Origin of the sequence: Streptomyces sp. NPDC048269, from assembly GCF_040652395.1 — a bacterium.
Lineage (GTDB): Bacteria > Actinomycetota > Actinomycetes > Streptomycetales > Streptomycetaceae > Streptomyces.
This window is the reverse complement of sequence record NZ_JBEZLW010000001.1, coordinates 282,443-338,601: the sequence shown is the minus strand read 5'-3', so window position 1 is coordinate 338,601 and position 56,159 is coordinate 282,443. Positions and strand designations below refer to the sequence as shown.

General features: G+C 71.1%; 51 protein-coding genes, 3 tRNA genes and 4 pseudogenes (2 of these 58 running past the window's edge). 23 read left to right on the top strand and 35 right to left on the bottom strand.

Annotated features, from left to right (window positions below):
- The 8 genes from AB0D48_RS01670 to AB0D48_RS01635 all read right to left on the bottom strand — a co-directional run.
- Nucleotides 1–1,131 carry the 5' portion of a glycosyltransferase family 39 protein gene (locus AB0D48_RS01670; RefSeq protein ID WP_362389630.1) on the bottom strand. The gene continues 1,062 nt to the left of window position 1, outside the view, so only the first 1,131 of its 2,193 coding nucleotides appear in the window; it begins with the start codon at nt 1,129–1,131; its stop codon lies off the left edge, out of view.
- Nucleotides 1,128–2,396 (bottom strand): bifunctional glycosyltransferase family 2/GtrA family protein, encoded by a 1,269-nt coding sequence (locus AB0D48_RS01665; RefSeq protein ID WP_362389628.1) that lies wholly within the window; start codon nt 2,394–2,396, stop codon nt 1,128–1,130. The genes AB0D48_RS01670 and AB0D48_RS01665 overlap by 4 nt, the downstream gene beginning before the upstream one ends.
- A gap of 25 nt (nt 2,397–2,421) precedes the next feature.
- Nucleotides 2,422–3,975 (bottom strand): HAMP domain-containing sensor histidine kinase, encoded by a 1,554-nt coding sequence (locus AB0D48_RS01660; RefSeq protein WP_362389626.1) that lies wholly within the window; start codon nt 3,973–3,975, stop codon nt 2,422–2,424.
- Nucleotides 3,975–4,742 (bottom strand): response regulator transcription factor, encoded by a 768-nt coding sequence (locus AB0D48_RS01655; protein ID WP_362389624.1) that lies wholly within the window; start codon nt 4,740–4,742, stop codon nt 3,975–3,977. The genes AB0D48_RS01660 and AB0D48_RS01655 overlap by 1 nt, the downstream gene beginning before the upstream one ends.
- A gap of 69 nt (nt 4,743–4,811) precedes the next feature.
- Nucleotides 4,812–5,693 (bottom strand): amidohydrolase family protein, encoded by an 882-nt coding sequence (locus tag AB0D48_RS01650; RefSeq protein ID WP_362389622.1) that lies wholly within the window; start codon nt 5,691–5,693, stop codon nt 4,812–4,814.
- Entirely contained in the window at nt 5,677–6,015 is a 339-nt protein-coding gene (locus AB0D48_RS01645) for an antibiotic biosynthesis monooxygenase (protein WP_362389620.1), read from the bottom strand. The genes AB0D48_RS01650 and AB0D48_RS01645 overlap by 17 nt, the downstream gene beginning before the upstream one ends.
- Nucleotides 6,016–6,620: 605 nt before the next feature.
- On the bottom strand, nt 6,621–7,508 hold the full coding sequence (locus tag AB0D48_RS01640; protein WP_362389618.1) for a DUF2797 domain-containing protein: 888 nt from the start codon (nt 7,506–7,508) through the stop codon (nt 6,621–6,623).
- Nucleotides 7,505–7,939: an Lrp/AsnC family transcriptional regulator gene (locus AB0D48_RS01635; RefSeq protein ID WP_362389616.1), complete on the bottom strand. Its 435-nt coding sequence runs from the start codon at nt 7,937–7,939 to the stop codon at nt 7,505–7,507. The genes AB0D48_RS01640 and AB0D48_RS01635 overlap by 4 nt, the downstream gene beginning before the upstream one ends.
- Before the next feature lie 107 nt (nt 7,940–8,046).
- On the opposite strand from AB0D48_RS01635, the pseudogene AB0D48_RS01630 reads away from it, so the two are divergent.
- A pseudogene (locus AB0D48_RS01630) lies at nt 8,047–8,516 on the top strand (SMP-30/gluconolactonase/LRE family protein); the annotation flags it as partial.
- A 62-nt stretch (nt 8,517–8,578) separates the two neighbouring features.
- Here the strand turns inward: AB0D48_RS01630 and AB0D48_RS01625 are convergent.
- The 3 genes from AB0D48_RS01625 to AB0D48_RS01615 form a co-directional block, all read right to left on the bottom strand.
- Nucleotides 8,579–8,944, bottom strand: a complete 366-nt coding sequence (locus tag AB0D48_RS01625) for a PH domain-containing protein (protein ID WP_362389614.1) — start codon at nt 8,942–8,944, stop codon at nt 8,579–8,581.
- Between the two features lie 195 nt (nt 8,945–9,139).
- Nucleotides 9,140–9,212: transfer RNA gene (locus AB0D48_RS01620), tRNA-Arg, on the bottom strand.
- Between the two features lie 218 nt (nt 9,213–9,430).
- Nucleotides 9,431–9,521, bottom strand: a tRNA-Ser gene (locus AB0D48_RS01615).
- A 186-nt stretch (nt 9,522–9,707) separates the two neighbouring features.
- On the opposite strand from AB0D48_RS01615, the gene AB0D48_RS01610 reads away from it, so the two are divergent.
- The 3 genes from AB0D48_RS01610 (at nt 9,708) to AB0D48_RS01600 (ending at nt 14,150) form a co-directional block, all read left to right on the top strand.
- Nucleotides 9,708–10,133 (top strand): SSI family serine proteinase inhibitor, encoded by a 426-nt coding sequence (locus AB0D48_RS01610; protein WP_362389612.1) that lies wholly within the window; start codon nt 9,708–9,710, stop codon nt 10,131–10,133.
- A 119-nt stretch (nt 10,134–10,252) separates the two neighbouring features.
- A complete protein-coding gene (locus AB0D48_RS01605) occupies nt 10,253–13,561 on the top strand; it encodes a PAS domain-containing protein (protein ID WP_362389609.1) in 3,309 nt (1,102 codons plus the stop codon).
- A gap of 13 nt (nt 13,562–13,574) precedes the next feature.
- Nucleotides 13,575–14,150: an antibiotic biosynthesis monooxygenase gene (locus AB0D48_RS01600; protein WP_362389607.1), complete on the top strand. Its 576-nt coding sequence runs from the start codon at nt 13,575–13,577 to the stop codon at nt 14,148–14,150.
- Here the strand turns inward: AB0D48_RS01600 and AB0D48_RS01595 are convergent.
- The 15 genes from AB0D48_RS01595 to AB0D48_RS01525 all read right to left on the bottom strand — a co-directional run bounded on the left by AB0D48_RS01595 (nt 14,147) and on the right by AB0D48_RS01525 (nt 28,484).
- Nucleotides 14,147–15,796 carry a long-chain fatty acid--CoA ligase gene (locus AB0D48_RS01595; protein ID WP_362389605.1) on the bottom strand — a complete coding sequence of 550 codons (1,650 nt, stop codon included), beginning with the start codon at nt 15,794–15,796 and terminating at the stop codon, nt 14,147–14,149. The genes AB0D48_RS01600 and AB0D48_RS01595 overlap by 4 nt on opposite strands.
- 151 nt (nt 15,797–15,947) lie before the next feature.
- Nucleotides 15,948–16,481 (bottom strand): SigE family RNA polymerase sigma factor, encoded by a 534-nt coding sequence (locus AB0D48_RS01590; protein WP_362389603.1) that lies wholly within the window; start codon nt 16,479–16,481, stop codon nt 15,948–15,950.
- A 135-nt stretch (nt 16,482–16,616) separates the two neighbouring features.
- On the bottom strand, nt 16,617–17,783 hold the full coding sequence (locus AB0D48_RS01585; protein WP_362389601.1) for a lipid-transfer protein: 1,167 nt from the start codon (nt 17,781–17,783) through the stop codon (nt 16,617–16,619).
- Nucleotides 17,780–18,175, bottom strand: a complete 396-nt coding sequence (locus AB0D48_RS01580; RefSeq protein WP_362389599.1) for a MaoC family dehydratase — start codon at nt 18,173–18,175, stop codon at nt 17,780–17,782. The genes AB0D48_RS01585 and AB0D48_RS01580 overlap by 4 nt, the downstream gene beginning before the upstream one ends.
- A 3-nt stretch (nt 18,176–18,178) precedes the next feature.
- Nucleotides 18,179–19,216, bottom strand: a complete 1,038-nt coding sequence (locus AB0D48_RS01575; protein ID WP_362389597.1) for an acyl-CoA dehydrogenase family protein — start codon at nt 19,214–19,216, stop codon at nt 18,179–18,181.
- Nucleotides 19,216–20,169 carry an OB-fold domain-containing protein gene (locus AB0D48_RS01570; protein ID WP_362389595.1) on the bottom strand — a complete coding sequence of 318 codons (954 nt, stop codon included), beginning with the start codon at nt 20,167–20,169 and terminating at the stop codon, nt 19,216–19,218. The genes AB0D48_RS01575 and AB0D48_RS01570 overlap by 1 nt, the downstream gene beginning before the upstream one ends.
- Nucleotides 20,166–21,344 carry an acyl-CoA dehydrogenase family protein gene (locus tag AB0D48_RS01565; protein WP_362389593.1) on the bottom strand — a complete coding sequence of 393 codons (1,179 nt, stop codon included), beginning with the start codon at nt 21,342–21,344 and terminating at the stop codon, nt 20,166–20,168. The genes AB0D48_RS01570 and AB0D48_RS01565 overlap by 4 nt, the downstream gene beginning before the upstream one ends.
- Nucleotides 21,345–21,993: 649 nt before the next feature.
- The gene (locus AB0D48_RS01560) at nt 21,994–22,116 is read right to left on the bottom strand and encodes a hypothetical protein (protein WP_362389591.1); all 123 of its coding nucleotides are present in this window, start codon (nt 22,114–22,116) and stop codon (nt 21,994–21,996) included.
- Between the two features lie 40 nt (nt 22,117–22,156).
- Nucleotides 22,157–22,630 carry a DUF6344 domain-containing protein gene (locus AB0D48_RS01555; protein ID WP_362389589.1) on the bottom strand — a complete coding sequence of 158 codons (474 nt, stop codon included), beginning with the start codon at nt 22,628–22,630 and terminating at the stop codon, nt 22,157–22,159.
- A gap of 195 nt (nt 22,631–22,825) precedes the next feature.
- A tRNA-Ser gene (locus AB0D48_RS01550) sits at nt 22,826–22,913 on the bottom strand.
- Nucleotides 22,914–22,963: 50 nt separating this feature from the next.
- Nucleotides 22,964–23,926: a peptidase gene (locus AB0D48_RS01545; RefSeq protein WP_362389587.1), complete on the bottom strand. Its 963-nt coding sequence runs from the start codon at nt 23,924–23,926 to the stop codon at nt 22,964–22,966.
- A 298-nt stretch (nt 23,927–24,224) separates the two neighbouring features.
- On the bottom strand, nt 24,225–25,271 hold the full coding sequence (locus AB0D48_RS01540; protein ID WP_362389585.1) for a putative sulfate exporter family transporter: 1,047 nt from the start codon (nt 25,269–25,271) through the stop codon (nt 24,225–24,227).
- Nucleotides 25,271–25,819, bottom strand: a complete 549-nt coding sequence (locus AB0D48_RS01535) for a cysteine dioxygenase family protein (protein WP_362389583.1) — start codon at nt 25,817–25,819, stop codon at nt 25,271–25,273. Before AB0D48_RS01535 ends, AB0D48_RS01540 begins: the two co-directional genes overlap by 1 nt.
- Nucleotides 25,820–25,898: 79 nt before the next feature.
- On the bottom strand, nt 25,899–26,804 hold the full coding sequence (locus AB0D48_RS01530) for a LysR substrate-binding domain-containing protein (protein WP_362389581.1): 906 nt from the start codon (nt 26,802–26,804) through the stop codon (nt 25,899–25,901).
- 93 nt (nt 26,805–26,897) lie between these two features.
- Complete coding sequence (locus AB0D48_RS01525; RefSeq protein WP_362389579.1) at nt 26,898–28,484, bottom strand: trypsin-like peptidase domain-containing protein; 1,587 nt, start codon at nt 28,482–28,484, stop codon at nt 26,898–26,900.
- Between the two features lie 227 nt (nt 28,485–28,711).
- Between AB0D48_RS01525 and AB0D48_RS01520 the strand changes: the two genes are divergently transcribed.
- The 3 genes and pseudogenes from AB0D48_RS01520 (at nt 28,712) to AB0D48_RS01510 (ending at nt 31,374) form a co-directional block, all read left to right on the top strand.
- The gene (locus AB0D48_RS01520) at nt 28,712–29,512 is read left to right on the top strand and encodes a glycerophosphodiester phosphodiesterase (RefSeq protein ID WP_362389577.1); all 801 of its coding nucleotides are present in this window, start codon (nt 28,712–28,714) and stop codon (nt 29,510–29,512) included.
- An 85-nt stretch (nt 29,513–29,597) separates the two neighbouring features.
- Nucleotides 29,598–30,199: pseudogene (locus AB0D48_RS01515) on the top strand (ATP-binding protein).
- Between the two features lie 200 nt (nt 30,200–30,399).
- Complete coding sequence (locus tag AB0D48_RS01510; protein WP_362389575.1) at nt 30,400–31,374, top strand: DUF5926 family protein; 975 nt, start codon at nt 30,400–30,402, stop codon at nt 31,372–31,374.
- A gap of 181 nt (nt 31,375–31,555) precedes the next feature.
- On the opposite strand, the gene AB0D48_RS01505 is transcribed toward AB0D48_RS01510, so the two are convergent.
- The gene (locus tag AB0D48_RS01505) at nt 31,556–32,149 is read right to left on the bottom strand and encodes a hypothetical protein (protein WP_362389573.1); all 594 of its coding nucleotides are present in this window, start codon (nt 32,147–32,149) and stop codon (nt 31,556–31,558) included.
- Between the two features lie 109 nt (nt 32,150–32,258).
- On the bottom strand, nt 32,259–33,026 hold the full coding sequence (locus AB0D48_RS01500) for a bifunctional DNA primase/polymerase (RefSeq protein ID WP_362389571.1): 768 nt from the start codon (nt 33,024–33,026) through the stop codon (nt 32,259–32,261).
- Between the two features lie 546 nt (nt 33,027–33,572).
- Between AB0D48_RS01500 and AB0D48_RS01495 the strand changes: the two genes are divergently transcribed.
- Both AB0D48_RS01495 and AB0D48_RS01490 read left to right on the top strand, forming a co-directional pair.
- Nucleotides 33,573–35,009 carry a PP2C family protein-serine/threonine phosphatase gene (locus AB0D48_RS01495; protein ID WP_362389569.1) on the top strand — a complete coding sequence of 479 codons (1,437 nt, stop codon included), beginning with the start codon at nt 33,573–33,575 and terminating at the stop codon, nt 35,007–35,009.
- Between the two features lie 131 nt (nt 35,010–35,140).
- Complete coding sequence (locus tag AB0D48_RS01490) at nt 35,141–36,607, top strand: aminopeptidase P family protein (RefSeq protein ID WP_362389567.1); 1,467 nt, start codon at nt 35,141–35,143, stop codon at nt 36,605–36,607.
- A gap of 103 nt (nt 36,608–36,710) precedes the next feature.
- On the opposite strand, the gene AB0D48_RS01485 is transcribed toward AB0D48_RS01490, so the two are convergent.
- Nucleotides 36,711–37,154, bottom strand: coding sequence for an ATP-binding protein (locus tag AB0D48_RS01485; RefSeq protein ID WP_362389565.1), 444 nt, complete (start codon nt 37,152–37,154; stop codon nt 36,711–36,713).
- Nucleotides 37,155–37,365: 211 nt separating this feature from the next.
- On the opposite strand from AB0D48_RS01485, the gene AB0D48_RS01480 reads away from it, so the two are divergent.
- The 10 genes and pseudogenes from AB0D48_RS01480 to AB0D48_RS01435 form a co-directional block, all read left to right on the top strand.
- Entirely contained in the window at nt 37,366–38,208 is an 843-nt protein-coding gene (locus AB0D48_RS01480) for a hypothetical protein (protein WP_362389563.1), read from the top strand.
- Nucleotides 38,209–38,319: 111 nt separating this feature from the next.
- Entirely contained in the window at nt 38,320–39,039 is a 720-nt protein-coding gene (locus tag AB0D48_RS01475) for a YcnI family protein (protein WP_362389561.1), read from the top strand.
- Between the two features lie 69 nt (nt 39,040–39,108).
- Nucleotides 39,109–39,762 (top strand): SCO family protein, encoded by a 654-nt coding sequence (locus AB0D48_RS01470; RefSeq protein WP_362389559.1) that lies wholly within the window; start codon nt 39,109–39,111, stop codon nt 39,760–39,762.
- Nucleotides 39,759–40,235 (top strand): copper chaperone PCu(A)C, encoded by a 477-nt coding sequence (locus AB0D48_RS01465; RefSeq protein WP_362389557.1) that lies wholly within the window; start codon nt 39,759–39,761, stop codon nt 40,233–40,235. Before AB0D48_RS01470 ends, AB0D48_RS01465 begins: the two co-directional genes overlap by 4 nt.
- 22 nt (nt 40,236–40,257) lie before the next feature.
- Complete coding sequence (locus tag AB0D48_RS01460; protein ID WP_362389555.1) at nt 40,258–42,204, top strand: copper resistance protein CopC; 1,947 nt, start codon at nt 40,258–40,260, stop codon at nt 42,202–42,204.
- Between the two features lie 5 nt (nt 42,205–42,209).
- Complete coding sequence (gene efeB, locus AB0D48_RS01455) at nt 42,210–43,487, top strand: iron uptake transporter deferrochelatase/peroxidase subunit (protein WP_362389553.1); 1,278 nt, start codon at nt 42,210–42,212, stop codon at nt 43,485–43,487.
- Between the two features lie 42 nt (nt 43,488–43,529).
- Nucleotides 43,530–44,465, top strand: coding sequence for a prephenate dehydratase (pheA, locus tag AB0D48_RS01450; protein WP_362389551.1), 936 nt, complete (start codon nt 43,530–43,532; stop codon nt 44,463–44,465).
- A gap of 527 nt (nt 44,466–44,992) precedes the next feature.
- The gene (gene serS / locus AB0D48_RS01445; RefSeq protein WP_362389549.1) at nt 44,993–46,270 is read left to right on the top strand and encodes a serine--tRNA ligase; all 1,278 of its coding nucleotides are present in this window, start codon (nt 44,993–44,995) and stop codon (nt 46,268–46,270) included.
- Nucleotides 46,267–47,079, top strand: a complete 813-nt coding sequence (locus tag AB0D48_RS01440; protein WP_362389547.1) for an HAD family hydrolase — start codon at nt 46,267–46,269, stop codon at nt 47,077–47,079. The genes serS and AB0D48_RS01440 overlap by 4 nt, the downstream gene beginning before the upstream one ends.
- 208 nt (nt 47,080–47,287) lie before the next feature.
- Nucleotides 47,288–47,395: pseudogene (locus AB0D48_RS01435) on the top strand (DNA-binding response regulator); the annotation flags it as partial.
- On the opposite strand, the gene AB0D48_RS01430 reads toward AB0D48_RS01435, so the two are convergent.
- From AB0D48_RS01430 to AB0D48_RS01410, 5 genes are all read right to left on the bottom strand, one after another.
- On the bottom strand, nt 47,392–48,054 hold the full coding sequence (locus AB0D48_RS01430; RefSeq protein ID WP_362389545.1) for a rhomboid-like protein: 663 nt from the start codon (nt 48,052–48,054) through the stop codon (nt 47,392–47,394). The pseudogene AB0D48_RS01435 and the gene AB0D48_RS01430 sit on opposite strands and share 4 nt — an antisense overlap.
- Nucleotides 48,055–48,150: 96 nt before the next feature.
- A complete protein-coding gene (locus AB0D48_RS01425; protein ID WP_362389543.1) occupies nt 48,151–48,870 on the bottom strand; it encodes an ABC transporter permease in 720 nt (239 codons plus the stop codon).
- Nucleotides 48,871–48,884: 14 nt separating this feature from the next.
- Nucleotides 48,885–49,796, bottom strand: a complete 912-nt coding sequence (locus AB0D48_RS01420; RefSeq protein WP_362389541.1) for an ABC transporter ATP-binding protein — start codon at nt 49,794–49,796, stop codon at nt 48,885–48,887.
- Nucleotides 49,793–50,680, bottom strand: coding sequence for an ABC transporter permease subunit (locus AB0D48_RS01415; protein WP_362389539.1), 888 nt, complete (start codon nt 50,678–50,680; stop codon nt 49,793–49,795). The genes AB0D48_RS01420 and AB0D48_RS01415 overlap by 4 nt, the downstream gene beginning before the upstream one ends.
- Nucleotides 50,670–51,659, bottom strand: coding sequence for an ABC transporter ATP-binding protein (locus AB0D48_RS01410; RefSeq protein WP_362389537.1), 990 nt, complete (start codon nt 51,657–51,659; stop codon nt 50,670–50,672). Before AB0D48_RS01410 ends, AB0D48_RS01415 begins: the two co-directional genes overlap by 11 nt.
- Before the next feature lie 216 nt (nt 51,660–51,875).
- Between AB0D48_RS01410 and AB0D48_RS01405 the strand changes: the two genes are divergently transcribed.
- From AB0D48_RS01405 to AB0D48_RS01390, 4 genes and pseudogenes are all read left to right on the top strand, one after another.
- Nucleotides 51,876–52,703, top strand: coding sequence for a M24 family metallopeptidase (locus tag AB0D48_RS01405; protein WP_362389535.1), 828 nt, complete (start codon nt 51,876–51,878; stop codon nt 52,701–52,703).
- The gene (locus AB0D48_RS01400) at nt 52,700–54,490 is read left to right on the top strand and encodes an SDR family oxidoreductase (RefSeq protein WP_362389533.1); all 1,791 of its coding nucleotides are present in this window, start codon (nt 52,700–52,702) and stop codon (nt 54,488–54,490) included. Before AB0D48_RS01405 ends, AB0D48_RS01400 begins: the two co-directional genes overlap by 4 nt.
- Nucleotides 54,491–54,522: 32 nt before the next feature.
- Nucleotides 54,523–54,942: pseudogene (locus AB0D48_RS01395) on the top strand (metal-dependent hydrolase); the annotation flags it as partial.
- Nucleotides 54,943–54,952: 10 nt separating this feature from the next.
- Nucleotides 54,953–55,867 carry a MerR family transcriptional regulator gene (locus AB0D48_RS01390; protein ID WP_362389531.1) on the top strand — a complete coding sequence of 305 codons (915 nt, stop codon included), beginning with the start codon at nt 54,953–54,955 and terminating at the stop codon, nt 55,865–55,867.
- A gap of 125 nt (nt 55,868–55,992) precedes the next feature.
- On the opposite strand, the gene AB0D48_RS01385 is transcribed toward AB0D48_RS01390, so the two are convergent.
- On the bottom strand, nt 55,993–56,159 hold the 3' portion of the coding sequence (locus tag AB0D48_RS01385; RefSeq protein WP_362389529.1) for an aquaporin. The gene runs 610 nt beyond the window's last position; only the last 167 of its 777 coding nucleotides appear in the window; its start codon lies off the right edge, out of view; its stop codon occupies nt 55,993–55,995.

Below are 56,159 nucleotides of genomic sequence, written 5' to 3'. Positions count from 1 at the left end.
CTCGTGGAAGATGCCCTGCATGTAGCTGAAGACGACCGCGGTGATCAGCAGCGAACCGCCCCAGGCGAGGAAGGCCGCACGTGCCATGCCCTCCAGCGAGTCGGTGGCCCGGCGCGCCCGCCAGATGACCACCAGTCCGGCCACGAGCAGGACCAGGGCGGCGGGCAGCAGCCAGGAGATCTGACCGCCGATATTGGCGGAGAAGAGCCGGTCGATGCCCGTCTCACCCCAGCCGCCTCCACCGCCGCCGGCGCGTCCGCCACCGCCGACGCTACCCGTCTCGTTGCCGTTGATCCGCCCCAGGCCGTTGTAGCCGAGGGTGAGTTCCAGGAAGGAGTTGTTCTGCGAGCCGCCGATGTAGGGGCGGGAGGAGGCGGGCCACAGTTCGACGACGGCCACCCACCAGCCGCCGCCCACCACCATCGCGAGCCCGGCGAGCAAGAGCTGTCCCAGCCGCCTGCGCAGCCGGGTGGGCGCGCAGACGGCGTACAGCACGGCGAGCGGCGGCAGGATGACGAAGGCCTGGAGGGTCTTCGTGAGGAAGGCGAAGCCGACCGCGACACCGGCCCAGAGCAGCCAGTCGGTGCGTGCCCCGTCGAGGGCGCGCAGGACGCAGTACACGGTGAGCGTGAGCAGCAGGGTCAGCAGCGCATCGGGGTTGTTGAAGCGGAACATCAGCGCGGCGACGGGCGTGAGGGCGAAGACTGCGCCGCTCAGCAGCGCGGCCCCCGGCCCGAACTGGCGCCGCACGGCGGCATACAGCACACCGGTCGTCGCAACGCCCATCAGGGCCTGCGGGACGAGGACCTGCCAGGAGCCGAGCCCGAACAGCCGGACCGACAGCATCATCGGCCACAGGGCGGCCGGGGGCTTGTCGACGGTGATGGAGTTGCCGGCGTCGGAGGAGCCGAAGAAGAAGGCCTTCCAGCTCTCGCTGCCCGCCTGTACGGCGGCGGAGTAGAAGGAGTTGGCGTACCCGGAAGACCCCAGGTCCCAGAGCAGCAGGACGGCCGTGGCGATCAGCAGCCCGGCGAGAGCGGGCCGTTCCCAGAGGGGCCGGTCGGTGGCGTGCCGGCTGGTGCGCGCCCGGGACTCGGGGACCGGGAAGAGCGGAGTCGCTGCGGTGGTCATCGGATGTCGTCCTTCACAGGAGTGTCGCGCCGCTCGGGGAAGACCCAGGCGCGGAAGAGCAGGAACCGCAGCACGGTGGCCGCGAGGTTTGCGGTGATCAGGACGGCCAGTTCGGTGCTGTGCGCGGGTGCGGCCGCGGCCGCATCGAGGGCGGCGAGGGAGCCGCTGGTCAGAGCGAGCCCGATGGCGAACACCACCAGCCCCTGGGCCTGGTGGCGCACCGCCCGGTCCCGGCCGCGCACGCCGAAGGTGAGGCGGCGGTTGGCGGCGGTGTTGGCAACGGCGGAGAGCAGCAGGGCGGCGCCATTGGCGACCTGCGGACCCGCTCCGGTGCGGAAGGCGGAGTACAGCAGCAGGTAGAGCAGGGTCGACAGGGCCCCGACGGCGCAGAAGCCGAGGAGCTGGCGGGCCAGCCCGCCGTCCACGCCGGGCAGCGCCGTGCGGTCCCGCGGGTCGTCGCCGAAGGGGCGGGCGAGCCTGTCGAGCGGGAGCGCGCCGACGGCCAGCGCCCGGCCCACCCGCCAGACGCCCTTGAGGTCCTCGGTGGCGGTCTTCACGATGTGGACGGTGGAGTCGGGGTCGTCGACCCAGTCCACCGGCACCTCGTGGATCCGCAGCCCGGCCCGCTCGGCGAGCACGAGCATTTCGGTGTCGAAGAACCAGCCGGTGTCCTGCACCAGGGGCAGCAGACGCTCGGCGACCTCCCGCCGGATGGCCTTGAACCCGCATTGGGCGTCGCTGAAGCGGGCGGCGAGCGAGGAACGCAGGAGGAGGTTGTAGGCGCGGGAGACGAACTCCCGCTTCGCTCCCCGTACCACCCGGGAGGACCGGGCGAGGCGGGTGCCGATGGCGAGATCGGAGTGGCCGGAGATCAGTGGGGCGACCAGGGGCAGCAGGGCGTTGAGGTCGGTGGAGAGGTCCACGTCCATGTACGCCAGGACCGGTGCGTCGGAGCCGGACCAGACGGTGCGCAGGGCCCTGCCCCGGCCCTTCTCCTCCAGCCGGGTGCTGCGTACGCCGTCCAGGGCTGCGGCGAGCTCGCGTGCGACCTCGGGGGTGCGGTCGGTGCTCGCGTTGTCGGCGACGGTGATCCGGAAGGGATAGGGGAAGGTGCGGGTGAGGTGCTCGTGCAGCCGGCGCACGCACGGTCCGAGGTCTTTCTCCTCGTTGAAGACCGGGATCACCACGTCGAGGACGGGCTCGCCGGGCAGGGGGGCGAGGGGAGCCCGTGCCGGAAGGGCCCCGGGAGAGGCGTCGATTGGCATGTACCGACACTCGCCGGGGGGCCTGTCACCGCTGTGTGATGAGCCTGTGCCCCGTCTGTGAGTCCGTCTGTGGGTCCGTCCGTGAGGACGCCTGCGCGTCGGTCTGCGGCTGGGGCAGCAGGACCTCGAAGCAGGTCCGTCCGGGCTCGCTGCGCACGCTGACCCGTCCGCCGTGCGCGGCGACCACGGCCTGGACGATGGCGAGCCCCAGTCCGGTGGAGCCCGCCGCCCGGGAACGGGAGGCGTCGCCGCGGGCGAAGCGCTCGAAGACGTGGGGGAGCAGGTCGGGCGGGATGCCGGGCCCGTCGTCCTCGATCCGTAGCCGGACGGCGGATGTTTCACGTGAAACATGCGCGGTGACGGTGGTGCCGGGCGGGGTGTGGGTGCGGGCGTTGGCCAGGAGGTTGACCAGGACCTGCTGAATACGGGCCGGGTCGCCGCAAAAGGGCGCGGGTTCGTCGGGCAGGCGCAGCCGCCAGTGGTGCTCGGGGCCGGCGGCCCGGGCGTCGCTGACGGCGTCGACGACGAGCGGGGCCAGGTCGGTGTCGGTGTCGCCGGTGGAAAGGGGGCGGCCCGCGTCGAGCCGGGCCAGCAGCAGCAGATCCTCGACCAGGCCCGTCATACGGGTCGCCTCCGACTCGATCCGGCCCAGGGCGTGCCGGGTGTCGGGACCCGGCTCCTCCCGCCCGCGGCGGGTCAGTTCGGCGTAACCGCGGATGGAGGCCAGCGGGGTGCGCAGTTCGTGGCTGGCGTCGGCGACGAATTGCCGGACCCGCATCTCGCTCTGCTGGCGGGCCGTGAGCGCGGAGGAGACGTGGCCCAGCATCCGGTTGAGGGCCGCGCCGACCTGACCCACCTCGGTGCGGGGGTCGGCCTCGGCATCCCGGACCCGCTCGTGGAGCGCGGGCTCGCCCCTGTGCAGGGGAAGTTCGGAGACCCGGGTGGCGGTGGCGGCCACCCGGCGCAGCGGGCGCAGGGCGACCCCGACCAGTGCCTGCCCGGCGAGGGAGGCCGCGATCAGCCCGGCGAGGGTGACGCAGACCTCCACCGCGATCAGGGTGTTCACGGTGGAGTCGACCTCGTGGAGCGGGAAGCCCAGGACGAGGCTTCCATCGGGCGCGGACTGCACCCTGTACGCCCCGAGTCCCGGCAGGCTCAGGTTCATGGGTGTGCCGCGGCCCTGCCCGGCCGTGCGCGCGGCCTGGGCGAGGACGGCGGTCTGGGCCTCGGTGAGGGCCTGGCCCTTACTGGGCTCGGGGTCTTCGACGCGCACGTTGCGGTCGGCCCCGAACACCTTGCCGTCGGAGTCGGCACGGAATCCGACGGCGCCCAGCGGGGTGCCGGGCCCCAGGACCGACTTCCCCTCCCTGATCGCCTTCTGCATGCCGGGAGGCGAGGCGGCCATGTCGACGGAGATCCGCAGCTGCTCGTCGAGCTTGTCGACAAGGTACGAGCGCAGGGCAAGGGTGGTGACGGCCCCGATGGCCGCGCCCACCACGGCGATCAGTGCCACCGCCGAGACGACGAGCCGGGTCCGCAGGGACCAGGGGCGGCGCGGCCGCTTCAGGCGGAAGGCCACTACTCCGCCGGCTTGATCAGGTAGCCGGCACCTCGCCGGGTGTGGATCATCGGCGCCATCCCCGGGCCGCTCTCCAGCTTCCGCCGCAGGTAGGAGATGTACAGCTCGACCACATTGGCCTGGCCGCCGAAGTCGTAGGACCACACTCGGTCCAGGATCTGCGCCTTGCTCAGTACGCGACGCGGATTGCGCATGAGGTAGCGCAGCAGCTCGAACTCGGTAGCGGTCAGGTGGATCTCCCGGCCGCCGCGCACCACCTCGTGGCTGTCCTCGTCGAGGCGCAGGTCGCCGACTGCGAGCACCGAGCCGCCGCGCGCGGCCTGGGCCGCGCCCGAGCGGCGGACCAGGCCGCGCAGCCGGGCCACGACCTCTTCCAGGCTGAACGGCTTGGTGACGTAGTCGTCGCCGCCCGCCGTCAGGCCCGCGATGCGGTCCTCCACGGAGTCCTTGGCGGTCAGGAAGAGCACGGGGACCTGGGGGATCTCCCGGCGCAGCTGCCCCAGGACGGCGAGCCCGTCCATGTCGGGGAGCATGATGTCGAGGACGACGACGTCCGGCCGGAACTCGCGCGCCGCCCGGACCGCGCCGGCCCCGTCACCGGCGCTGCGGACCTCGCAGCCCTCGTAGCGCAGGGCCATGGACAGCAGCTCGGAGAGTGAGGCCTCGTCGTCGACGACGAGGACCCGGCAGGCTCCGCCGTCGGGCCGCACCAGGGCCATGGGGTTGCTCGTGGACGTGGACGCGTGGGAGGTGGTCGTCGCAGTCATACGACCACGCTGTCCGGCGCCTCTGAGAGCGTTCTTGTCCCTACCTGTGAATTTCCTGAGAAACGCCGGTCAGCCGTCGAGCCGGAACAGTCGCGCTCCGTTGTCGTGGCAGACGGCGCGCAGCCAGTCGTCGCCGAGGCCGAGCCGTTCGAGGGCGACGAGCTGATGCTCGTAGGGGTAGGGGATGTTCGGGAAGTCCGTGCCCAGCAGGATCCGGTCGCTCAGGTCGGCGAGCCGCCCGAGGTCCCCGGGCGGGAAGCCGCTGATCCGCTCGGAGAAGTCGGTGAACGCCATCGTGGTGTCGAGGCGCACCTCCGCGTACCGGCCTGCGAGGTCGAGGAAGTCGGCGTACTCGGGCATGCCCATGTGGGCGACGATCAACGGCAGCCGTGGGTGGCGGGCCAGCAGCCGGGCGATCGGCTCGGGCCCGGTGTGCTTGCCCGGGGCCGGCCCGGACCCGCAGTGGATCACGGTCGGGACACCTGCCTCGGCGAGCAGCCCCCAGACGGGGTCGAGCCGGTCGTCGTTCGGGTCGTAGCCACCGACCTGGAGGTGCGACTTGAAGACGCGGGCCCCGCCTTCGAGGGCCCGGCCGACATACGCGGTCACGCCCTCCTCCGGGAAGAAGGTCGCGGTGTGCAGGCAGTCAGGGGTCCGGGCGGCGAAGTCGGCGGACCAGGCGTTGAGCCAGGCTGCCATCTCCGGCTTGTGCGGGTAGAGCATGGCGGTGAAGGCCCGGACCCCGAACTCCCTCAGGAGCGCGACGCGCTGCTCCTCCTCGTGCCGGTAGGTGATGGGCCACTCGACAGCCGTCAGCGGGCCGATCGCGTCGAAGTAGTCCCAGACCTTGTCCAGGACCCGCGCGGGCATGAAGTGAGTGTGGACGTCCACCAGGCCGGGCAGCCCGAGCCGCTCCCGGAAGGCACGGACCGCCTCAGCCGTTGCGGGCAAAGCCGTGGCTCCGCTCGACGGTCGCGACGTGCAGGGTGTAGCGCTCGTACCAGTCCTCTCGGCCCTGCTTCATGGCCGCCTGGTGCTCCAGGTCCTCCCGCCAAGCGGCGAGGGACTCGTGGTCACGGAAGTAGGCGACGGTGATACCGAGACCTCCCGGGGTGCGGGCGGACTCGTAACCGAGGAAGCCGGGATTCTCCGCGACGATCTCGTTCATCCGGGCGAGGGTCTCCGGGTATCCGCTGTCATCGGAGCAGCGGATATTGCTGAAAACGGCCATGACATAAGGCGGTTCGAAGGCCGGTACCGGCTGGATGCTCATGCCCACCACCCTCGTCGGCGCGCCCCTGGCATGTCCACCGGAATCGGCCCCGGAAGCCCAAAGGGATCCAAGTTTTGACCATGCCCAACCCGCCCGCCCGGCCCTGCTCAGCCCGCCCGCCCCTGCCCTGCTGGGCCTGCCCGCTCAGACTTGCCTTGCCCGGCCCGGTCCTACCGTCCGTCCCCCTGCCCGACCGGCCCGCCCTGCCCGCTGGATGGCCTCGACACAAAGAACGACAGTGCGCGGGTAACCACCGCGAGGCCCTACCCGGCTCGGCCCTGCTCAGCGCTGCCCGGCCCGGTCGCCCTGCCCTGCTGGGCCCTGCCCGCTCAGACTTGCCCGGCCCGGCCCTACCGTCCGTCGCCCTGCCCTGCTGGGCCCTGCCCGCTCAGACTTGCCCGGCCCGGCCCTACCGTCCGTCCCCCTGCCCGGCCCACCTTGCCCTGCTCGGCCCGGCCCGCTCGCCCCTGCCTGCTGGGCCCTGCCCGCTCAGGACTTGCCTTGCCCGGCCCGATCGGTGCTGCCCTGCCCGATCGGCCTTGCCCCCTGCCCTGCCCGGCCGGGCCCCGGACCGAGACCGGCGGTCCTGTCCCAGGTGAGGCTCCTCAGAACAGCCCGACCTGCTCGGCGGGCGGCTGCCCGGCCACGGGTGGGATCACCGCCACCGGCACGGTCGTCACGGCCTCGTCCCCCGGGGCGACGAGTTCCCACCCGGCGAGCAGCCGGGTGTCCACCACCAGCCCGTCCGCGAGGTGTAGATCGGGGCCGGCCGCGCCCGCCAGCCGACCCACGACTGCCCCGCCGGGCACCATCTCGGTGATCACCCGCGCGGGCGCGGGCAGCCCGCTTAGCCCGAACGGTCCTGCGTGGTCGGTTACTTCGCACTCCACGCGCTCCAGCGACTCCGGCCACCCGGGCAGTGTGGCGGCCCGGGCATGCAGCGCGGCGACTTCCCGGGCCCGGTCGGGCGCGGCCGGCAGGTGCGCCCGTACGGCGCGCTTACGCGCGTACGCGATCCGGTCGGGCACCCCGAGGGCCGCCCGCAGCAGCTCCTCGGTGCGCCGCGTGGCCATGAGCGGTCCTCGCCCCAGCCAGGCCCAGGCCACGGCCCCCTGCTCCAGCAGCCTGACCGCGCCGCGCTCCTCGGCGGTGATGCCGACCTTGACCATCCCGGGACCGAACCACGCCAGGTAGACGCGGTAGGTCCGCGGATCGGCGGCATTCGTGTCGGCGGCGACCGAGAACGACCTGTCGAGGCGCGCGCATTCGGGACACTGCGCGGTCCCGGCGCGTCCCGGCACGGGGGCGCCGGTGGGGCAGGGCGTCCGCTTCCCGGCCCGCCGCACGCCGAGGCAACGCCGCTCCGCCCGGGCCACGAAGGCCAGCCGCTGCCCGTACGCGAGCACGCTCGCCCGCTCGCCGCGCCCCTCCCCGTACCAGCCGATGGCGGGGCGGCCGTCGCTCCACCGGATCCCGGTGCACCACCAGCTCACAGCGGGAGCGGCCGCTCGAAGAAGGTCTCCAGGACGACGGTGGCCTGCGTACCGCTGACCCCGTCGATCGCGTAGAGCCGCCGCAGGACGTCCTGCAACTGCTGGGTCGAGGCCGTGCGCACCTTCACCATGACGGACGCGCTGCCCGCGATGATGTGCGCCTCTTGGATCTCGGGAATCGCGGCGAAGGCGGCGGCGGACTCCCCCATCCAGGCGTTGGAGTCAACCATCACGTAAGCGAGCACCCCACTGCCGACAGCAGCCGGGTCGACCTCGACGGTGGTCCGTCGGATCACCCCGCGCTCGCGCAGTTTACGGACGCGTTCGTGCGTGGCCCCGGCCGAGAGCCCCACGGCCGCGCCGAGTGCAGCGTACGACTGGCCGGCGTCTTCCTGCAGGCGCAGAACGAGCGCCCGGTCGATCTCGTCCACTCGATCTTCCTCCCATGGACCCGTCGGATCTTGGGAAGACGGTACCTGATCCTGCAATCTCGCCATCAAGCCGAACAAAATTCGGCGATGCCCTCCCACGGGGAATCATTTCGGACATAGCCGACCTCACCTTGTACAAGATCCGGGACGACCGCTTCACGACCGGCCACTGCGCCAACGGCGACGCGCGCCAGGACCGGCTCTACGACGACTGCCGCTGGGCGGAAGGCCCGCTTTGTCTGCCGGCCTTACGGCAACTGCTGGGGAGCGACATCCCCAGGACCGGATGCTGAGCCGGGACGAGGCGACCGGCGCGGTCTCCGTCTTCCGCCCCCAGGCCGGACACTCCAGCGGCAACACCCTGGACCACGAAGGCCGCCTGATCACCTGTGAGCAGGTCTGCCGACGTCACCCGCACAGAACCCGACGGCAGCATCACCGTCATCGCCGACCTCTTCGACGGAAAGCGGCTCAACAGCCCCGACGGTCCGGTGGTCCGCTAGGACCGCTCGAGCTGGTCTCCCACCCGGACTCCGGCATCACCAACGACTACGCAGGCCACCGCAAGCCCAGTGAGACTCCCTGGTGATGTCCGGGGCCGGCCTCCCCCGGGCCCTCTGAGGACCGTGGCGTGCCCGGCTACCGGGCGACGAACTGCGTCAGGATCGCCTGCACCTCGTAGATGTCGACACCCTTGGTGAAGGTCTTCTCGATCGGCGCCGAGCTCCCGGATATCCATATCTTGAGCTCGGCGTCGAGATCGAAGTGGCCGGCGGTCTCCACGGAGAAGTGCGTGATGCTCCGGTACGGGATGGAGTGGTACTCCACTTTCTTCCCGGTCAGCCCCTGCTTGTCGACGAGCACCAGCCGCCGGTCGGTGAACAGGATCGTGTCCCGAATCAGCAGATACGCGGCGTGCACCTGCTCGCCCTGCCCCAGCAGTCGCCCGTAGTCCCGCTGCGCCGACGCCGGGTCGACGCGGTGCGCGTTTCCGAACAGTCCCATGAGAGCCCCCCGTTTTCCGGTTCGAACGATCTTCAGAAACCGTACCGAGGCCCGGACGTAACCCGCGTCCCCCGCCAGAGCCACCTCACCCCCGACTACTCCCGGGGTATCCCCTCCCCACGAAGGAGGAGACCCGCCCGTCAGGACATACGACAGAGGCCCTCAGGATTTCTCCTGAGGGCCTCTGCCTCGCTGTGCACTCGGCAGGATTCGAACCTGCAACCTTCTGATCCGTAGTCAGATGCTCTATCCGTTAAGCTACGAGTGCTTGGGCTTCCCGGGGTTTTGCGCCCCGTTGGCCTTGCGAGAACAACAATACATGGACCTCGCCGGGACGCGAAATCCATTAGCCAAACCATTGCTGACCTGCGAAAACGAGCCGGATGAAGATCGTCCGGATGGGTTCGCACAGAGGTCGGAGCGGACCGGATTGCCCCGGAACGCATCGAAGCCCCGGTCCGTCAGGACCGGGGCTTCGATGAGGTGCGGAGGCGGAGGGATTTGAACCCTCGATGGACCGTAAAGCCCAAACCGCATTAGCAGTGCGGCGCCATAGACCGGACTAGGCGACGCCTCCAGCACACCCTCGCGTACGAGGGTGCGTGCAGATGATGACACAGGCGCAGGGCCCCTCACCAATCCGCTCCCACGGTACTAGGAGGGACGGGCCGAGGGCAAAGCCTTAAAGCCTCCGCGGCACGCAACATCGGCGGCCCCCCGTCGTTGGGCAGGCGTACGACGTACGGACGACCTGGAGTGCCCCATGCTGCGTCTCGCCGCCCTCGCCGTCACCTCCGCCCTGGCCGCCACGGCTGCGGGGCCGCTGCCCCCGCTGCCGCTGGGCCGGCTGCTGACGGCACCCGACCGCCTCACCATCTCCATGGCCGACACCGGCAGCCGCCGGCTGGACCGCGAGTTCCAGCTCGAATGCGACCCCGTGGGCGGCGACCACCCCTGGAAGGAGCAGTCCTGTGCCCGGCTGGACCAGCTCGCCAAGAAGGGGAAGGACCCCTTCGCGCCCGTCTCCCCGAACGAGGTCTGCTCCGTGCAGTACGGGGGCCCGGCCACCGCCCGGATCACCGGGACGTGGCACGGGCAGCGCGTGGACGCGGCCTTCCGCCGGACGAACGGATGCGAAATCAGCCGCTGGGACGAGTTGGAACCTCTGCTTCCACCTGGGCGTTCCTGACCTGGGAGGATGCGCGGGATGGGCGGTATCCACCACACATCGTCCACCCCGGCGGGGGAGTGTGGCCTTAGACTCCTCCCGTGACATGCCGGTAGTTGTGGTCAGGGAGGAAGCTCGTCGTGAGCAGCAGGCCATCCCGAGGCGCTGCTCGCCTCGCAGCAATACTCGACGCTCTTCCGGACGCGCTGTTGCTCGTCAACGCCAACGGCACTGTGGTCAACGCCAATTCGATCGCTCTCGAGGTCATGGAGAGCCCGGGCACCGGGCTCGTCGGCCGCGGCGTGCTCGATCTCCTGCCCGAGTTCGACTCCAAGCTGATCCCCGGCTCCATGCGCCGGCCCGGTGAGGACGAGGGCGGCCGGACCAAGCCCACGCGGATGATCGCGCGGCGCACCGACGGCAGCGAGTTCCCCGTCGAAGTGACCAGCGCCCATCTCGACGGCCGCGACGCCTACCGCGAGCCGCAGCCCGCATACACCGGCGACGAGCTGCTGATGCTCGTCGTACGGGACCTCTCGCAAACCGTGGACACCGAGGCCGAGCTGGCCCGCTCCCAGCGGCAGACCGAGATGATCCTGCGGGCCGCCGCCGAGGGCGTCGTCGGCACCGACACCGACGGACGAGTGGTGCTGGTCAACCCGGCGGCCGCCCAGATCCTCGGATACCGCGCCACCGACCTCGGCAACCGCGAACTGCACGAGCTGGTCCTGCACTCACGCGCCGACGGCTCCCCGTTCCCCTTCGAGGAGTCTCCGCTCGCCGACACCCTGCGCAGCGGACGCAAGCACCGCGTGCGCGGGCAGGTGCTGTGGAACAAGGCCGGCCAGCCCGTCGCCGTCGACCTGACCACCTCGCCGGTACGGGACGGGGAGCAGCTCGTCGGCGCCGTCATGACCTTCACCGACCGGCGGCCCTACGACGCCCTCGCCGCGCGCCACGCGCAGCTGCTGGCCGTCCTCGGCGACTCGCTGCGCGGCCCGCTGGACGAGCTGCGCGGGGAGCTGGCCACGCTGGCCGCCGACGATGCGGGTCAGTTGTGGCCCGAGGCCAATCAGCTGCTGCACCATCTGGCCGCCGGCTACTCCCGGATGACCACGCTCGTGGACAACGTGCTCGGCTTCCAGCGTCTGGACTCCGGGGTCGAGCGGCTCACGAAGAAGAAGATCCTGATCAACGGCGTGGTCGCGGCCGGTGTCGACGGCGCGGTCGAGCTGATCGGCCCGGGCCGCGCACAGTTCGCCGTCCATGCACCGACGATCGAGGCCGAGGTGGACGCGGGCCGGATCGCGACCGCCCTCGCGCACCTGATCGCGGACGTCGCCGGGGTGGACGCCACCGGCAAGACCCGGCAGGGCAGTGGGTACAGCGACTCGACGATCGTGGTGGCGGCCGCCCAGCGCGGCGATGTCGTACGGATCGAGGTGCGCGGACCGTACGAGGGCGGCGACCCCGTACACGAGCCGATCGTCCGGGGGATCGTGGCCGCGCACGGAGGCGTGCTGCAGACGGTGGAGGTCCCGGGCGCGCCCGGCGGCGCGTTCGTGCTGGAGCTGCCCCTGGGCTCGGGCGCGGGGACGGTCAGCCTGCCCGAGCCGGCGGAGCAGCCCCCGGCCGACACGGGCGCCGCGGGCCGGGTCTCCGGCGGACGGCGGGCCCGGCGCGGGGTGGATGCCTTCCTGGAGGACGAGGACGGTTCCGGCACGGCCGGCGCCGACAGGGCCGCCGAGGGCGGCGCGCTGGCACTGCCGTCCGGGCGGCGGCGGGCGGGCGAGGCCGGTGGCGAAGGCGAGACGGGTCCGGAGCTCGCGCAGTCCCCGGTGAATCCGGCGGGGCTCGGGACCGGGCGGCGTCGTGGCCGCGACGGTGACGGCAGCGGCGGAGGCGGTGCGGACGGCCCGGGGCAGCCCGTGCCCCCGCAGGGCACCGCCATGCCCGCGCTCCCGCCCGTGCCCGCAGTGCCACCGGTTCCGCTGACGGAGCATCCCGCCGGACGCCGGCGGGCGCTGGGTGCGGCCGGGCCCGCGCAGACCGGCGGCCCGGTGCCGGCGACCGGGCTCGGGCCGATGCCCGCTCCCGCCCAGGTTCCCCCACGTCCCATCGCCCCCGAAGGCGGCTTCGCTCTGCCCGCCGGCCCGACCCCGGCGCCCCCGGCCCCGTCCGCTCCGCAGCCCCCCGCGACGGCCGGTTCGGCCGCCGCTCCCGGTGAGGCCGAGGCCGAAGCCCCCGGCGGCCGGCGTGGCCGCCGGACGCTGAGCGCGCCCGCCGCCGAGACCGAAGCCCCCGCCGCGCCGTCGGCTGCGGCCGAAGGGGATCCCGTACATCCCACCGGGCGGCGTCGCGCGCTGCCCGCCACCCCGGCATGGCCGGTTCCGGCGGCCCGGACCGCTCCCGAGGCCGACGAGGCGTCCGGCCAGGTCGCGGTGCCCGGCGCCAGGCAGCCGCAGGAGACCCCGGCGGAGGGCCAGGCCGCGCAGCCGATCAGCGTGCGGGCCCTCGGCACACTCGGACAGGGCATCTCCGTGGACCCCAACGGCTCCGGCTCCGGCCGTCGGCGCCGACTCGCCGAGCCCGCCCCCCAAGGCCGGGCATTTGCCATAGAAGCCCCCGAGGCGGGCTCCGACGAGGGCCCCGAGCCTCTGGACGGCCCCGGCGGCGCCGTCGAGGTCGTCAACCGTCCCGTGCCGCGGCCCGTCGACGACGAGCTCCCGCCGGAACCGCTGGACAATCCGCGGCGGCTCCTGGTGTGGCCCGCACCCGACGTGCAGACCCAGCAGGCGCTCAGCGACCGCGGCTACCGCCCGGTGGTCGTGCACTCCCGCGAGGAGGTGGACGCGCAGATCGCCGCGTTCCCCGCCGCCCTGTTCGTGGACCCGCTGACCGGGCCGATCACCCGTACCGCCCTGCAGTCCCTGCGCCAGGCCGCGGTGGCGGCCGAGGTGCCCGTACTGGTCACGGCCGGTCTCGGGCACGCCACGCGCGAAGCGGCGTACGGCGCCGATCCGGCCGTCCTGCTGAAGGCGCTCGCTCCGCGCGACAGCGAGCAGCACCCCTCGCGGGTGCTGCTGATCGAGGAGCACGACGAGATCGCGACCGCCCTGACCGCCGCACTGGAGCGGCGTGGCCTCCAGGTCGCCCGGGCGGGCGCCGACACCGACGCCGTGGAACTCGCGACGCGGATGCGGCCCAACCTGGTCGTCATGGATCTGATGCAGGTGCGCCGCAGGCGGGCCGGGATCGTGGACTGGCTGCGCGCCAACGGGCAGCTGAATCGCACCCCGCTGGTCGTCTACACGACGGCCGGCATCGACTCGTCCGAACTGCCGCGGCTGGCCTCGGGCGAGAGCGTGCTCTTCCTCGCCGAGCGGGCCACGACGGCGGACGTACAGGGCCGCATCGTGGACCTGCTGGCCAAGATCGGCACCAACTAGCGATCCTGGCCCGATGGCCACCATCAACACCACCGAGCAGACCGTCCCCGCCGACAACGGGGAGGTGAACCTGCTGATCGCACGACAGGTGGAGCCGGGGCACGAGGAGACCTTCGAGGCTTGGGCCCACGGGATCCTGGAGACGGCCGCGAGTTTCCCGGACCACCTCGGATACGGGCTGTTCCGCCCGGCGGTCGAGGGCGGCCCGTGGTTCCTGGTCCACCGTTTCCGCAACCAGGCGGCGTTCCAGCGCTGGCAGGACTCCGCGGAGCGGGCGCAGTGGTTCTCCAACTGCCTCGGCCACCACCACACGGAGATAGCCCGCAGGGAACTGCACGGCATGGAGACGTGGTTCGCCAAACCGGGTACGACCCGGCCCGCGCCGCCGCGGTGGAAGATGGCGATCAGCTCGGGGCTGGCCATCTTCCCGATCTCGCTGATCGGCAACGCGGTGCTCGGGCCGTACCTGGTGGATGTGCACTTCGTGGTGCGGACGGCGGCCTTCGCCGTCGTCTTCAGCACGCTGATGACCTACGTGGCCATGCCCGCAGTCAGCAAGCTGCTGCGGCCATGGCTCACGCGCGGCTAGTCCAGCTTGGTGACGTCCAGCGCGCCGTCCGCGTACTGCTTGCGGATCACCTTCTTGTCGAACTTGCCGACGCTGGTCTTCGGCACCTCCTTGATGACCGCCCAGCGCTCCGGCAGCTGCCACTTGGCGATCGACTGGCCGAGGAACACGCGAAGTCCCGCGTAGTCCACGCCCGCGCCCTCCTTGAGGACCACGGTGGCCAGTGGACGCTCGCCCCACTTGTCGTCGGGGACGGCCACGACCGCCGCCTCGGCGACCTCGGGGTGCGCCATCAGCGCGTTCTCAAGCTCCACGCTGGAGATCCACTCGCCGCCGGACTTGATGACGTCCTTGGCCCGGTCGGTGAGGGTGAGGTAACCGTCGGGGCTGATGACGCCGACGTCTCCGGTCTTGAGCCAGCCGTCGGCGCTGAACTTGTCCTCGGGACGGAAGGCTTCGCCGGACGCGCCACCGTAGTAGGCGCCCGCGATCCAGTTGCCGCGTACCTCCAGCTCGCCCGCCGACTCGCCGTCCCAGGGCAGGTGGTCGCCGCCGGGACCGACCAGGCGGGCCTCGACGCCCGCCGGGAAACGGCCCTGGGTGAGGCGGTAGGGCCACTCCTCCTCGGCGCTCAGACCGGCCGGCGGGTGCGCCATCGTGCCCAGCGGGGACGTCTCGGTCATGCCCCAGGCGTGGCAGACGCGGACGCCGAGCTTGTCGTAGGCCTCCATCAGGGAGGGCGGACAGGCCGAGCCGCCGATCGTGACGTGCTTCATCGAACTCAGGTCACGCGGGTTGGCGGTTACCTCGGCCAGCATGCCCTGCCAGATGGTGGGAACGGCCGCTGCGTGCGTGGGCTTCTCCCGCTCGATCATCTCGGCGAGCGGCGCGGGCTGCAGGAAGCGGTCCGGCATCAGCATGTTGATGCCGGTCATGAAGGTGGCGTGCGGCAGCCCCCAGGCGTTCACATGGAACTGCGGGACCACGACGAGGGAGGTGTCCTTGTCGGTCAGCCCCATCGACTCGGCCATGTTGACCTGCATGGAGTGCAGGTAGATCGAGCGGTGGGAGTAGACGACGCCCTTGGGGTCCCCGGTGGTGCCGGAGGTGTAGCACATGGCGGCGGCCTGGCGCTCGTCCAGCTCGGGCCAGTCGTAGCTGTCGGAACGGCCCGCGAGGAGTTCCTCGTACTCGTGCACGCGCACGTCCAGGCCGTCGAGCGCGGAGCGGTCGCCGATGCCGGAGACCACTACGTGCTCGATGGTCGGCAGGTGCGGCAGCAGCGGCGCCAGCAGGGGCAGGAGCGTGCCGTTGACCAGGACGACCCGGTCGACGGCGTGGTTGACGATGAAGACCAGCTGCTCAGGAGGGAGCCGCAGGTTCAGCGTGTGCAGGACCGCGCCCATGGAGGGGATCGCGAAGTACGCCTCGACATGCTCGGCGTTGTTCCACATGAGCGTGGCGACCCGGTCGTCCTGTTGCACACCGAGCTCGTCGCGCAAGGCGTTCGCAAGGCGGGTGGCGCGGGTACCGATCTCGGCGAAGCTGCGGCGATGCGGCTCGGCCTCCCCGGTCCAGGTCGTGACCTGGGACTTCCCGTGGATCGTCATCCCGTGTCGGAGTATGCGGGTGACGAGGAGCGGTACGTCCTGCATGGTGCTCAGCAAAGCGTCCTCCCGGTGAGCGCTGCGGCGCTGCGGCGGCTACGGATGCTGCCGATTCTGCGCGCATACCGGTCGGCATGTCACTACCCAAAGGTAGAAACTGCGCGGTGTTTCACGTGAAACATCTCTGGTTTCACGTGAAACATCCTCCGGCTCACCTGACGGGGGTGAGCTCCGGGTCCTCGCGGAGCTTGACCAGCGCGCGGGAGACAGCGCTCTTGACCGTGCCGATGGAGACCCCCAGCAGCTCGGCGGTCTGCGCCTCACTGAGGTCCTCGTAGTAGCGCAGGACGACCATGGCCCGTTGCCGGTCGGGCAGCCGGGTCACCGCTCGCCACATCGCGTCCCGCAGGGCCTGCGCCTCCGCGGGATCCGCGGCGGGGTACTCCTCGTTCTCCGGGAGCTCGTCGCAGGCGAACTCGTCGACCTTGCGCTTGCGCCACTGGGAGGTGCGGGTGTTGACCAGTGCCCGCCGGACGTAACCGTCGAGGGCGCGGTGGTCCTCGATGCGGTCCCAGGCCATGTACGTCTTCGCGAGGGCCGTCTGGAGCAGGTCCTCGGCGTCGCACGGGTTGGCGGTGAGGGAGCGCGCGGTGCGCATGAGGACCGTGCCGCGGGTCCTGACGTACGCCGAGAACGACGGGTACGGCGTCGGATTCGAGGCGAGCGTGCACACAGGCGTGGTCATGGCTCCACGCTAGGAGCGCACGCACCTCCTGGGATCGGCCGCAAGTGCCGAAGGAGGGTCCACCTCAGGTTGTAGGGCCAGGACGGGCTCCACCTCCTGAAGGTGGAGGAGGCGGAGCCCGGCAGCTTGCGGATCTCAGCCGTCGGCGCCGAGGATCAGCCCGGACGTCGGTACCCCGGTGCCCGCTGTGACAAGTACGTGCTCGGCCCCCACGGCCTGGTTGACGGAGGTGCCGCGCAGCTGGCGGACGGCCTCCGCGATGCCGTTCATACCGTGCAGGTAGGCCTCCCCGAGCTGGCCGCCATGGGTGTTGAGCGGCAGCGCGTCCGCGGCCACGAAATCGGCGGCCTCACCGGGCACGCAGAAGCCGAACTCCTCCAGCTGCATGAGCACGAAGGGGGTGAAGTGGTCGTAGAGGATGCCGACGTCGATGTCCGAGGGGCGCAGGCCGCTGGTCCGCCAGAGCTGGCGCGCGACCACGCCCATCTCCGGCAGCCCTGTGAGGTCGTCCCGGTAGAAGGAGGTCATGGCCTCTTGGCGCCGGCCGGCACCCTGCGCGGCAGCGGTGATCACGGCGGGCGCGTGCCTGAGGTCGCGCGCCCGCTCGGTCGTGGTGACGACGAGGGCCTGGCCGCCGTCGGTCTCCTGACAGCAGTCCAGCAGACGCAGCGGTTCCACGATCCAGCGCGAGGCGGCATGGTCGGCGAGGGTGATGGGCTTGCCGTGGAAGTACGCGGCGGGGTTGTTCGCGGCGTGCCGGCGGTCGGTGACCGCGACGTGCCCGAAGGCCTCGGGGGTGAGGCCGTACGTGTGCAGGTAGCGCTGGGCGGTCATGGCCACCCAGGAGGCCGGGGTCAGCAGCCCCCAGGGCAGCGACCAGCCGAGCGCCGCGCCCTCCGCCGAGGGCTCGCGCTGCTGGACGCCGGAGCCGAAACGGCGCCCGGAGCGTTCGTTGAAGGCGCGGTAGCAGACCACGACCTCCGCCACCCCGGTGGCGACGGCGAGCGCGGCCTGCTGGACGGTGGCGCAGGCCGCGCCACCGCCGTAGTGGATGCGGGAGAAGAAGGACAGGTCTCCCATGCCGGCCGCCTGGGCGACGGTGATCTCCGGGTTGCTGTCCATCGTGAAGGTGACCATGCCGTCGACGTCGGCGGGGGTGAGCCCGGCGTCGTCGAGAGCGGCGTGCACGGCCTCGACGGCGAGCTTGAGCTCGCTGCGGCCCGAGTCCTTGGAGAACTCGGTCGCGCCGATGCCGGCGATGGCGGCGCGGCCGCCGAGCTCGTCGCGGGTACGGACGCTCATGCCGGCACCTCCGCGGTGACCGTCCCCGTGACGTGGTGACCGATCCCGTTGGCGCCGACGACACGGATCTCGACGGTGGTCCCGGCCACCGCGGTGACGGTGCCGGTCAGGGTCATCGTGTCGCCCGGGTAGTTGGGGGCGCCGAGGCGGATGGCCACGGTGCGCAGGACCGCCCGCGGTCCGAGGCGGTCGGTGATGTACCGGCCGACCAGGCCGTTGGTGGTCAGGATGTTCATGAAGATGTCCGGGGAGCCCTTCTCCCGCGCGAGCGACGCGTCGTGGTGCACGTCCTGGTAGTCGCGGGAGGCGATCGCGCCCGCGACGATCAGGGTGCGGGTGACCGGTATCTCCAGCGGCGGGAGCTCCTCGCCGACTCTCAGCGCGCCGACCATGATTCAGCCCTCCTGCGCCAGTACGGCGCCCAGTTCGGCCAGCAGCTCGCTGCCGCAGCCCAGATATGCGTCCAGCTGGCGCCCCCACAGGAAGTGCCGGTGCACGGGGTGGTCCAGATCGGCGCCCGTGCCGCCGTGCAGGTGCTGGCCCGCGTGCACGACCCGCTTGCCCGCCTCCGAGGCCCACCAGGCCGCCGTCAGCGCGTGTTCGCGCGCCGCGAGACCCTGGTCGATGCGCCAGGCCGCCTCGTACGCGGTCACCCGGATCGCTTCGGTGTCCATGTACGCGTCGGCCGCGCGGAGCATGACCCCCTGGTTGGTGGAGAGCGGCCGGCCGAACTGCTCGCGCGTGCAGGTGTACTCCACCGCCCGGGCGAGCGAGCCCGCGCATACGCCCGCCTGGAGCCCGGCGAAGGCGGTGCGGGCGGCGGCGAGCGTGTCCTCGTAGGCGTCCTGCTGGGCGCTGTCGCTCCCGACGCGTTCGGCCACGGCTCCGGTCAGGGTCAGCCGGCCTGCCGACCAGGGGGCGGTGGTCTCCACCGGGGAGGTCCGTACGCCCGGCGCGTCCGTCCGTACGAGCCACAGCGCGCGGTCCGCGTCCGGGACCAGTACGTGGGTGGCCTCGCGCAGCCATGGCACCGCCGGGGCGGTCCCGGTGAGCCGGCCGTCCTCGGCTGCGATCCGGCCGCGGGCCGGGAAGACGCCGGTGGCCACCGCCTCGCCCGTGCCGAGGGCGGGCAGGAGGCGGGCTCGCTGCTCGGCACTGCCGTGCGCCGCCAGGGGGAGCATGCCGTACGCGCAGGTGGCGGCGTAGGGGACCTGGGCAGTGGTGCGGCCCTGTTCCTCCAGCAGCAGGACCAGGCCGAGCAGGCCGATGTCCTGGACGGCGGCGATCAACCCGGAGGTGGCGAGGGCCTTCCACAGCTCGGCGTCGCTGCCGGTGCCCACGTCGGCCAGGCGTTCGTGGGTGGCGAGGTCGCGGAATATCCGGGCGGCGAGACCGGCCGCGGCGGCCTGCTCCTCGGTGGGGTGGAAGTCCATCAGCCCTCGCTCCCGCGGAAGACGGGGAGTTCGAGGTCGTCGTCGACGCGCAGGAACTCCACTTGTACGGGCATGCCTATGCGCACCTTGTCGCAGGGGACGCCGGTGATGTTGCTGATCATCCGGACGCCCTCGGCGAGCTCGACGAGCGCGACGGCGTAGGGACCCCCCGCGTCAGCGGGATGATCGTGCGCCGTGAAGGCCGGAAAGGGCGGGTGGTGCATGACGACGTAGCTGAACACCGTGCCGACGCCCGACGCCTCGACGGTGTCCCAGCCGGGGGAGGCGCAGGCATTGCAGCCGGGCAGCCACGGGAAGCGGAAGGTGGCGCAGGCGGTGCAGCGCTGGATCAGCAGTTTGTGGTCCCGGACCCCGTCCCAGAAGCCCTGGTTGTCGCGGTTGATCACCGGGCGGGGGCGCCGGACAGTGGGCTTCTCCCGCCGGGCCGCGGGCACGTACTTGAGGATCCGGAAGCGGTGGGTGCCGGCGAGCTCGCCGTCCACGCGGACGTCCGTGCGGGTGGTCACGAAGTGGCCGGTGCCCAGCTTGGTCGTCTTGCGCGGGGACACGGACTCGATGACGGCGTCGAAGGTGACCGCGTCGCCGGGCCGCAGCGGGCGCAGGTACTCCTGCTCGCAATCGGTGGCGACCACGGAGGTACAGCCCGCGCCGTCGAGGAGCGCCAGGAGCTCGTCGTAGGCGGACGACCGATCGCTGTGGCCGGAGAGGCCGCCCATGGTCCAGGCCTGGAGCATGGTGGGCGGCGCGACGGCGTCCGGGCCGGCATAGGCGGGGTTCGCATCGCCCATCGCCTCGCACCAGTGGCGGATCATCGGCTCGTTGACCGCGTCCTTGCCCCGGCCGGCGGTCGCGGCGGGCCGCCCTTCGAAGGCCTTGAGCAGCTCGTGGAAGCGGGCTGCTTCCTCTGCCGTGCCGGTTGCGTACGCCGTCATCGCTTTCTCCCCTTCATGCCGAGCCGCATCATGGCGACGATCTCCCGCTGGACCTCGCTGACTCCGCCTCCGAAGGTGTTGATCTGCGCGGCCCGGTTCATCCGCTCCAACTCGCCGCCCGCAAAGGCAGCGTCTCCCCGGATCAGGGCCTCCTCGCCCACCACCTCCTGGCACATCCGGTAGACCTCGACGGTGGATTCGGTGCCGAGGAACTTCACGCCGCTGGCGTCGCCGGGGGCCAGCGTGCCGCCGCCCACGTCTTGGACGAGGCGCCAGTTGAGGAGGCGTACGGCGGCCAGCCGGGCGTGCGCTTCCGCCAGCCGGGACCGCACCCAGGGCACGTCGGCGGGGCGCTCGCCGGTGACCGGGTCGGGGGTGCGGGCGTGGGCGAGGGCGGCTTCGTAGAAGTCCTCGGCCTGCATGCCGATGGCGGCGAGGGCCACGCGTTCGTGGTTGAGCTGGTTGGTGATCAGGCCCCAGCCGCCGTGCTCGGGGCCGACGAGGTTGCCGGCGGGGACGCGGACGGAGTCGTAGTACGTCGCCGTGGTGGTCAGCCCGCCCACGGTGTCGATCGGGGTCCAGGAGAAACCGGCGGCGTCGGTGGGCACCAGGATGATCGAGATGCCCTTGTGTTTGGGGGCCTGCGGGTCGGTGCGGCAGGCGAGCCAGATCCAGTCCGCGTTCTGGGCGTTGGAGGTGAAGATCTTCTGCCCGTCGATCAACCAGCCGCCACCTTCTCCCCCCTCGCCGTCCCCCGCGCCCTCTCGGACGGCTCGGGTTCGAAGCGAGGCGAGGTCGGTACCCGCCTCGGGCTCGGAGTAGCCGATGGCGAAGACGATGTCGCCCTTGAGGATCCGGGGCAGGAAGTAGTCCTTCTGCTCCTGGGTCCCGTACTTCATCAGGGTCGGACCGACGGTGTTGAGCGTGACCATCGAGACGGGGGCTCCGGCCCGGTACGCCTCGTCGAAGAAGACGAACTGCAGGTCGGGGCCGCGGCCCTGGCCGCCGTACTCGACGGGCCACCCCAGGCCGAGCAGGTCGTCGGCGCCGATACGGCGCAGCAATTCGCGCTGGCGGACCGGGTCCTCGGGGACACCGTCCGGCAACAGTTCCTGGAAGTACTCCCGCAGTTCGGCGCGGAGCCGCAACTGGCCTTCGGTCGGGGCGAGGTGCACGGCGCTGGCCTCCCGGCATCACATCATCGAGTGAACCTGACTCTCCGTCAGATTTACCGGTGGTGTCAAGGTCGGGAAGCCGCACGGCGATGCGGCGGCCACCTCGGCGCGAGCCCGCACGCGCGCGAGGGCGCCCGCGCTACCGGCCCCCAGCCGGTCCGGTCGCGCAGGCGCGGGGGAGAGCGGCGACCGCGGCGACGACGCGGGCGGTACGGATGCATGCCATGTCTGAATCCTCCGGAAAACCGAAGTGGGGATTGCTCCAAGACAGTTGGCCGACCGCCTCGGTCGTTCCGTGTGGTGACGACGTCGCGAGACCAGAGTTGCCCACCGAATCCCCGGCGAACCACCCCGGACCCAGCGATTCCCCCGCAAGCATGCGCGGCGGATAAACCTCATTCGCACCACTGACCCCCGGGTCAGACCCCTGGGAAGCCGCGGAGACCACCGCCGCAGAAGCGATGAACCGTTTCACCAGATCCGCGTGTCCCGGACATGCCGAAAAGGGGCCGCGTCGTCCGGGAACCCCACCGTCTCCCGGGTATGCGGCCCTGCAATAAAAAGCTTGGCGCCCCCTGTGCGCCCCGGCGTCCGCCGGGGCAATCCAACCGCGCCCCGTTCCGGGGGCGCTGCGCGGCGCGATCCGCGGTCACACACGACCGGGCTCAAGCGCCTGTTCCCACTCCTGGTACTGCTCCTGGTACTGCTCCTGCTCCTGCTCCTGCTCCTGCTCCTGCGCGCGTACGTCGTGCTGTCCGGCGACGGCGCGCACGCCGGCGAAACCGGGTCCTGCGGTTGCTGCGGTACGGGCCCTACGCGGCGAGCGCGAGCGTTTCCCGGGCGGCGCCGACGGCGGCTGCGGCGACAACTCCGGTCGCGGCCACGTTCGTAGCTGCGTTCGTGGCTGCGTTCGTGGCCGCATTCACGGCTGCGACCTGGGCTCCGACCGGGGATCCGAGGGGGCTCAGGGCTCGGACAGCGCTTCCCTGCCCGGCACCCATGGCCGCGGCGGTGGTGGACCGGCGGACCGAAGGGGTCTTGCCGTGCGCCTCGGCGCGGATCCGCTGCTTGATGGTCGGCGGGAGCGAACCGCCCCGCATCATCGCCCGCCAGGTGCGCCGGGCGGTGAAGGCCGGGCGCAGTGCCGCAGCGGCCGGGCCGGCGGGAGCCGGGGCGGTGGCGGCGGCCGGAGCGGCCTTCACCGCGAGACCGAGAGAGGAGAGGAGGGCCACGAGGACGGCGAGGACGGAGGTCCAGATCGACGTGACGATGCTGCGGTGAGCCATGACGGGTGCCTCGTTTCGAGATGTTCCGACGGGCGGATCTGAATACATTCGTCATGATGTGGCCGCAACCGCACCGCCCCCACCACCCGCGCCGATCGTCCGACAAACACCACCCGGAAGGCGCAAGGACCACCAACGGAAAAGGGGCGCCCCGAGATCGGGGCACCCCTTGTGGCCTGCGCATACGCCGGCCTCTGGCGGTGGGTGTGGGATTTGAACCCACGGTGACTCGCGCCACGACGGTTTTCAAGACCGTTCCCTTAGGCCGCTCGGGCAACCCACCTGGCCGGTACAGAGTACCGGCCAGGCGGGGATGGCGGGTGCGGCTGGGGGTCAGGCGGTCTGCGCCTTGTCGTAGGCCGCCTTCGCCTCGTTGCCGAAGTACGGCCCGTACATCCGGTTCGGCAGGAAGGTGTAGCCGAAGCTGTTCACCGAGACTTGGGTGCCGAGGCCGGTGGCCTCGTTGAAGTCCTGGAACCAGGGGCCGCCGCTGGAGCCGCCGGTCATGTTGCAGGCCAGTCCGTGGTCCTTGGTCAGCAGGAAGTCCTTGCCGCTGTTGCCGCTGCAGTAGACGAGCTTGGTGCCGTCGTACGGGGCCGCCGCGGGGAAGCCGAAGGAGTACATCTTCTTGTTGTATCCGCCGTTGAAGAGGATGCCCTGGGCTCCGACGGCCTGGCTGAGGGTCAGTCCGTTCAGCGGGGCGACGACGGCGAGGCCGACGTCCATGTTCATGTCCTCGCTGGCCGCCCACTGGTCGGTGGCGAAGGTCTTGGTGGCCGACCACTGGCCGTAGGGCGCGCTGCCGTTGTTGTAGGCCGGGACGAAGACCCAGTTGGTGTGCCAGGCGCCCTGGTACTTCACGCAGTGGCCTGCCGTGATGACGGTGCTGCCGTTGGCACTGGTGATCGAGTCTCCGGAGCAGGAGGCGGTCCGGTCTCCCATGCTGAAGAAGACCCGGCCCGAGGTCTTCACGACCGCGCCGGCGCCCGTCCAGGCGCCGCCCGCCTGCGGGAAGGCCGCGGGGGAGGCCGCCAGGGCCGACGAGGACGCCGTCGGGGGAATGCTGGTGGGCGCGGCCGCGGTGGCGACCTGCGTCCGGGCCGTGCCGGGAACTGCCGTGACGTCGAGGGGGGTGGCGCTCCTCATGCGCTCGGCGGTCCAGAAGCCCTGGGTGTGCTGCTGCCGGAAGGACGCGGGGGCGTCCGCCGCGATCGAGGGGGTGGCCGCCGTCAGGGTGCCCGCGATCAGGGCGCCTGCCGCCAAGAGGATGGATGCGGCGGTGCGATGACGAATCACGCATGACTCCTTCTGCCGTGCCCGGTCCGGTCCTGTCGGTCGGACCAGGGCAGGGTGGGGGTGAAGAACGGTCGGTGCGGATCGGCTGTGCTGTGTGTGCCGTGTGCGCTGTGCCGTGCTGTGCGCTGTGCAGTGCAGTGCCGTGCGCTGTGCCGTGCAGTGCCGTGCGCTGTGCCGTGCAGTGCGCGCCGTGCGGCTTGCCGGGCAGAGTGGCACGGCCGCGCGTCATTGTCAGCGGGCAGTCAGAACGTTCGGTCGGTTCCGGCCACGAATTGGCCAACTCCCTTCCGTCCCGGCGTCATGCGGTGAGCAGCACGCCCGCGTACGAGACCCCCGCGACCACCACCCAGGCCCCGAGCCCGAGCGCAGCGGCCCGACCGCCGGTCCGGGCCAGCGTCGGCAGGTGCACCGCGCTCCCCAGGCCGAACAGGGCCGCCGCGAGCAGCGCCTCCTGCGCGGTGTGCGCCCACTCCAGCGCCACGTCCGGCAGCGTCCCCGTGGCGCGCAGGGCCGCCGCTGCCAGGAATCCGGCCACGAACAGCGGCACCGGGGCCGGGCGGCGTCCGGAGGCCGTACGGACCCCGCGCCGCCGGGCCCGTACGGCGAAGGCCACGGCTGCCACCAGCGGGGCGAGCAGGGCCACCCGCATCAGTTTGACCAGCACCGCCTCGCCGAGCGCGGCAGGTCCGGCGGTCTGCGCGGTGGCCACCACCTGGCCAACGTCGTGGACGCTCGCGCCGACCCATCGTCCGAAGGCGGGATCGGACAGCCCCAACGGCGCTTGCAGCAGGGGAAGTACGGCGATGGCGAGCGTCCCGCAGAGGGTCACCAGGGCCACCGAGGCGGCCACGTCCTCCTCGTCGCTGCCGGACACCTCGCTCACGGCGCCTATCGCCGAGGCCCCGCAGATCGAGTACCCGGTGGCTATCAACAACGGCTGGTCACCCGGGAGTCCGAGGCGGCGGCCCAGCCAGAGAGTCCCGAAGAAGGTGGCCGCGACCACTCCGGCCACCATGGCCACCGTCGCCCAGCCGAGCCGGAGGACCTGGTCCAGACCCAGGCCGAGGCCCAGCAGGACGATGCCGATCCGCATCAGCCGCCGACCCGCCAGGGAGAGGCCCGGGCGGGCGCTACCGCGTACGAAGGTCCGTAGGCCGGGAAGGTGCGCCGCCGCGATGCCGAGCACCACCGACGCGGTCAGCATGGGCACGGCGGGCACCAGCCGATGGATGCACCAGGCCACCAGCGCGCCGGCCGCGGCGGTTGCCAACCCCGGCCAGGGAGTGGATGTTTCACGTGAAACACGCGGTACCGCCACACCCTGGGGGCGGTGGAGGAGGGCCATCAGTCGACGGGGAGCGTGTAGACGCGACGGATGCTGGTGCCCAGCCGGGAGACGTCGGCTCCGTAGACGTGCAGGGATATCGCCTTCGTGCGACAGGAGTTGTACACCTTGTGAATGTCACCGGGCGGGGCGAACCCGCAGACTTCCCCCTGGCCGTTGACGACGTCCTCGGTGACGACCAGCCGGGCGGCATCGGCTCCCGGTGAGAGCCGGTAGCGGCGTTCGCTCTCCTCGCCCTGGTGCACCCCGGTCACGCACCACGACACGTGGTCGTGGATGCAGGTCTCCTGGCCGGGCAGCCAGACCAGCGCCACCACCGAGAAGCTGCCGTCGGACTCGGCGTGCAGGATGTGCTGCCGGTACCGCTCCGGGTCGCCTTCCTGCTGCGCCGGGGTCAGCAGGCCGGGCGCGCCCAGGTGCGGGGCGAGGAGTTCGCCCACCAGGTACGCGGTCAGGTCCGGAGCCAGACCCCGGCCCACGACCCTGCGGATCTCACTGACGAGGGCGGCCATCCTCGCGGTCGTACGGGCCGGCGTGGTGGTGGTCATACCGGCAGCGTGCTGCCGCCGTTCCATCACGTCCAACGACAGTTGTGAGCCGAATTCCCAAGCACGGGTTATGGATCGGTCAGCAGCCGACGCGGTTCGCCGCTACCCGCTTCAGCGCGTCGAGCATGACGGCCGTCGCCGGGATGCGCAGATGGTCCCGGTAGACGTAGGCGGCGATGTGCCGCCGCGCGGCGGGCTGGAGCGCCCGCCCGCAGACCCGGTTCAGCGAGAGGGAGGGCAGCACCAGCGCGGGCATCATCGCTACGCCCAGCCCCTGTGCGACCAGGCTCTGGACCACGAGGTTGTCATCGCTGGAGAAGCGGATGTCGGGCACGAAGCCCAGCTCCGCGCACTCGTGCAGCAGGTTGGCCCGGCAGCGCGGGCAGCCCGCGATCCAGCGCTCCTCGGCCAGGTCGGCGAGTTGCACGGCGCGGCGCCGGGCCAGCGGGTGCCCGGTCGGGAGCAGCACCGTCAGCTGGTCCTCCAGCAGCCTGACCTCTGCGACCTCCTCCGGGACCTCCTCGTGCAGCCCGGGATAGGTGAAGGCCAGGGTGATGTCGCACTCCCCGCGCTCCAGTCGGCGCAGCGACTCGGGAGGCTCCCCCTCCAGCAGTTCCACCTGCACGCCGGGGTGTTCCTTGGCCAGACCGCTCAGGGCTTCCGGGACGAGGGTGACGTTGCCGCTGGGAAAGCCGCACAGCCGGACCCGGCCCGTGCGCAGGCGCGCGTACGCCTTCAACTGCGCCTCGGCGGCGGAGAGGCTGCCGAGGATCGTCTCGGCGTGCCGGGAGAGGGATTCCCCTGCCTCCGTGAGCTGCATCTTGCGGCCCACGCGGGTGAACAGCGGGGTACCCACGGCGCGTTCGAGCGCCTTCATCTGCTGGGTGATGGCGGGCTGGGTGTACCCCAGCACTCGGGCGGCCGCCGAGTAGGACCCGGCGGCGACAACAACGTGGAACGTCCGGATGTGCCGGGAATCGAACACCCTTGAAGCATAAGCGGACGTTGGGAGGGGCCGTAGGCGGTATTCCGCCCACGGCCCCTCCGCATCAAGCCAGTGATCCCGGCCGCGTGGCCGTTACTTGTCCCCCACGCGCGAGCCGAGGGTGATGTCGACCGTGGTCGGCTTGCCGCCGCGCAGGTAGGTCAGCTTGACCGTGTCGCCCGGCTTGTAGGTCCAGATCATGCTGATGAGGCTCGGGCCGCTGTCGACCGGCTTGCCGCCGAACTCGGTGATGACGTCGCCGGGCTTGAGGCCCGCCTTGCCGGCCGGTCCGTCCGGGTCGACCAGGTCGTTGGCGGGAGCGCCCTGCTCGGAGATCTTGGCGCCCTCGGCCTTGGCCTGGAGGTCCACGGAGACCGAGATCACCGGGTAGACCGGCTTGCCCGTCTTGATCAGCGACTCGGCGACGTTCTTCGCCTGGTTGATCGGGATGGCGAAGCCGAGGCCGATCGAACCGGCCTGGCCGCCGCCGAAGCCGCCGTTGCCGGCCGACTGGATCGCGGAGTTGATGCCGATGACCGCGCCGCGCCCGTCGAGGAGCGGGCCACCGGAGTTGCCCGGGTTGATCGAGGCGTCCGTCTGGAGCGCGCTCATGTACGAGTTCTTGCCGCCGGAGCCGTCACCGGAGGCGACCGGGCGGTTCTTGGCGCTGACGATGCCCGTGGTGACCGTGTTGGACAGGCCGAAGGGGGCGCCGATCGCAATCGTGGCGTCTCCGACCGCGACCTTCTCGGAGTCGCCGAGCGGCAGCGGCTTGAGCCCGGGCGGCGGGTTCTTCAGCTTGAGGACGGCAACGTCGTAGCCCTGGGCCCGGCCCACCACCTCGGCGTCGTACTTCTTGCCGTCGGAGAAGGTGGCGGTGAGCTTGCCGCCGTTCGCGGCGGAGGCCACGACGTGGTTGTTGGTGAGGAGGTGGCCCTGCTGGTCGTAGACGAACCCGGTGCCGGTGCCGCCCTCGCCGTCGCCGGTCGAGGCCTCGATGGTGACGACGCTGGGCAGCGCGCCCGCGGCCAGACCCGCGATGGATCCGGCCTCCCGCTTCAGCTCCTTCGGCGTGTTGCCCGCGCTGATCGTGGTCGAGCCGGTGCCGTTCTCGCTGCGGTCCGCGGCCCAGTAGCCGACGCCACCGCCGATGCCGCCTGCCAGGAGGGCCGCCACGAGTACGCCCGCGATCATGCCGCCCTTGCCCTTCGGCTTGGCCGGCGGGGTGCCGTCCGCGCCCAGGGGAACGCCCCAGGCGCCGCCGCCGTGCCCGCCGCCCGCACCGTACGCGGGCACCGTGGGCGGCGGGGGCGGCCAGCCCTCGGCTCCGTGGGCGGCCGGGGCGTGCGGCTGCACGGGGGCATGGCCGTAGGCCGGGGCAGGGGCCGCAGGCTCGGGCGAGGGCCCCGGAGCGGGCGGGATCTGCTGGGTCGGCTCGGTGCCGGGCGCGGGAGTCGGCGGCAACTGCTGGGTCACCGGCTCGGCGGCACCCGGTGCCGGAGGAACCTGGGGCGCGGCCGGAGCAGCGGCCGCGGATGTGTCGGCGGGGGGCACGTCGGCCGGCTGTGGAGCGGACGCGGGCGCCGGTCCCGCCGCCTGCGTCGCGGAGGCCGGAGCAGGGGGTGCGGACGGGGCCGCGGGGGGTGTCGGGGCCGCGGTGCCCTCGTTCTCGGTGCTCACAGCGCTCTCTCCTCGTCACACACGGCTTCAGAAATCTCTGGCGATAGCGGTCCGACTGAACGTTCGACGTGCCGCACAAGTTCCTGGGCAAAGCCTTTCCCATGACCCGTCAGAGCACTGTAAGCCGGACCTGTGCATCTGCCTCCATTCTTTATATCCGACATTTCACATGCATCCCCAGTCCCCGGTCCCGACGCCCGCCGGGCTGTCGGTGGCACCATGACCCAGTGACCCACGCAACGCCGCGCCCCATCCAGGTCGTCGCCCACCGCGGCGCCTCGGAGGATGCCCCCGAACACACCCTGGCCGCCTACCGCAAGGCCATCGAGGACGGCGCCGACGCCCTCGAATGCGACATCCGGCTCACTGCCGACGGCCATCTGGTGCTGGTCCACGACCGCCGGGTGAACCGCACCTCCAACGGCCGCGGCGCCGTCTCCGCCCTGGAGCTGGCCGATCTCGCCGCCCTCGACTTCGGCTCCTGGAAGGACCGCGAAGAGTCCCCCGACTGGGACGCGGACCCCGAGCGCACTTCCGTCCTCACCCTGGAGCGCCTGCTGGAGCTGGTCTCCGACGCCGGACGGCCGGTGCAGCTCGCGATCGAGACGAAGCACCCGACCCGCTGGGCCGGACAGGTGGAGGAACGCCTCCTGTTCCTCCTCAAGCGGTTCGGCCTGGACGCCCCGCCCGCCGACGGCCCGCACCCGGTGCGCGTGATGAGCTTCTCGGCACGCTCCCTGCACCGGGTGCGGGCGGCTGCCCCGACGATCCCAACCGTGTACCTGATGCAGTTCGTCTCGCCCCGGATGCGCGACGGCCGGCTGCCCGCCGGGGTGAAGATCGCCGGCCCGGGCATGCGGATCGTGCGCAACCAGCCCGGATTCATCCGCAAGCTCCAGGCCGCGGGGCATTCCGTCCACGTGTGGACGGTGAACGAACCGGAAGACGTTCAGCTGTGCGCTGATCTCGGTGTAGAAGCGATCATCACGAACAGACCTCGGCAGGTTCTGTCCCAACTTGGACGCTGACGTCCCTATTTACCCACGGCCCCCTCTCGCCCCTCCGGTCACAGGGTGTGCCCCGGCGCATCCGTTCCGCATTCATGCGACATGAATGCGTCAGAGGGCTCCGCTGCGGCGGTTTCCGGTCCAGGCCAAAGGGGCATCCAGACCATGCGTGGGGCTAAGGAGGTTCCGGGGGTGGCGTTGGTGGTGGCACAGGAAGTGCCCACGTCGTCGTACATGGATGTACGCCATGGTCCTGCGGGCGTGGGCGAGGCCAGACAGCGGATGCGCGAGCAGTTGCGTATCAGCGGGGTGTCCGAATCGGTCGTGGACGATGCCGTACTGATCCTTTCCGAACTGCTCAGCAACGCTTGTCGACACGGCAGGCCACTGGGCGCGCGGGAAGTCGGGGACGGGGAGATACGCGCCGCATGGCGCGTCGACACAGCGGGACGACTGACGGTCGAGGTCACGGACGGGGGCGGGCCCACTCGCCCTGTTCCTTCGACGCCCTCGGTCACCGCGCGCGGTGGACGGGGGCTGAACATCATCAGCGCCCTGGCCCAGGACTGGGGTGTCCGGGATGGAGCGGAGGGCGAGGTCACCGTCTGGGTGATCGTTGCCTGTGGGCCCCGGCACGACGATTTCGCTACGCGCGTTGCGCCCCCGGCGATCGACTTCAGCACGGCCTTCGACGATCTGGAGCCGTGAACGCGGGATCCCGATCCCGATCACCGCAGTAATCCGGTGATCAGGAGTAATCGTAGTAGTACCGGTCATCCGCGCAGGCGGCCCTCCGGGAGCGCACGCCGACCGTGCTCCCGGCCGCACCCCACCGGTTCCGGCGGTACGAACGGCTAGGCTCGCGCCCAGACACGACGTCGTACCGCCGCAACCGGGAGACACCCACGATGGCCAAGAAGCGCCCCGCAGCCAAGACTGCAAAGCCGCAGCTCAACAACGGTGAGATCCCGGTGGTGGGCGCCCGCGAACCCTGCCCCTGCGGATCGGGGCGCCGCTACAAGGCCTGTCACGGCGCAGCCGCCGCGCACGCCGTAACCGAGCACGTGCAGCGCCCGTTCGAGGGACTGCCGGGCGAGTGCGACTGGGTCGCGCTGCGCGAACTCGTGCCCGCGGCCACCGTTCCGCTGTCCCTCAAGGGCGGGCTGCCCGAGGGCGTCCCCTCCGTCACACTGGTCACCGTGCTGCCCATGGCCTGGCCGGCGCTGCGCCGCGAGGACGGATCCGTCCTGCTCGGCCTGCAGAACGACTCCTCCAGCGGGGACCTCAGCCGCGACATGGCAGACACCCTGGAGCGGGCGCTCGCAGCGGAGCCCGGTACTCCGGTTGCGGCTCGCCGGGTTCCGGCCGAGGGACCGCGACTTCAGGATCTCCTGGACGCCGACGGCGTTTTCGAGCCGGTTGTGCACAGCGGCTTCGAATTCTGGATTCCGGAATCGGAGAGCGCCCAGAGCGCCTCCCCGGAGATCGCCGCCTCGCTGGAGCGCGCCAACGCGGCCGCCATTCCCACCGTCAAGCTGGCCGACGTCGACGCGTCCTACTGGTGCGAGACCCCGGAGAAGAACCACCTGCGCTGGGTCATGCCGCACCCCGAGGAGAAGCTGCTCGACGCCCTCGCGCGGCTGCACGCGGCCGGCACGTCCTCTCTCGGCGAGGGCACCCGACTGGTCGGTTCCTTCCGTGCGCACGGCCTGATGGTTCCGGTCTGGGACCTCCCCACCGGGGTCACGGCCGACGACGTCGAGAAGCCCGCGGCGGAGTTCGCGGAGCGGCTGGCCACGGCTCTGGCCTCGGACGCACCGCTCACCACGGAGGAGCGCCGGGCGCGCGGCGGACTCACCAACCGCCAGGTCACCCTCAGCTGACCCGCACTCCCGCGCAGGCCCGGTGACCGGAGTCACAACTCCCGCTAATCGTCTGCAAATCGGTGTCTGAATATCAGAGATCGAATTTGCGTACAGGCGATCTCTTGTTACCGTTCTTGTAGCCCGGTCGCTGGTGCATCCCCCGTCGCCAGCGACCGGGCCCTTCCATTTCCTGCGGTACTCACCCGTCACTCGGTGCTGGTGAGTTGCTCCCGGACCGAAGCAGCAGCTGCCCTTCATCATCCGGAACTGCAAATTCCGCTACAGCCGAGTAGCTGTCCGGCGCCCCGGCCGAATCCTCTTTGGGCGTCTCGCACAGCCCCGGCTCGTCGCCCGCGCCGACCGCGCACCGGATCTGCACCGTACGCCCGGCCGGCCCCATCACTGTCAGCACCGCGTCCAGAGCGCGACCACTGGTGTTCCGGTAGTAACTCCGGCCCCACGTCTGACCTTCACCCTCCAGGATGCAGGTCTGCGCCTCCACCCCGTGCGGCGAGGACAGTTCGGGGCCGCACCGGGAATCCGTACGCGGCTGCTCGGCCGGGCCCTGCCGAGCGGGAGGACCAGCCGGCGACGCCGAAGGCGCGGGCGGCTGAGGAGAGGTGCGCGACGTACTCGATGGGCTCGAAGAGTCCGAAAGCCCGAGCGTCGAGAACAAGCCGCCGCCTTTTCCGTCAGCCTGACCGGCGAAATCCGGCCCGGCGATCGCTCCTGCGAGCGGGAGCGACAAGAGGATCAGCACACCGGCGCCGATACCGATCAGGCGGAGATTCATTCGCCGAAGATAGCGATGCGGGAATGGCGCACGGAGATCCCCGCGCCCAATTCCCTTGGAAACTCGTTCCGCTGACACCCGTACGAGTGATCAGCCGATCCGGGGCAGGTCAGTACGCGAGCCGGCTGCCGCCGCCCGGTGCACCGCTGCTCGCCTCGACCAGCGCGTGCACGACCGCCTCGACCTCGGGCAGCCAGAGCTCAGGCGCGCGCACAGGCCGGGCCGGCCCCGCCGGTCCAGCCGGTCGTACCGGACCCGCCGGACGCGGCGGTCCCGGAAGAGGTTCCCGTTCCCACCGCACCTGGCCCCCGCTCGACGCGGCGGAGGGTGGCAGCAGGAGGTAGCCGCCCTCACCGTGGAAGCGCAGCGAGGACGGCACGTGGTCCTTGGTGTACAGGAGTTCGCCGAGTCGCTCCAGTGAGTACGGCGCCACCAGCAGTGACCAGCGCGTCGGCGTGGCCACGACCGGCCCGAGCCGCATGCCTTGAGCGTCCAGCCGTACGAGGGCCCGCGCGGCCGCGGCGGCCGGGAGGCTCACCGCGCACGGAGCGGTTCCGCCGGTGGCCATCAGGACAGGGGCGGTGGGCCGGTTGGTCCACCACCAGGCCACCATCCGGGGGTCGGTGGTGGCGGCGAGCAGCCCCGGGTCGAAGGGGTGCGCGCCGGGGACGACGCAGTCGGGGTCGGGACAGGCGCAGCGCGATCCGTCCGTGGCGGACCGGCCGACGCCGGGCAGCACGGGCCACTGCCATGCGGTGGCGCAGGTGAGCGCCGCGTCGAGGAGAGCCGACGTGCCGCCGGCCTCTTCCGGGGCGCGGCGCAGGGATTGAAGACGATCGCGGAGCCGCTGGAGACGCCTTCCGAGGATCTCGCGCATGAGCGCTCGTTCCTTTCCGTTGAACGTCGAGGGCCACATCACACCATGTAAGCGGTTTCTCACCACACGTACACGTTTCGCGTCACTGTCCGCAATAAGCAGGTTCACACGGTTCGTGCAGTTTTCTTACGGGTCCATCAAACGTCCGGCGGGGCGGAACGCGAACCACACCGGATACCGAGACCGGCTGCCGCCGCTAAGGACGGCGGCCCGCGCCGGGCGGTTCCCCGCGCTTGCCCGAGCAGTACCGAAGCGGCACCAGGCGGCGCCAACTGGCTCCGAGCACTACCGATTACGTACCCGGACCCCCTACGGCGCCCGTCCAGTCGACCGCAAAAACCGTCCGCTTCCGGCTTTTTCCGGCCAAGTTCTAGCCTTGGCTGGACAGTGAGTTGCCGCCCCACGGACACCAGGATTCCCACCTGGGCAATGCTGGACATGCATCCATGTGTGCGTGTAGATGTGGATTCCTTGATGGCGGCGCAGCACGATCTGGGGGTTTGCGATGCTATATAGCGAATCGCACCAGGTGGAAAGGCGGACGCCATGAGCGCCCCGCATCTGCCGAAAGTGGCTGGAATCGATCCTGCAGTGACGACGTCACCGCACACTGTGGCGCCCACGACCGCACGCACCACCCCCGCCCCGGCCCCGGCACCCGGACCGGGCAGCCTCATCCAGGACCGGCTGGCGGGCATGGTCTCGGACCTCACCACCCTCCACGAACTCACCGAGCGCCTGGCCCGCACCAGTGATCTCGACTCCTCCCTCCACGAGTTCCTGCGTGCCGGTGCCGCACTCGTCGGCGCCCGCCGCGGCCTGATCGTCCTAGAGCCCTCCGACGGGCTCGGCCCCACGCACACGATCGGCCTCGGACTCGGCCACGCCGACCTCGGCCACATCGAGACGGTGCCGCGCAGCGCCACCTCGTACGGCCGCATCCTCGACGGCCTCTCCGACGCCCACGGCGGCTCCGAGATGCTCCCCGAACCGGGCGGGCCCGCCGGCACCGGGGGTTTCGCGGCCCCCGTCGACCCCCGCCACCGCGAGGTCGCCGCCCGGCTCGGCTACGCCGCCAGTTACGCCCTGCCGCTGACCGCCGAGGTCACCGGCAGGCTCGGCGCGGCCGTCTGGCTCTACGACGAGCAGGCCGAGCCCAACGACCGCCAGCGCGACCTCGCCGGGCTGTACGTGCGGCACGCCGCCGAGCACCTGGCCCGGATGCTCGAGGTGGAACGCTCCCGCTCCCGCCTGGCCTCCATCAGCGAGGAACTGCTGCCCAGCCGGCTCCCCCGGATCCCCGGAGTCCAGCTCGCCGCCCGCCACCACACCGGTCCACGCGGCGGCGGCGACTGGTACGACGCCCTGCCGCTGCCCGAGGGCGCCCTCGGGCTGGCCGTCGGCTCCGTCACCGGATCCGGGCCCAGCGCGGTCGCCGCGATGGGCCGGCTCCGGGCCTCGCTGCGCGCCTATGCCGTCATGGAGGGCGAGGACCCCGTCGCCGTCCTGTCCGACCTGGAGCTGCTGCTGCGCCTCACCGAGCCCGCGCGCTCGGCCACCGCGCTCTTCGCCTACTGCGAGCCCCTCGCAGGCCCCGGTGCGGGCAGCCAGGGGAGCAAAATCATCCTGGCCGGGGCCGGGCACACCCCGCCGCTGCTGATCGGCGAGCGCCGCACCGAGTACGTGGAGACGTCGCTCTCCGCGCCGCTGGGCATGCTGTCCTGCTGGGAAGCGCCGAGCGTGGAGATCGAACCCGCACCCGGAGAAACGGTGCTGCTCTACACGGACGGGCTGCTACGGCGCACCGGAGACTCGATGGACCGGGCCTACGCCCGGCTGCACGCGGCGGCCGCGGGGGTTCCCCGTACCGCCCGGGACGACCCGGCCGCGCTCTGCGACCACATCCTGCGGACCGTGCTGCCCGAAGGGGAGCCGGCTGACCTCCCCGAGGACATCGTGCTGCTCGCCGCCCGGTTCGAGTGAGCTGGGGCGATTTAATCGGTTGCGGCTGTTTTGTGCCAAACAGCACATGCCCCCTCCGGGCGTTTCCCCTCCCACCTACGATGGACAGGGCCCACACCCAGGTCCACACCCATCGCAGCTGAGGAGAAGACGTGGCTGACGAGCTCACCCCGGAGACCCCGGAAGAAGAGCAGCCCAAGAAGACGCACAAGCAGCGCAAGAACGGGCTGTACCCGGGCGTCAGCGACGAACTCGCCGAGAACATGCGCACCGGCTGGGCCGACACCGAACTGCACGGGCTGGAGCCCATCGCCCAGGCCGCGCACACCGCCGCCCGCCGCGCCGCACTGTCCGCGCGCTTCCCCGGTGAGCGGCTCGTCGTCCCGGCGGGCCGTCTGAAGACCCGCTCGAACGACACCGAGTACCCGTTCCGCGCCTCGACCGAGTACGCGTACCTCACCGGCGACCAGACCGAGAACGGCGTCCTGGTCCTGGAGCCCACCGGTGAGACCGGCCACACGGCCACCGTCTACCTGCTGCCGCGCTCCAACCGCGAGAACGGCGAGTTCTGGCTCTCCGGCCAGGGCGAGCTGTGGGTCGGCCGCCGCCACTCCCTCACCGAGGCCGAGCAGCTCCTGGGCATCCCCGCCAAGGACGTGCGCGAGCTCGCCGAGGCCCTCACCGAGGCGGAGGGCCCGGTCCGCAACGTGCGCGGCCACGACTCGCTCATCGAGTCCGCCCTCACCGACAAGGTGACCAAGGAGCTCGACGAGGAACTGCGCGTCTACCTCTCCGAGGCCCGCGCCGTGAAGGACGACTTCGAGATCGGCGAGCTGCAGAAGGCCGTCGACTCCACCGTCCGCGGCTTCGAGGACGTCGTGAAGGTCCTGGACAAGGCCGAGGCCACCTCCGAGCGCTACATCGAGGGCACTTTCTTCCTGCGCGCCCGCGTCGAGGGCAACGACGTCGGCTACGGCTCCATCTGCGCCGCCGGCCCGCACGCCTGCACCCTGCACTGGGTCCGCAACGACGGCGACGTCCGCTCCGGCGACCTGCTGCTCCTCGACGCCGGGGTGGAGACGCACTCCCTGTACACCGCCGACGTCACGCGCACGCTGCCGATCAACGGCTCGTACACCGACATCCAGCGCAAGATCTACGACGCGGTCTACGAGTCCCAGGAAGCCGGCATCGCCGCGGTCAAGCCGGGTGCGAAGTTCCGCGACTTCCACGACGCCTCCCAGCACGTGCTGGCCGAGAAGCTCGTCGAGTGGGGCCTGCTGGAGGGCCCGGTCGAGCGCGTCCTGGAACTCGGCCTGCAGCGCCGCTGGACCCTGCACGGCACCGGCCACATGCTCGGCATGGATGTCCACGACTGCGCCGCCGCGCGCACCGAGGCGTACGTCGACGGCACTCTGGAGCCGGGCATGTGTCTCACGGTCGAGCCAGGTCTGTACTTCCAGGCCGACGACCTGACCGTGCCCGAGGAGTACCGCGGCATCGGCGTCCGGATCGAGGACGACATCCTCGTCACCGAGGACGGCAACCGGAACCTGTCGGCCGGGCTGCCCCGCACCTCGGACGAGGTCGAGGCCTGGATGGCGCGCCTCAAGGGCTGACGATCAGGGGCTGAGCCCTCTGCGTGACGATGGGCGGGATCCGATGGGCGGGATCCCGCCCATCGGCGTACCTACCGCTTGGCGTACCTGCGACCCGGCGCGCCTACGACACCTTCAGCAGCGCGTCGTCGCGCCACTTCAGCATCTTGTCGAAGGTCACCACCGCGCCGCGGCCCGGCCTGTTGCGGAAACGGACGTGATCGGCGAGTTCCTCGATCAGGTGCATGCCCCGGCCGTGCTCGGCCAGCGAGGGTCTGTGCCGGGTCTCCGCGGGGGGCGGGAACCCCGGCCCCGAATCGGTCACCTCGATACGGCAGCGGTCCCCGTCCAGATAGGCCGTGACGTGGTACGCCTCGGTCTCGTCCGCGATGCCGCCGCTCCCGCCGTGCTCCACCGCGTTCGCACACGCCTCGCTCAGCGCCACCGAGAGGTCGAAAGAGATGTCCGGGTCCACCCCCGCGGTCTCCATCGTCCCCAGCAGCAGTCGCCTGGCGAGCGGCACGCTCGCGGCTTCGCGCCTCAAGTGGAGAGACCACCAGATGCTCATACGGTTACCTATTGCCGCCTATGGGGAGCCGTAAGCGCCCGTCGGCCGTCCGAGCGCTCCATTGCCCTCGTTCGGCCGATGCGGCTCTCCCGGACCCCGGTGTATGCGGCGCCGCCTGGCCGTAGCAGCCGAAGAAGCCCATCGCGGACGCATGGGACCTTCCGGACCTGCCGTATGGAGGCCTTGAGGGCAGTGCGATGATGGCCCGGCCATGACCGACCCCCACGCGCCGCACGCCGGAACCGGCCTCCGGCTGATCCGGGCCGCGGTGTTCACCGCGGTCTGTGTCGTGCTGTCCGCGGCCGGGCACGCCCTGGCGTCCTGCGCCACCGTGCCCTGGTGGTCCCTGTGCACGGGCTTCCTCGCCGTCTTCGCCGTCGCAGCTCCGCTCGCGGGCCGCCGTCGCGCGCTGCCCGGCATCGCCGCCGGGCTGGCCGTGGGGCAACTCGCTCTGCACGCGCTGTTCGGCCTGGGCCAGCACCGCGTCGCGGCCGTGCAGGCACCGGCTGGGACCTCCGACGGCTCGCTGGCGGAACTCGCCGCCAGGCTGGTGTGCGGGGGCAATTCCGTACCGCTCAGCCCGGCCGACGCCCGCCAGATCCTGGAGTCCGCCGGTCTGGACCCGGCTGCTCTGACCGCACAGGCCGGACAGCTGACCCAGGCGGGGCAGGTCGTGGCTCAAGGCCACAACGCTCACACCCACGTGACCCAGGCCGCCACGGCGGCACCCGCGACCGGGCTGTTCAGCCCGGCCATGCTGCTCGGCCACCTGCTGGCGGCTCTGGCCGTCGGCTGGCTCCTCGGCCGTGGCGACGCCGCACTGTTCCGGCTCGTGGAACTCTCCCGGATCTCCGCCGAAGCCGCCCCGGTACGCCCGCTGCGTGCCGCCCTGGCCTTCGTACGCGCCCTGGGCGCCGGACTCCCGGGCGCGCCCGCCCGTACCGCGCGGGTCCCGCGGACCGAGGCCGATCCCGCGACCGCTTCCGGCCGGGAGGCACTCCACCACTCGGTGATCAGGCGCGGGCCGCCCAGGGCGCTCGCCCTCGCAGCCTGACGCGGCACCCTCCTCCCCGGAACTACACGGCGGGAGCACCGGTGCCGCGAACTCCGCGCGCGCCCGCGCCCGGAGCCGTCGTCACCACCGATTCCGTGGAGTGTTCCTGCCATGAAGGCCTCTCGCGTCTCCTTCCCCGCCGCCCTCGCCGCCGGTACCGTCCTGGTCCTCTCCGGCACTGCCTTCGCCCACGTCGGCGTGCAGCCCGGCGAAGCCACCAAGGGCGGCTACGCGACCATCAACTTCAAGGTCCCCAACGAGCGCGACAACGCGGCGACCACCCAGCTGGAGGTCAACTTCCCGGTCGACCAGCCGCTCACGTCCGTGATGCCGCAGGACGTTCCCGGCTGGACCGTGAACGTCGAGAAGACCAAGCTCGACAAGCCGCTGACCGTGCACGGCAAGCAGATCAACGAGGCCGTCACCAAGGTCACCTGGTCAGGCGGCAAGATCGAGTCGGGTAAGTTCCAGCAGTTTCCGCTCTCCTTGGGCAAGCTCCCCGAGAACGCCGACCAGATGGTCTTCAAGGCGATCCAGACGTACGACAACGGTGAGGTCGTCCGGTGGATCGAAGAGGCCAAGGAAGGCGCTGCGGAACCGCAGAACCCGGCGCCCGTCCTGAAGCTGACCGCCGCCAAGGGCGACGACCACCACGGTGACGCCAAGACCGACCAGGCCAAGAACGCCGACAAGGGCGCCGGCCACGGCCACGACGAGGCCGCCGGCAAGAACGGCTCCGACACGACCGCTCGAGTCCTCGGCATCGCCGGCATCGTCATCGGACTCGGCGGTGTCGCCTTCGGCGTCGCCTCGCGCCGCCGCTCCGCCTGACCGGTCGCGCCCGTAGGCCCTGTCGTTCTCAGACATCCGTAAATCCCCGAATCCCAGGGACAACTCTTCATGCGCACCACACGTGTGACGGTCGCCGCTCTCCTCGCGGCGGCCGCGCTCACCCTGACCGCCTGCGGCGGCCAGCCCGTCGACCCCGGCAAGGTCACCCAGATCTCCGGCGGCCAGAACAAAGCCAAGGCCGCGACCGTTCTGGACCGCCCCTTCACCAAGCCGGAGCTGGTCCTCACGGACACCACCGGCAAGCAGTGGAACCTGCGGGAGCAGACCAAGGGCAAGCCGACGCTGATCTACTTCGGCTACACCAACTGCCCCGACGTATGCCCGCTGACGATGAGCAACATCGCCGTCGCCAAGAAGGCGCTCCCCCAGGCGGACCAGGACAAGCTCCAGGTCGTCTTCGTCACCACGGACCCCGAGCGGGACACTCCCGACTCCCTCGGCGCGTGGCTCAGGTCCCAGGATCCGGCCTTCACCGGGCTCACCGGAGACTTCGCCGCCATCCAAGCGGCCGCGCGCTCGCTCGGCATCGGTATCGAGGCGGCCACGAAGGAGGCCGACGGCAGCGTCGTCTCCATGCACGGCGCCCAGGTCATCGCGTTCTCGCCCAAGACCGACGAGGGCTACGTCCTCTACGGCGAGGGCGCCACCGTCGACGACTACACCAAGGACCTGCCGAAGATCATCAAGGGAGAGAACCCGTGAACGCCCGCACCACCCGCACCCTCGCCGCCGCCCTCTCCCTGACGGCAGCGTTCGCCATATCCGGCTGTTCCGGCTCCCAGGACGACGCGGCCAAGCCCGCGCCGGCCGTCAGCGACGCCTTCATGCCCGAGCCTGTCAACGACAAGATGGCCGGCGCGTTCATGGTCATCAAGAACGGCTCCAAGACCGCCGACAAGCTCACCGGCGTGACGTCCACGCTCTCCGACGATCTGCAGATCCACGAGACCAAGGACCAGAAGATGCAGCAGGTCCCCTCCCTGGACGTACCTGCCAACGGCGAGCTCAAGCTGGAGCGCGGCGGCAGCCACATCATGTTCATGGGCCTCAAGACCACCCCGAAGGTCGGCGACAAGGTCACCGTCGAGCTGCGCTTCGAGAAGGCCGACCCCGTCAAGGTCGAACTCGACGTGAAGGAACGGACGTACACCGCGCACAACTCCAACGCCCACTGACGGACCGAGGAAGCCACACGCCATGACGGCCACCGCCCCCGCCCCCTCCACGGTCCACGCCCGGGCCACGGCAGTTCTGCCGCGGCTCGCGCTGGTCCTCGCAGCCCTGCTGGCAACCCTGTTCACCGCGGCCTCCCCGGCCACGGCACACGCCGCACTCACCGCGAGCGACCCCAAGGACGGGGCGGTGGTCGCCACGGCCCCCGCCCAGGTCACGCTCTCCTTCTCGGAGCAGGTCGCCATGGGCGACGACTCCATCCGCGTACTGGACCCCCAGGGCAAGCGGGTGGACACCGGCGAACTGCGCGACATGTGCAGCGGGAACACCGTCCGCTACGGCACCGCCCTCCACTCCGGGCTGCCCAACGGCACCTACACCGTCGCCTGGCAGGCCGTCTCCGCCGACAGCCACCCGATCTCAGGAGCCTTCACCTTCTCCGTCGGAGCGCCCTCGGCCACCGCCGTCACCCTCCCCGCCCAGCAGGCGGGCGGCGGTCTGGTCGGCATCGCGTACGGGATCGCCCGCTACGCCGCCTACGCCGGCTTCACCGTCCTCGTCGGCGGCGCCGCCTTCATCCTGCTGTGCCTGCGCCGGGGAGCCGCCGAACGCCCGCTCCAGAAGCTCGTCGTACGCGCCTGGGTGACCCTCACCGCCGCCACCCTCGCGATGCTGGTCCTGCGCGCCCCGTACACCGGGGCGGGGAGGTTCGCCGACGTCTTCGACCTCGACGCGCTGAAGGCAGTCCTGGAGACCAAGTCCGGCGCCTCACTCGTCTCCCGGCTGCTCCTGCTGGGTGCGGCCGCCCTGTTCATCGCCGTCCTCTTCGGGGTCTACGCCCGCCGCACGCAGCGTGCCGCGACGGCGGAGGAAGCCAAGGACACCAGCGACCTCACCTTCGGCCTGGGAATCGGCGGCGCCGTCGTGTCCGGCGGCATCGCCGCCACCTGGTCCCTGTCCGAGCACGCCTCCACGGGCATCCAGCCCGGTATCGCCATGCCCGCCGACATCCTGCACCTGCTGGCCGTCGCCACCTGGCTCGGCGGCCTCGCCGCACTGCTCGTCTCCCTGTACAAGATCCCCGGGATCGAGCGGGCGGCGGTCCGGCGCTTCTCCAAGGTCGCCTTCGTCAGCGTCCTGGTACTCGTCGTCACCGGCGTCTACCAGTCCTGGCGCCAGCTCGGCAGTTGGTCCGCCCTCACCGGCACCTCGTACGGACGGCTGTTGCTCCTGAAGGTCGGGCTGGTCACCGTCCTCGTCGGCATCGCCTACATGTCCCGCAAGTGGACCGCACGGCTCGCCGAGGCCCCCGAGGACTCCGCCGATGTTTCACGTGAAACAGTCACCGCCACCGCCGATGTTTCACGTGAAACAGAACCCGTCACCGTGCCCGCCGACCCCCAGCGGGCCGCCCAGCTCGCCCGGCAGCGCGCCGCCCGCGAGAGCGCGCGCGAAAAGCGGGTGCGTGACGCCGACCCGGAACGCGCGGGCCTGCGCCGCTCCGTCCTCGCCGAGGCCGGTGTCGCCGTCGTCCTGCTCGCGGTCACCACGGTCCTCACGAGCACCGAACCCGGGCGCACCGTGGAGCGGGAGGCGGCCCGAGGCTCCGCCACCACCGCCGTTCCCGACCGCGCCGTCAAGATCACCCTGCCCTTCGACACCGGCGGCCCGAACGGCAAGGGGAACGTCCGGCTCGAACTCGACCCGGGCCGGGTCGGCGCCAACACCCTGCACCTCTGGGCCGACTCCGACGACGGCAGGCCCCTCGACCTCCCCGAGATCAAGGTGGCCTTCACCCTCCCCGCGAAGGACATCGGCCCCCTGCCGCTGCTGCCCGACCGCGCCGCCCCAGGACACTGGACCGCGTCGGGCGTACAGCTTCCGCTCGCCGGCGAATGGCGCATCGACGTGACCATCCGTACCTCCGACATCGACCAGACGACCGTCCAGAAGACCGTGAAGATCGGCTGACCAGCGTGACCGAGAGCCACCCCGACATCGAGATCTCCCGCCGCCGCCTGCTGGGCACCGTCGGCGCCGCAGGCGCCGCCGGGCTCGCGCTCGGCGCCGCAGGCGGCGCCCTCGCGCACTCCGCGCTCGGCGACTCCGGGAACGCCTCCGCCACCGGGGGCGCCGCGCGCCTGTCCTCCCTCGGTGCCACCCAGGCCCCCTTCCACGGCGACCACCAGGCCGGCATCACCACGCCCCTGCAGGCCAAGGGGCACCTGGTCGCCTTCGACCTCGCCGCCGGCGCAGGCCGCCCCGAGGCCGCGGCGCTGCTGCGCCGCTGGTCCGAAACCGCCCGTCGGCTCATGGCGGGCGAGACCACCGCGACCGAGGACACCGGCATCGCCCTCGACGCCGGTCCGTCATCCCTCACCGTCACGTTCGGCTTCGGCCACTCCTTCTTCGAGCGCACGGGCCTGACCGCCCGCCGCCCCGCCGCCCTCGACCCGCTGCCGGACTTCTCCTCCGACCGGCTGGACGACCGTCGGAGCAACGGCGACCTGTGGATCCAGATCGGTGCCAACGACGGGCTCGTCGCTTTCCACGCCCTGCGCGCCCTCCAGAAGGACGCAGGGGAGGCCGCCCGCGTCCGCTGGCAGATGAACGGCTTCAACCGCTCCCCCGGCGCCACCGCCTCCCCGATGACCGCCCGCAACCTCATGGGCCAGATCGACGGCACCGGCAACCCGAAGCCCTCGGAGCCCGACTTCGACAAGCGGATCTTCGTCCCCGCGGCGGGACCCGGACCCGCCGAACACTCCTGGATGGCCGGGGGCTCGTACGCCGTCGTCCGGCGCATCAGGATGCTGCTCGACGACTGGGACAAGCAGTCCCTCGCCCAGCAGGAGCAGGTCATCGGCCGCACCAAGGCCACCGGTGCCCCGCTGACCGGCGGCGGCGAGACCACCGCGATGGCGCTCGACGAGATCGGCTCCGACGGCAAGCCGGTCATCCCCTCCAATGCCCACGCCCGGATCTCCGCTCCTGAGCAGAACGGCGGGGCCGCCATGCTGCGGCGCCCGTTCTCCTTCCACGACGGGATCGGGGCCGACGGCGCCCCCGACGCGGGGCTCCTCTTCGTGTGCTGGCAGGCCGACCCACTACGCGGCTTCGTACCCGTCCAGCGCAAGCTCGACCGGGGCGACGCGCTGTCCGCGTTCATCCGGCACGAGTCCAGCGGCCTGTACGCGGTTCCGCCCGGCCCCCGCACTGGGGAGTACGTGGGGCAGCGGCTGCTCGAAGCGTGAACGCCGCCCCTGCGGGCAACACCCCGGCATTAGGCTGATCGCATGTCGGCCACCCGATTCACATATCTCGGTCCCGAGGGCACTTTCACCGAAGCCGCCCTCCGCACGCTGCCGGAAGCCGCGACCCGGGAGCTCGTCCCGATGGTGTCGGTCCCGGCCGCCCTGGACGCCGTCCGCAACGGCGAGGCGGCTGCCGCTCTGGTCCCGATCGAGAACTCGGTGGAGGGCGGCGTCACCGCCACCCTCGACGAGCTGGCCTCCGGCGAGCCGCTGATGATCTACCGCGAGGTGCTGCTGCCCATCGCCTTCGCGCTACTCGTACGGCCGGGCACGTCCCTGTCGGACGTCAAGACGGTCACCGGGCACCCGGTCGCCCAGCCCCAGGTCCGCAACTGGCTGCGGGCGAACCTGCCGGACGCGGTGTGGGAGTCGGCCGCCTCGAACGCCGACGGCGCCCGGCTGGTCCAGGAGGGCCGCTTCGACGCGGCGTTCGCGGGCGAGTTCGCCGCCGCCACCTACGGGCTCGTCCCGCTGGTGACCGAGATCCACGACGCGGAGAACGCCGAGACCCGCTTCGTGCTCGTCGGGCGCCCCGCCCGGCCAGCCGCCCCGACCGGCGCCGACAAGACCTCCGTCGTGCTGTGGCTCGGCGACGACCACCCCGGTGCGCTGCTGGAACTCCTCCAGGAGTTCGCCGTCCGCGGGGTCAACCTGATGCTGATCCAGTCCCGGCCGACCGGCCAGGGGATCGGCAACTACTGCTTCGCGGTCGACGCCGAGGGCCACATCTCCGACCGGCGCGTCAGCGAGGCCCTCATGGGCCTCAAGCGGACCTGCCCCCAGGTCCGCTTCCTCGGTTCCTATCCGCGTGCGGGTGTCGCTCAGGGTGACGTCCGCGCTCCGCGGCCCGGAACCTCCGACGGTGATTTCACGGCAGCCTCCGACTGGCTGACGCGTTGCCTCGACGGCCGGGCCTGAGACTTCGTCCACTGTCCACAGAGTTATCCACAGGCGGAGATGGGGGCCTGGGGACAAGTCGACAGAACGGCACGACAAGGTCGACAAATCGGTCGTGGGGCCCAGGTTTCGCGCTGAGGAGCGGGAGGTGAACGGCGTCACCCCCGCATCGCGGATCAACTCTTTGGGGCGAGCCATTCCCACCCGAATGAGCGTGTCAGGGTGGTTTGAACCGTGATTCGCCCCGGCCGACCACGGGCCGTGAATGGTCTGTTCCCGTGTCCACAGATCCGGCACACAGCCTGTGGATAAGATGGGGGCGACGGGAATTCCTGTGGACAAGGAAGCCCTTCCGGCCCTGCTCAGGCCGTTACCCGCCCTCGGCGATGTGCCCCTTTTCAGGGAATGGGCCCGCATTTCTCGACCGCCCGGGAGGCATCACTTCCGGCCAGCCATCAAGACTTATCCATTTGCGGCAATTGAGACATAGCGACACGCAGCGTGATATCGGTGTGATCCCAGGAACCCCAGCCCGGTAGCCTGGTGGGGTGATTGACCTCCGGCTGCTCCGTGAAGACCCTGACCGTGTCCGCGCCTCGCAGCGCGCCCGTGGAGAGGACGTCGGGCTCGTCGACGCACTGCTCTCCGCCGACGAGCGCCGCAGGTCCTCCGGCGCGCGCTTCGACGAACTGCGCAATGAGCAGAAGTCGCTCGGCAAGCTCATCCCCAAGGCCTCTCCGGAAGAGCGGGCCGAGCTGCTGAAGAAGGCCGAGCAGCTCAAGCAGGACGTCAAGGCGGCCGAGGCCGAGCAGAACGAGGCCGACGAAGCCGCCAAGCAGCTCCTCCTCCAGCTGGGCAACATCGTCCACGAGGACGTCCCGGTCGGCGGCGAGGAGGACTTCACCGTCCTGGAGACGCACGGCACCATCCGCGACTTCGCCGCCGAGGGCTTCGAGCCCAAGGACCACCTGGAGCTCGGCGAGTCGCTGGGCGCCATCGACGTCGAGCGCGGCGCCAAGGTGTCGGGCTCGCGCTTCTACTACCTCACCGGTGTGGGCGCGCTGCTCGAACTCGCACTGGTCAACGCGGCCATCGCGCAGGCCACCGAAGCCGGTTTCATCCCCATGCTGACCCCGGCCCTGGTCCGCCCGCGCGCCATGGAGGGCACCGGCTTCCTCGGCCAGGCCGCGGAGAACGTGTACCACCTGGAGAAGGACGACTACTACCTGGTCGGCACGTCCGAGGTCCCCCTCGCCGCGTACCACATGGACGAGATCATCGACGCCGACAAGCTGCCGCTTCGGTACGCCGGCTTCTCGCCGTGTTTCCGCCGCGAGGCCGGCACGTACGGCAAGGACACCCGCGGCATCTTCCGCGTCCACCAGTTCGACAAGGTCGAGATGTTCTCGTACGTCGCGCCGGAGGAGGCCGAGGCCGAGCACCAGCGGCTCCTCGAGTGGGAGAAGCAGTGGCTCACCAGCCTGGAGCTGCCGTTCCAGGTGATCGACGTCGCCACCGGCGACCTGGGCTCCTCCGCCTCGCGCAAGTTCGACTGCGAGGCCTGGATCCCGACCCAGGGCAAGTACCGCGAGCTGACCTCCGCCTCGAACTGCGACGGCTTCCAGGCCCGCCGTCTGTCGATCCGCTACCGCGACGGCAAGAAGACCCAGCCGCTGTCCACGCTGAACGGCACGCTGTGCGCCGTACCGCGCACGATCGTCGCGATCCTGGAGAACCACCAGCAGGCCGACGGCACCGTTCGCGTTCCCGCGGTGCTCCGTCCGTACCTGGGCGGTCGTGAGTTCCTGGAGCCGGTCACCAAGTGAGTCCGGCCCCGTTCCCGTACAAGCTCGTCGCGACCGATCTCGACGGCACGCTGCTGCGTGGCGACGACACCGTCTCGGAACGCACCCGTGAAGCGCTCGTCGCGGCCACCGCGGCGGGCGCGGCGCACATCATCGTCACCGGCCGTGCCGTGCCCTGGACGCGGCACGTGCTGGACGATCTCGGCTACAAGGGGATCGCCGTGTGCGGGCAGGGTGCTCAGGTCTACGACGCCGGCGGGCACCGGCTGTTGACGTCGGTGACGCTGGACCGGCAGCTGGCCGGTCTGGCGCTGTCGAAGCTCGAGGCCGAGATCGGTCCGCTGGCCCTGGCGGCCAGTCGGGACGGGGTGGACGGCGAGGTGCTGTTCGGCCCCGGTTACCAGGTGCAGGAGGGCCTCCCGGCCGTCTACCTGGAGGACACGGCGGCGGTGTGGACGGCCCCGCTGAACAAGCTGTACATCCAGCACCCGGGGCTCGACGACGACGCGCTCGTCAAGGTGGCCCGGGCGACCGTGGGCAGCCTGGTCGACGTCGTGATGGCCGGTCCCGGCATCGTGGAGATACTCCCGCTGGGGCTGACCAAGGCCACCGGCCTCTCACTGGCGGCGCGCCGGCTGGGGGTGAAGGCGGCGGACACGATCGCCTTCGGCGACATGCCCAACGACATACCGATGTTCGGCTGGGCAGCACACGGGGTGGCCATGGCCAACGCCCACGCGGAGCTCACGGCGGTGGCCGACGAGGTGACGGCCTCCAACGAGGAGGACGGCATCGCGGTGGTGCTGGAACGCCTGCTCGGCGCCGCGTAGGCGCACGACCTACGCATGCACGACCTACGCGCGTACGACGTACGAGAGGTCCGGGACAGCCCGCGCCGGATGGCGCGCTCGAAGTGGCTGTCCCGGACCTTTTGTTGCTCCCCGCACGACTCACTCTGCCCCGGACAGAACCCCCTTACCAGCGATTTTCCGTGCGCCAACCGCATCAGCCGTGGATCCGGCGGCGGCGCCAGTGGCGGCAAAGACCCACATCGCGAACGTCCACGCGAAGCTCGGAGCAGGCAACCGGGTCGGGATCGCCGCGTGGGCGTGGGAGCACGGTCTGGCGAAAGCCGAAGCCGGCTAGCGATGTTTCACGTGAAACAGAGGCCGTGTTTCACGTGAAACAACGTGGCGGGTGAGCGGCCAGGCGAGCAGGCCGACGCAGAGCGCGATGGCGTGGCCGAGGTCGGTGAAGGTGCCTCCGGTGACGAGGGGGATCCCGAAGAAGGCGACGGCCCCCGCGAGGTAGAGCCATTTCCAGGGACCGGGGAGCCGGTAGGTGAGGACTCCGACGGCGGCCGCGAGCCCGTAGCTGACGCCGATGTCGACGACATGGGTCATGCTGCGCGGGGCACGGTGGTCCTGGATGGCCATCATGAGGACCTTCTGGCTGACCAGTGTGGCGACGATGTGGGCCGTCGCGACGATCAGGAGCCAGCGAAGGGTGCCGAGCCAGCGTTCGACGGGGGCGTGGAACAGCTCGAAGAGCAGGGCGTAGAGGGCGAGCGAGGCGGGGCTCGCGATCCAGAAGGCGCTGCTGAGGAGCGCCCGTACGGGGTGTTTGACGAGCTGGTGGATGTTGCTGCTGTTGCGGTGGAGCAGGACGTGATCGACCCGGTCGGGGGCGATCACGACGACGACGCTGGTGATGGCGATGATCAGCAGCCAGATGTGCGTGCCGGGCGAGGAGCGTATCCAGGACCGTATGGGCCTGGACGGCTCGGGCTCGGCGTGCTCGATCATGCACCGATGATGACGCGCGAAGCTGTGCCTCGCCTGGCCGGTGGGCCGGGCGGGGCACAGCTTCGGGCGGGGAGGCCGCGAGGGCGGCGGCAGGGTCTACTCCTCGCCGGCCAGGGTGAGACGGCGCAGCTTCTGGCCCGCGTAGAGGGTGGCGCCGACGGTGACCACGGAGAGCAGGACCACGGCGGTGGGCAGGCCGACGGTGGCGTCGACGTATCCGTCGCCCGCTACCTTCTCGGCGAGGGACAGTGCCCACTGCTGGACGCTGAGGGTCTTGGCTCCGGAGACCAGGCTGCCGAAGAGCGACTCCCAGATCAGGGCGTAGACCAGACCGAAGACGACCGCGTGCCGGCTGACGGTGCCCAGGAGCAGGAACAGCGCGCTGTAGGCGATCGAGGCCACGAGGGCGGCGACGGTGTAGGCGACGGCGATCTGCTGTCCGTTGCCGTTGAGGATGAAGCCCGCGATCAGGGTGGGGATCGCGGAGAAGGCCATGGTGACGGCGATCGCGACGATCAGCTTGGTCATGATGATCGTCGGACGCTTCACCGGCTTGGAGAGCAGGTAGACGATCGATCCGTCGTCGATCTCGGGCCCGATGGCGCCCGTACCTGCGATGACACCGATCAGCGGGACCATCGTGGCGAGGGCGAAACCGCCGAGCAGGTCGGCGGCGACCTTGTCGTCGACACCCGTGAGCGCGCGGACGGCGATGGAGATGAGGATCAGCAGGGCGGGCAGCAGAAAGAGGATCAGCGCCCGGCGGCGGCCGAGCAGGGCCCGGTAGGTGAGCCGGGCAACGGTGGGGTTGTACATGGGTGCCAGCTCCTTCAGGCCGCGACGAGGTAGGAGAAGACCGACTCGAGGGACTCGTCGGAAGGCGAGACCGTCAGCAGCCGGATGCCGTGCGCGCGGGCGACCCGTGGCAGCAGCTCTGTGAAGCGGCCGAAGTCGACGGCCTGGATGCGCAGGGCGCCTTCCTTCAGGTCGACCTCGATACCGGCCGTGGACGGGTCGGCGATCAGGGCCGCGGCGAGGGCCCGGTCGTCGGAGGAGCGGACGAGGTAGCGGTGCGGGCGGTCCGTCATCAGGCGTCGGATCTTGCGGAAGTCGCCCGAAGCGGCGTGCCGGCCGGCGACGACCACCTCGATGTGGGAGGCCAGTTGCTCGACCTCCTCCAGGATGTGGGAGGAGAACAGGACGGTGCGCCCGTCGTCACCCATGCGCCGCAGCAGGTCCATCAGCTGCATGCGCTGGCGCGGGTCCATCCCGTTGAACGGCTCGTCGAGGAGCAGTACGGACGGGTCGTGGACGAGGGCGGACGCCATCTTCACGCGCTGGCGCATGCCCTTGGAGTACGTGGAGATCTTGCGGTCCTGGGCGTACTCCATCTCGACCGTGGCCAGCGCCCGCTGGGCGGCCGCGTCGTCGAGCCCGTGGAGTTCGGCGTTGGCGACGACGAACTCACGGCCGGTGAGGAAGTCGTACATGGCCTCACGCTCGGGCACGACGCCGATCTGCTTGTAGACCTGCTCGTTGCGCCAGATCGGCGTGCCGTCGAGGGTGACGGTGCCCGTGGAGGGGGCGAGGAAGCCGCCCATCATGTTGATGAGCGTGGACTTGCCCGCGCCGTTGGGGCCAAGGAGGCCGGTGACACCGGGCGCGATGCGCATGGTCACGTCGTTGACGGCGACGACGTTGCCGAACCAGCGGGAGGTGTGGTCGATGTCGATGATGGTCACAGCCCGGCCTTCCGGTAGCGGGCCATCAGGGCGGCGTAGGAGCCGGCGATGAGGCCGAGGACGACGAGCAGGTAGACGAAGCCGGTAGCGGCCGAGGGGCCCTCGCCGCCGGGGAAGGCGGAGGTCGCGCCGAGGAAGGCCGTCTGGACACCGTCGATCAGGGTGATCGGGGAGAACAGGCCCAGCCAGTCGATGGCTCCGGCGTTCCCGGTGTTGTAGGAGATGCCCTGGACCGCGGTCACCGCACCGTACGGGATGAGCAGCACGGCGATGATCGCTGCGACACCGAACCCGCGGCGCGGGGTGAGCGCGGCCATGACCAGGCCGAGGCCCGCGAAGAGCAGCGACAGCAGCAGTACCGACACGAGTCCTTGCCCGAATCCCTTGGTCTGGTCACCGAAGTCGAACTTCGCCAGCAGCGAGCCGATCCACATGATCAGCAGCGGGGTGGCGGTGAGGATGAACAGGGCCGATGCCATGGCCGCGTACTTGGCCACGACGTAGTCGACCCGCTCGATGGGCCGTGAGAAGTAGAGCGGCACGGTCTTGAAGCGCAGGTCCCGGGAGACCGACTGGGGTGCCTGGGAGGCGAGGTAGAGGCCGATGACCACCTGGGTGGTCAGGGCGTACGTCGTGTACTTGATCGGCAGTTCCGTGGAGCCGGGAACGGCGATGGCCACCGCGACGAGGATCAGCGCGGGGACGCACATCACCGCGAAGAGGATCATCGGCAGCACCTTGGACTTGGCGGAGCGGCCGAGTCCGTAGGCGCCGCGCAGGGACTGCGAGAACAGCGACTTGCGGGCGTAGGCGCGGCCGAGCCGGGGACCGTCGTAGGACCGGTAGCCGATGTTGTGGATCTGGGTGGAGGTGTCAGGCGCCATCGGAACCGGCTCCCTTCTGCTGGATGGGCTGCGCGGGCTGGTCGTTGTCACGGAAGACCTCCGCGATGTGGTGGCGGCGCTGCTCCATGCGGACCAGGCCGATACCGAGGTCGGCGACGGTGTCGCGGACGGTGTCGTACGTGTCCTCGCCCGTGGCCTCCACCAGGAGGATGTGGCCGGCGCCGGGCAGTCCCTGCTCCTCGGCCGCGTGGAGGGTGAGCCCCGCCGCGCTGAGCGCCTTGCGCAGGGCGGCGGTGCCGTCCGGGTGCGCGTCGGAGTCGGTGACCTCGACCGCGAGGGTCGTGGTGATCTGGGTGAAGTCGCTGGTGGAGCTGGAGCGCAGCAGCTTGCCGCCGTCGACGACCACGACGTGGTCGCAGGTCCGCTCCAGCTCGCCGAGCAGGTGGGAGGTGACCAGGACGGAGATGCCGAAGTCGGTGTAGACGCGGCGGATCAGTCCGAGCATCTCGTCGCGGCCGACCGGGTCGAGCCCGTTGGTCGGTTCGTCGAGGAGGACCAGCTGGGGGTCGTGGACGAGCGCCTGGGCCAGCTTGACGCGCTGCTTCATGCCCGTGGAGTAGCCGCCGATGGGGCGGTAGCGCTCCTCGTAGAGGCCTACGTGGCGCAGGGTGTCGGCGGTGCGCTCCCGGGCCGCGGTCGGCGGGAGCCCGGACATGCGGGCCATGTGGACGACGAACTCGGTGGCCGAGACGTCAGGTGGCAGGCAGTCGTGCTCGGGCATGTAGCCGACGCGTTCACGGATGGCGCTGCCATGCGTGGTGACGTCGAGGCCGAGCACGGCGGCGCTGCCCTCGGTGGCGGGGGACAGTCCCAGCAGAATTTTGATCAGCGTGGACTTGCCGGCTCCGTTGGCACCCACGAGGCCGGTCACACCAGGCCCGATGTCCAGGGAGAGCCGGTCGAGGGCGGTCACTCGGGGGTACCGCTTGCTCAGGCTTTCGGTCGCGATGACAGTCACGGGTTTGACGTTAGTGGCGGCGCTCCCGCGAAACGTCAGACCTTGAGCTGGATCCCGTCTCCGCCTTCAGGCGTACATGCCCGTACTGGAGGCTGATGTGGCCCGGACAACTTTGTCCACAGGTGTGTGCACGGCCCTTGACGTGATCTCCGGTCATTGTCACATTCATCAGTGTCAACTTACGGGCACGTACGGCGACCGAGACGGGTGCTGACCATGGCAGGGGACGATTTTCGCGGGTTCAGGGAAGTGCAGCGCCTCGCCTACGAGTGCGCGGAGACCGTCGCCGCGCAGCTGCGGCCCGGGATGACCGAGCGCGAGGCCGCGCGGATGCAGCGGGAGTGGCTGCGCGAGCGCGGGGTGCGCGACTGGTTCCACCTGCCCTTCGCCTGGTTCGGGGACCGCACCGCCTTCGTGAACTTCAGGATCCCGCTGCAGTTCTTCCCCACCAATCGGAAGCTGGAGCCGGGGATGCCCTTCATCCTCGACATGGCTCCGGTCTACAAGGGCTACGCGGCGGACATCGGCTACTCGGGCAGTCTGGGGCTCAACCCCGTGCAGGACCGGCTCATGTCGGACCTGCAGGCCCACCGCACGCTGATCCTGGAGCAGGTGCGCGAGCGCCGCTCGCTGCGCGAGATCTACGAGAACGTCGAGCGGCTCATGAACCGGCAGGGGTACGCCAACCGGCACCGCGCCTACCCCTTCGGCGTGATCGCGCACAAGATCGACCGGGTCAGGGAGCGGCGCTGGTCGCCGACGGCCTTCGGATTCGGCACCCAGTCCCTCAAGGGGCTGGCCTCCGACGCCCTGCACGGGCACCGTGAGGGCTGGTCCCCGCTGTGGAGCCCGTACCACTTCTCCGACCACCCGCCGCAGCCGGGCCTGTGGGCGGTGGAGCCGCATCTGGGCTTCCGGGGCACCGGCGCGAAGTTCGAGGAGATCCTGGTCGTCACCGACTCCCGGGATCCCGAGGAGAACGCTTTCTGGCTGGACGACGACCTGCCGCACGTGCGGCGCTGGGCTGAGGAGGAGGCGGCATGAGCGGCATGAGCGAGGCAGGCACGACGGGACTGGCGGGCGCGCGCGAGCGCTGGGTGAGCACCGGCGGGGTCGAGCTGTGCGTCGTCGAGCTCGGCGAGGCCGACCGGCCCACCGTGGTCCTGGTGCACGGCTATCCGGACAGCAAAGAGGTCTGGTCGGAGGTCGCCGAGCGGCTGGCGTCCCGCTTCCACGTGGTCCTCTACGACGTACGCGGCCACGGGCGCTCGACCGCGCCGCAGCCCCTGCGCGGCGGCTTCACCCTGGAGAAGCTGACCGACGACTTCCTGGCGGTGGCGGACGCGGTCAGCCCGGACCGCCCGGTCCACCTGGTCGGCCACGACTGGGGCTCCGTACAGGGCTGGGAGTTCGCCACCGTCGCACGCACCGAGGGCCGGATCGCCTCCTTCACCTCGATGTCCGGCCCGTCCCTGGACCACTTCGGGCACTGGATCAACAAGCGCATATCGCGGCCCACCCCGCGCAGGGCGGCGCAGCTGCTCGGTCAGGGGGCCAAGTCCTGGTACGTGTACATGCTGCACACGCCCGTGCTGCCGGAACTCGCCTGGCGCGGGCCGCTCGGCAAGCGGTGGCCGGCGATCCTCCAGCGCGTCGAGAAGGTACCGGCCGGCTCCTACCCGACGGCCTCGCTGCCTTCGGACGCGGCCCGCGGTGCCTGGCTCTACCGCGACAACGTGCGGCCGCGCCTGCGCCGGCCGCGCCCCGACGCGTACGCGCACGTACCGGTGCAGCTGATCACCCCGACCGGGGACGCGTTCCTGTCGGAGCGGCTCTACGACGACCTGGAGCAGTGGGCCCCGGATCTGGTGCGCCGCACGCTGCCCGCCAAGCACTGGGTGCCCCGGACCCGGCCCGACCAGCTGGCCGCCTGGATCACCGAGTTCGTCACCACCCGGGAAGAGCCCGCCACGCGGGCACCGGAACAGAAGGCCCCGGGCAGGTACGCCGACCGCTTCGGCGGTCAGCTGGTCCTGGTCACCGGCGCGGCCAGCGGCATCGGCCGGGCCACCGCCTTCGCGTTCGCCGAAGCCGGCGCCCGGGTGGTGGCTGTGGACAGGGACGCCGAAGGCGCGGCGCGCACGGCGGACATGGCTCGTCTGGTCGGCGCCCCCGAGGCATGGGGCGAGTGCGTGGACGTCAGCGACGAGCAGGCGATGGAGAAGCTCGCGGCGAAGGTCGCAGCGGAGTACGGAATCGTGGACGTCCTGGTCAACAACGCCGGGATCGGCCTGTCCGGCGCCTTCCTCGACACCACCACCGAGGACTGGAAGAAGGTCCTCGACGTCAACCTGTGGGGCGTCATCCACGGCTGCCGGATCTTCGGAAAGCAGATGGCCGAGCGCGGCCAGGGCGGCCACATCGTCAACACCGCCTCCGCCGCCGCCTACCTGCCCTCCAGGACCCTGCCCGCCTACAGCACCTCGAAGGCCGCGGTGCTGATGCTGTCGGAGTGCCTGCGCGCGGAACTGGCATCGAAGTCGATCGGCGTCTCCGCGATCTGTCCGGGCATCGTGAACACCAACATCACCGCCACCTCGCGGTTCGCCGGGGTGGACGAGGCCGAGGAGAAGCGCCGCCAGGAACGCTCCTCGCGGCTGTACGGGCTGCGCAACTTCCCGCCGGAGAAGGTTGCCGACGCGATCCTGCGGGCCGTCGTGCGCAACGAGGCCGTGGTCCCGGTGACTCCCGAGTCCAAGGGCGCCCTGTGGATGTCCCGGTTCGCCCCGCGCACCCTGCGGCGCCTCGCGAAGCTGGAGCCCCGGTTGTGACCGGGACCCCGTACGCCATCAGCCCTCGCCGGGTGGCGCTGGACCTGCTGCGCTGGCACGGCGCGGAGGAGGTGGAGCACCGCTCCGTCGCCTTCGGCATGTACCAGCACTGCGGGGGAGGGGGCCTGCCCCGGTACGCGCGGCGCATCGAGGGGATGGTCGTGGTCGCCCCCGTCCTGGCCTGGCTGTGGGTGTGGGGTGCCTCGTACCTCATACGCAACGACCCCGAACTGGGCGGCCGACTGCGCTATTCGCTCCGCGCGCACAACCGGGCGGTGGCCAAAGGCCTGCTCCCCACGTGGAGAGAGCTCGGCACGGCCATACCCCGCTACTTCCGGCGGTCGTACCATCCCTCGCAGGAGGGCTCGCTGCGCAGGGCGGTCGAGTACCTTGCGGCTTCACCTGCCGCCCGGGCCGCAGCGGGCGCGGTCGGCAGAGCCGCGATGTCGTAGGGAGCCGGGATTGTCCGATCAGGCGGTGGCCGAGTACCGGATCGAGGATCTGGCGCACCACAGCGGGGCGACGGTGCGCACGATCCGGGCGTACCAGGACCGGGGTCTGCTGCCGAAGCCGGAACGGCGGGGCCGCTCCAACGTCTACCGGGACACGCACCTGGCGCGGTTGCGCCAGATCGCGGACCTGCTGGACCGCGGCTACACCCTGGCCTCCATCAAGGAGCTGCTGGAGGCCTGGGACGCGGGGCGGGGGCTCGGCGGCGTACTGGGGCTGGTCGCGGAGGTGCACGGGCCGTGGACCGATGAGGAGGCGGCCCGGATCAGCCGGGAGGAGCTGAACGAGCGCTTCGGCGGCAAGCCCGACGACGACGCCGTGCACGAGGCGTGCGCGCTGGGGGTGCTGGAGCGGATCCCGGGTCGGCCGGACCAGTTCCTCGTGCCCTCGCCGCAGGAGCTGGCGGTGGCCGCCGAGCTGTACGCAGCCGGGGTGCCGCTGTCGGCGATCACCGGTCACCTGCGGGAACTGCGCGGCCAGGTGGAGCACATCGCCTCGCGGTTCCTGGAGTTCACCACCGAGCACGTCTTCGCGCGCTACCTCGGGCAGGTTCCGCCGACGGACGCGGACGCGGCGGAGGCGGCGACGATGGTGCGGCGGCTGCGGCCGCTGGCCCAGCAGACCGTGGACGCGGAGCTGGCTCGGGCGATGCGGCTCTTCGCGACCCGGCATCTGCAACGGCACCTGGGGGCGGCAGGGTCACCGCAGCAGTCGGGCCCGTCTCCGGTGGACCTGCCGGCCGGGACGGTGCGGGCCGTGCAGGAACTGGTCGGCGCCGACCATGTGGCGGAGTTCGTCCGGGCCGCGACGGAGCGGGAGCTCCAGGCCCGGACGATGAACGATCTGGCGCGCCGCGCGGACGGGTAGCGCGCCGGGGGGCCGCGGGCTGTGGCCGCCGGTAGTCCACAGGGCGGATCGCGCGTTTGCCGTCAAAACCCACCCAAACAGCTGTGGACAAGTCCCGTTTGCCTGTGGGCAACAACGGTCCCGTCTCAGCCGATGGTCTCGTACGCCGCCTTGGCGGGGACGGCGCCGTCCACCGGCCCGGTCTCGGTCAGGGTCTCCACCGTCAGGGACTTCGGGGACCGGGAGGATCCGTACAGCAGGCCGGCGAGGACCAGGCCGAGGATCCCCCCGATCAGCTGGGCCGCGACGAACC

Excerpts from the sequence above, each read along its gene's own strand:
- AB0D48_RS01430 (WP_362389545.1), bottom strand. The coding sequence starts at position 48,054 with ATGATCGAGCACGCCGAGCCCGAGCCGTCCAGGCCCATACGGTCCTGG.
- AB0D48_RS01535 (WP_362389583.1), bottom strand. The coding sequence starts at position 25,819 with ATGACCACCACCACGCCGGCCCGTACGACCGCGAGGATGGCCGCCCTC.
- AB0D48_RS01480 (WP_362389563.1), top strand. The coding sequence starts at position 37,366 with ATGACCGACCCCCACGCGCCGCACGCCGGAACCGGCCTCCGGCTGATC.
- AB0D48_RS01470 (WP_362389559.1), top strand. The coding sequence starts at position 39,109 with ATGCGCACCACACGTGTGACGGTCGCCGCTCTCCTCGCGGCGGCCGCG.
- AB0D48_RS01625 (WP_362389614.1), bottom strand. The coding sequence starts at position 8,944 with ATGGGACTGTTCGGAAACGCGCACCGCGTCGACCCGGCGTCGGCGCAG.
- AB0D48_RS01610 (WP_362389612.1), top strand. The coding sequence starts at position 9,708 with ATGCTGCGTCTCGCCGCCCTCGCCGTCACCTCCGCCCTGGCCGCCACG.
- AB0D48_RS01400 (WP_362389533.1), top strand. The coding sequence starts at position 52,700 with ATGAGCGGCATGAGCGAGGCAGGCACGACGGGACTGGCGGGCGCGCGC.
- AB0D48_RS01495 (WP_362389569.1), top strand. The coding sequence starts at position 33,573 with ATGAGCGCCCCGCATCTGCCGAAAGTGGCTGGAATCGATCCTGCAGTG.
- AB0D48_RS01580 (WP_362389599.1), bottom strand. The coding sequence starts at position 18,175 with ATGGTCGGCGCGCTGAGAGTCGGCGAGGAGCTCCCGCCGCTGGAGATA.
- AB0D48_RS01485 (WP_362389565.1), bottom strand. The coding sequence starts at position 37,154 with ATGAGCATCTGGTGGTCTCTCCACTTGAGGCGCGAAGCCGCGAGCGTG.
- AB0D48_RS01585 (WP_362389601.1), bottom strand. The coding sequence starts at position 17,783 with ATGAGCGTCCGTACCCGCGACGAGCTCGGCGGCCGCGCCGCCATCGCC.
- AB0D48_RS01655 (WP_362389624.1), bottom strand. The coding sequence starts at position 4,742 with ATGACTGCGACGACCACCTCCCACGCGTCCACGTCCACGAGCAACCCC.
- AB0D48_RS01505 (WP_362389573.1), bottom strand. The coding sequence starts at position 32,149 with ATGAATCTCCGCCTGATCGGTATCGGCGCCGGTGTGCTGATCCTCTTG.
- AB0D48_RS01575 (WP_362389597.1), bottom strand. The coding sequence starts at position 19,216 with ATGGACTTCCACCCCACCGAGGAGCAGGCCGCCGCGGCCGGTCTCGCC.
- AB0D48_RS01405 (WP_362389535.1), top strand. The coding sequence starts at position 51,876 with ATGGCAGGGGACGATTTTCGCGGGTTCAGGGAAGTGCAGCGCCTCGCC.
- AB0D48_RS01665 (WP_362389628.1), bottom strand. The coding sequence starts at position 2,396 with ATGCCAATCGACGCCTCTCCCGGGGCCCTTCCGGCACGGGCTCCCCTC.
- AB0D48_RS01415 (WP_362389539.1), bottom strand. The coding sequence starts at position 50,680 with ATGGCGCCTGACACCTCCACCCAGATCCACAACATCGGCTACCGGTCC.
- AB0D48_RS01540 (WP_362389585.1), bottom strand. The coding sequence starts at position 25,271 with ATGGCCCTCCTCCACCGCCCCCAGGGTGTGGCGGTACCGCGTGTTTCA.
- AB0D48_RS01425 (WP_362389543.1), bottom strand. The coding sequence starts at position 48,870 with ATGTACAACCCCACCGTTGCCCGGCTCACCTACCGGGCCCTGCTCGGC.
- AB0D48_RS01555 (WP_362389589.1), bottom strand. The coding sequence starts at position 22,630 with ATGGCTCACCGCAGCATCGTCACGTCGATCTGGACCTCCGTCCTCGCC.
- AB0D48_RS01460 (WP_362389555.1), top strand. The coding sequence starts at position 40,258 with ATGACGGCCACCGCCCCCGCCCCCTCCACGGTCCACGCCCGGGCCACG.
- AB0D48_RS01645 (WP_362389620.1), bottom strand. The coding sequence starts at position 6,015 with ATGAGCATCCAGCCGGTACCGGCCTTCGAACCGCCTTATGTCATGGCC.
- AB0D48_RS01590 (WP_362389603.1), bottom strand. The coding sequence starts at position 16,481 with ATGACCACGCCTGTGTGCACGCTCGCCTCGAATCCGACGCCGTACCCG.
- AB0D48_RS01600 (WP_362389607.1), top strand. The coding sequence starts at position 13,575 with ATGGCCACCATCAACACCACCGAGCAGACCGTCCCCGCCGACAACGGG.
- AB0D48_RS01570 (WP_362389595.1), bottom strand. The coding sequence starts at position 20,169 with ATGACGGCGTACGCAACCGGCACGGCAGAGGAAGCAGCCCGCTTCCAC.
- AB0D48_RS01475 (WP_362389561.1), top strand. The coding sequence starts at position 38,320 with ATGAAGGCCTCTCGCGTCTCCTTCCCCGCCGCCCTCGCCGCCGGTACC.
- AB0D48_RS01500 (WP_362389571.1), bottom strand. The coding sequence starts at position 33,026 with ATGCGCGAGATCCTCGGAAGGCGTCTCCAGCGGCTCCGCGATCGTCTT.
- AB0D48_RS01510 (WP_362389575.1), top strand. The coding sequence starts at position 30,400 with ATGGCCAAGAAGCGCCCCGCAGCCAAGACTGCAAAGCCGCAGCTCAAC.
- pheA (WP_362389551.1), top strand. The coding sequence starts at position 43,530 with ATGTCGGCCACCCGATTCACATATCTCGGTCCCGAGGGCACTTTCACC.